Source organism: Helicobacter sp. NHP19-012 (assembly GCF_019703325.1).
In the GTDB taxonomy this organism is placed as follows: Bacteria; Campylobacterota; Campylobacteria; order Campylobacterales; family Helicobacteraceae; genus Helicobacter; species Helicobacter gastrofelis.
The window spans coordinates 1,427,333-1,481,927 of sequence record NZ_AP024819.1 but is presented as its reverse complement, the minus strand read 5'-3'; the positions used below and the strand labels follow the sequence as shown (position 1 = coordinate 1,481,927).

Below are 54,595 nucleotides of genomic sequence, written 5' to 3'. Positions count from 1 at the left end.
AACGCCGCCACCACGCCGTGGTATAAATACCCATTGCGATCAAAGACCACTTGCGTGATGCCTTTAGCTTGCAAGCTTTTGGCAAACTCTGTAGCGATTTTCTTGCTGTCTTCGATGTTCTTGCCAAAGCCTAGTTTCTTGCCATCCACATGGGCTAGGGTGTTGTGGTTGTTGTCGTCTATGGCTTGGGCGTAAAGGTGCTTGTTGGATTTAAAGACGCTCACACGGGGGCGTTGCTCTGTGCCAAACACCTTTGAACGCACCCGCATTTTGCGTTTAGCCCGTTGGGCTTTTTTCTTTTCTAACACATTTTTAGTCATGCTATCCCCTATTTCTTAGCGGTCTTACCGGCTTTGCGGATGATCACTTCGTCTTTGTATTTAATGCCCTTGCCTTTGTAAGGCTCAGGGGGGCGGAACGCCCGAATGTCGGCGGCGATCTGCCCGATTTGCTGTTTATTGCTCCCCTTGATGGTGATGGTGTTTTTATCCACCACCATATCCACGCCATCGGGGATGGGGTATTTCACTGGGTGGCTAAAGCCTAGGCTTAGCTCTAAAACCTTATGCCCTAGTGCGACTTTATAGCCCACGCCATTGACCTCGAGCACCTTGCTAAAGCCCTTGTCTAGCCCGGTTACGATGTTGCTTGCCAAAGCCCCATAAGTCCCCCAAAAGGCCTTGTCTTGGGCGTTTTCACCCACGGGCTCAAAGCGTAGAGTATTGCCCTCTAAAAGGATTTTCACCCGTCCGTGTGTTTCGAGCTCTTGGCTTATTTTTTGGTTTTTAAACACAAGTTTGGTGTGCTCCACGCTCACTTGCACCCCACTAGGGATATTGATGATTTTTTTACCAATTCTTGACATGCACTCTCCCTACCAAATGCTGCAAAGCACTTCACCGCCCACATTTTGTTTGTAGGCTTCTTCATTGGTGATGACCCCTTTGCTCGTGCTCACCACCACCACACCATAGCCATTTTTAAAGCGCTTCAACTCTTTAGACTGGCGATACACCCTACGGCCGGGCTTGCTTAGGCGTTTGATCTCATTGATGACCGCCTTGCCTTTTTCATCATACGCCAACTCCACAGAGATAAAAGGTTTGCCCTCTTTCTCCACCATGTGGAAATTGCTGATGAAGCCCCTTGCTTTAAAAATCTCTAGGATGGAGACCACGATTTTGGCGTAATAAAGCTCTGTAACCTCCAAACGCCGCATGCTCGCGTTGCGGATGCGTGTTAGAGAATCTGCCACAATGTCATTAACCATGTTATCCCCTTACCAACTAGCTTTTCTAAGGCCGGGGATCAAGCCCTCATTGCCCATTTTACGCAAACACACCCGGCACAAGCCAAAATCGCGATACACGGAGTGGGAACGCCCGCAGATGTTGCAACGGGTGTAGCCACGCACTTTAAATTTAGGTTTGCGGCGGGTTTTTGCAATGATTGATTTTTTAGCCATTAGCGTCCTTTCGCAAATGGCATTCCAAGTAATTCTAACAACTTAAATGCCTCCTTGTCGCTGTTTGTCGAAGTGATGATGGCGATGTTGAGCCCGTGGGTTACCATGATGTCGTCATAGACCACTTCGGGGAAAATGAGCTGTTCGTTTAGCCCAAAGCCGTAATTGCCCCGCCCATCAAAGCCGCTTTTAGACACGCCCCTAAAGTCCTTCACCCTAGGCAAAGCGATCACGATCAACTTTTCTAAGAAGTTATACATGACTTTGTTGCGTAAGGTAACCTTCACCCCCACCGCCATGCGTTCGCGGATTTTAAAGCCCGCCACGGACTTTTTCGCCATCGTGATGACCGCCTTTTGCCCGGCGATCAAAGAAAGGGTTTGGGCGATGTTTTGCATGATTTTCATGTCTTTGGCATAAGCCCCCGCCCCCACACTCAAAACGATTTTTTCGATTTTAGGGAGCAACATGGGGTTTTTAATGTTTAGCTCTTCGGCTAATTTACCCTTCACTTCTTTCTCATAGAAGCTTTTCAAGCCATACATACGCCTACTCCTCTTCTTTTTTCACATTCGAGATATGCATGGGCATTTCTTTAGAGAGATACCCGCCTTTGGGGTTGTCGTCCGTAGGCTTCATGCTTTTTTTCACAATTTTGCACCCCTCCACAACCACCATAGATTTTTTAGGATAAACCGCCAACACCTTGCCCACTTTGCCCTTGTCGTCCCCGGCAATGACCTTCACCAAGTCGCCTTTTTTAATCTGCATTAAAGCACCTCCGGAGCCAAAGAAATGATTTTCATGAAGTTTGCGTAACGCACTTCACGGCTCACGGGACCAAAAATGCGTGTGCCGATGGGATCTTTCTTGGCATCTAAGATCACCGCCGCATTGTCATCAAAGCGAATCAAAGAGCCATTGGGGCGTTGCACTTCTTTTTTGGTGCGGACAATCACGGCTTTCACCACCTGCCCTTTTTTCACCTTGCCATTGGGGATCGCTTTTTTCACAGAAGCCACGATCACATCGCCTACGCTGGCATAACGCCTATGGCTGCCCCCCAAGACTTTAATACACATGATCTCTTTGCCACCGCTGTTGTCTGCCACCACTAACCTAGTGAAACTTTGGATCATTTACACTCCCTTAATGACGATTTCTTTGAGTGCAAAGGTTTTGGTTTTAGACACCGGCCTACACTCAATCGCGCTCACGAAATCCCCGACTTCTGCCTTGTTTTGGCGATCGTCGATGGTGTATTTCTTAAAGCGTTTGACAATTTTATGGTATTTTTGATGCACGACTTTGCGTTCCACCAAAATCACCACACTGCATGCATCGATGCGGCGTACCACCTTGCCCTGTATGGTGCGTTTATGGGCTTGTTTCTGTTCCATCATTAAGCCTTAAGGGCGTTTAGAGCCGTAGAAATGCGGGCAATGTCTTTACGCACCGCACGGATTTCACTAGGCTTGCTCAGCTGCATGGTTTTCAACTTCACCCGCAATTCAAAAAGCTCCAACTTCTTGGATTTCAGCAACTCTTGTAGTTGCTTTGTATCCTTGTCTTTCAACTCAGTAAACTTCATTTTCACTCTCTCTAGTCACAATTTTGGTTTTGAAAGGCAACTTCCTTTGCGCCAAAGTCAAAGCCTCTCTGGCCAAGCCCTCTTCAATGCCTAGCATTTCATAGACAATGCGTCCGGGCTTAATATTCATCACCCATTTTTCTACAGAGCCCTTACCCTTACCCATCCTCGTTTCTAGGGGTTTAGCGGTGAGGGGTTTATCGGGGAAGACCCTGATCCACACCTTACCCGCCCTTTTAATGTGGCGGGTCATCGCCACCCTAGCGGCTTCAATTTGGCGTGAGTCGATCCGTCCATGCTCAATGGCTTTAATGCCGATGTCGCCAAAGGCAAGGCTCGCACCGCGGTAAGACTTACCCCGGTTGCGCCCTTTCATTTGTTTGCGGTATTTGGTCTTTTTAGGCATCAACATGGCTATTCTCTCCCTCTTCTAGTGCGCGCTCTAGGGGCGCGTTCTTCATTTTCTTCGCGTTTTTCGGCTTGGATACCCTTGTGTAAAACTTCGCCTTTAAAGATCCACACTTTCACGCCTATATTGCCATACACGGTAAAGGCTTCGGCAAAGCCGTAGTCAATTTTAGCCCTTAGAGTGTGTAAGGGGACGCGTCCCTCCATATACCACTCAGTGCGCGCGATCTCTGCCCCGGCTAAACGCCCAGACACCCTCACTTTAATCCCCCGTGCCCCAGATTTCATGGCGGTTTGCATGACTTTTTTCATGGCGCGTCTAAAGGCGACCCGTTTTTCTAATTGGGTGGCGACATTCTCGGCACAAAGCTGTGCGTCCGCTTGGGGGCGTTTAACTTCTTTGATATTGACCGCAATTTCTTTCTTAATCAAATTTTTCAAAGAAGTTTTGATTTTCTCAATATCCACGCCCTTTTTGCCAATGATGAGCCCAGGGCGCGCCGCCACCACAGTGATGCGTAATTTTTTCGCCGCCCTTTCGATCAAAATCTCGCTCACGCCAGCGTAGTAAAGCTCTTTTTTAAGGAATTTGCGGATGCGGTAGTCTTCTTCAATGTTTGCCACCGCCACATTGCTGCTAGGAAACCAGCGAGAAGTCCAGTTGCGGTTAATGCCTAATCTTAAACCAATAGGATTGACCTTTTGTCCCATTTAGTTTTGCCCTCCCTTGCCCACTTCAACTAGAATGTGTGCGGTGGGCTTTCTAATGGAAGTGGCACGCCCTCTAGCTCTTGGCATGTGTCTTCTTAACACGGGACCTGCATCCACACGGCAGCTTAAAACTTCCACTTCTTTGGAGTCATGCCCGCCATTATAAACCGCTGCGCTGATCACCCTTGAGAGCATGCGGGCGGCTTTGTTGGGGGTGAATTCTAAACGGGCGATCGCCACTTCGGCGTTCATGCCTTGCACTTGTCTAGCGAGCAGCCTTGCCTTGGTGGGGGATAGTCGGGTGTATCTAAGGGTTGCCCTACTCATTTGCTTTCCTTTGTGTGTTGTTGTGCCATGTTATTTACCTATCTTTTTTTGCACGGTGCCTTTATGCCCCTTAAAAGTCCTTGTGGGGGCAAATTCGCCCAGTTTATAGCCCACATGGTTTTCTGTGATATAAACAGGGATAAAGATACGCCCATTATGCACATTGTAGGTCAGCCCAATCATGTCGGGGAGAATGGTGCTTCTTCTTGACCATGTTTTAATGGGGCGATTGTCTTTTTTGGCTTTGTGTTTGAGAGTCTTGTCCATCAGGTGCTTATCCACAAAAGGACCTTTTTTAATTGACCTTCCCATTATTTGCCTTTCTTGCGTGAAATGATCAAGCGATCGCTTGCTTTTTTGCGTCTGGTTTTATAGCCTTTAGCTGGAGTGCCCCAAGGCGATACGGGGTGTCCGCTAGAGCCCGTTTTACCCTCACCACCGCCATGGGGGTGATCGACTGGGTTCATGGCAGAGCCCCTAGTTTGTGGCCTAATGCCTCTGTGGCGGTTGCGTCCGGCTTTACCGATGTTGGTGTTGATGAAGTCCTCATTGCCCACCACGCCAATGCTCGCCATGCACTCGCTCAAAATATAACGCATTTCGCCACTGGGCATGCGTAAGATGGTGTATTTATCCTCACGCCCCATGATTTGTGCGCTCATGCCTGCACTTCTGGCGAGTTGTCCGCCTGCCCCGGGGTGCATTTCAATGTTATGCACGATCGTACCGATGGGGATACTTCTAAGTTTCATGGCAAAGCCGGGCTTGATGTCTAGCCCGCCCTCAGCGGCGATCACAATGTCGCCCACTTTCAAGCCACTGGGTTGTAAAATGTAGCGTTTGTCGCCGTCTGGATAGACAATCAAGGCAATCCTTGAGTTGCGGTAAGGATCGTATTCGATCGCCGCCACCTTGCCCTCAATGCCGAATTTATTGCGTTTGAAGTCAATGATTCGATAAAGCTTTTCGCCCCTGCTTCTTTGTGGCGGCTGGTGATCCGCCCTTGGTTGTTGCGTCCGGCGTGGGCGGGGAGTTTGACTAAAAGTTTTTTCACGCTCGCTTTAGCGGTGATGTCGCTTGAGCTTAAGCCGCTCATGAAGCGGCGGCTGGGGGTGTAGGGTTTGTAGGTTTTAATCGCCATATTCTGTCCTTATGCGCTCAAAGCGGTGATGTTTGCGTCTTTGGGGACTTTGACATAGAACTTTTTATAGCCATTGCGTTGCCCCATTCTGCCCTTAAAGCGTTTCACCTTGCCCTCTTGCCTGAGTGAATTGATTTTTAAAGGCACGAAGCCAAAGTAATCTTTAAAGATCGCCTTGAGCTGGTTTTTGCTGACACCCATTGTGGTTTGCACCACAATCACCCCATTTTCTTGCATGGATAGGGATTTTTCGGTGTAAAGAATGGATTTGATGTCTGTGATGTCTGCCATTCTCATTCTCCTTCATGTGCTTTGATGAGCGCCTCAAAGGCGGCTTTTTCCACCACCACTGCCCCAAAGGCGGCGATCCAATAGGCATTCACTTCGCTCGTTTCAAGCAAGTAGCAATTTTTGAGATTCCTAAAGGCTAAATAATTGCCCTCATCTAATGCCCTTGTGATGAGTAGGACATCTCTAAAGCCTAGGTTTTTCACAAAGGCACTTGCGTCCTTAGTTTTCTTGCTGGGGATGTCGATTTGATCCACCACCACCAAGTTATGATTTAGGGCTTTTTGGGCTAGGGCGTATTCTAAAGCGAGTCTTTTTTGCTTTTTGTTGATCTTGAGATCGTAGTTGCGGTTGTTGGTCGCCCCGTGGCTCACACCCCCCCCCACAAACACGGGAGAAGTGATGCTGCCTGCCCTTGCGCGTCCGCCGCCTTTTTGATTCCAAGGTTTGCGTCCGCCCCCACTCACTTCGCCGCGGTTTTTGCTCTTGGCGGTGTTGGCACGGGCTAGGGCGCGGTAGTGTTTAATGTATAAATAAAGATTGTGCTCTTTAATGTCCTTGAAGCGCTCGGGCAAATCTAATTGCCCGACTTCTTGACACTGCTGGTCTAAGACTCTTGCTTTCATTACTTCCCTTTCTGGATGCTGATCCTGCCATACGCTCCGCTGTAGCCGGCCACAGAACCTTTCAGCACCAAAATTTTGCTCTCTTTGTTAAAAGACAGGACTTCGTTATGGCATGTAACCTTCTCATTGCCATAATGCCCTGCCATTTTCTTGCCTTTTTGCACGCGTCCGGGCCACTCTCTGTTACCAATAGAGCCTAGCCGGCGGTGAAAGCGGCTGCCATGTGCGGCTGGGCCCCCTTGAAAGTTCCAGCGTTTCATCGCGCCGCTAAAGCCACGCCCCTTAGTGTAAAAGGTGGCTTTAATACGGGCGGCGTTTTCTAAAGGCTCTAAACTCAAATCGCCCAAGTCTTGTGCCTGCCCTTGCAAAGTCGCAAAGTGGTTGAACTCTGCACTCAAGTTATACTTTTTTTGTTGCCCGGCAATGGCTTTGTTGTGGGTTTTATGTAGGGGGTAGGCGACTAGAAGTTGTCCGCCCTCTTTGACCTCACAGACCTTGCTATCTAGGATTTTCAGCAAGGTTACGGGCGTGCTGTTTGCACCCACAACACGGCTCATTCCAATTTTCTGCACTAGGTATTCCATTTACTCTCCAATAAAAATTGCGTTTGAAGCGTTACTTCGCCTCCATTGAAGTAACTTCTACATCCACTTCAGGGGCTAAATCTAATTTCATCAGGCTATCCACGGTTTCAGGGGTGGCGGCCATGATGTCGATCAAACGGCTATGTACCCGTATTTCAAACTGCTCTCTAGAGTCTTTGTTGATATGAGGGGAGCGCAGCACCGTGTAACGCCTGTTTCTTGTGGGTAGGGGGATGGGGCCCCTGATCTCTGAGCCAGAGCGTTTGACCGCTTCCACAATCGCCACCACCGAACGATCCAAAACCCTATGATCGTAGGCTTTGAGCTTGAGTCGTATTTTTTCCATTAAAATCCTTAGCAAATTTAAAAGCCTTGATTATAGGCTAAAAACGCCCACAAGTCAAGGCAAAAGCCCCCATTTAGCGTAACTTGCCCTTTTAATTTTATCCTTCTTATAAGGATAAATACACTAGAATTTTAAACATGCCCTATCCCATGCTAGAGAGCCTTTTAGAAAACCCCCTGCAAGCCAAAAATCTCAAACCTAGAGATATTTTAATCAAGCCCAACACCTTACTTTATGGGGGCGTGAAGGCAGGCAAGAGCTCTTTAGCCCTACTAAACGCCGCTAACTACAAACGCCCCATGTTTGTGGATTGCACGGATGAACGCTTAAACTTAGCCGAGCTTTTTAAAGCCTTGCCTTTATTTTGCCAAGATAAAAGCGTGGATTTACTCATTTTGAAGCACCCCACACCCCCATGCCCCCTTAAACACCCCCACAATTTTAATCCAAAGCACGCCCCAAACCCCCCAAAGGCTTTAAAACCCAAGCCATTTTGCCTTTAAGTTTTGCCGAGTTTGTGCGCTTTCACAAGAAAGAGCCAGAGACACTGCTAGCCCGTTTTTTAAAAGAAGGCAATTTGCCCGAACTGCTCTTTTGCCTCCCAAATGAAATCGCCCTTAAAAAACAAGCCCTTTACGCCCTAGCTTTTAAAGACAAAGCCCCCTATTTAAAGCCCTGCTGCCTTATCAAGCTAGAAGCCTAAGCACCCACCACCTTTACACCCAGCTTAAAAAGAGCCTAAAAATCTCCAAAGACCACCTTTATGCCTTCATCGCCTTTTTGCAAGCAAGCCACACCCTTTTAAGCCTAGCTAGCTTTAAGGCAACCCGCCCTAAACTCTACTTTTACGATTTTTCTCTGCCCTACGCCTTTAGCTACACCCACCCCCTGCCCCCCGTGTTTGAAAACATGCTTGCTTTAGAATTAATCCGCCACTTTGGCGTAACGCAAATTTCTTGCCACTACAACGCCTTTTTAGTAGCTGAAAAATACCTATGTATCCCCAGCCCCTTTCCAACCCCAGAGCAATTAGAGCACGCCCTGCCCTTGCTTTTAAAGGGCATGCCAAGCCCCCTTCATGTGTGGGTTATTACAATCAACACCACCTTAAAGGGGACTTGTGGCAAGCAGGCTTGGCAAGCTTGCCCCTTCACCCATTTTTGCCTACAAGTCTTGCCCGCCCTTTAGCTCTATCTCATGCATTTTAGGTTAAACTCGCCCTTTATGCAAAGGACTTAAAGCATGCGCCCTCGTTTTGCCACAAAGCAAATTTTTATCAGCTCCACCCCCATAGGGGGCAATGCCCCCATCAGCACGCAGAGCATGGCCTACAGCCAAACCTGCGACATACAAGCCACAAAGGCACAAATCGATCGCTTGAAGCTTGCGGGGGCTGACTTTGTGCGGGTGGCGGTGCGTCATAAAAAGGACGCAAACGCCCTAAAAGAGCTTAAAAAAGTCGCTAGCTTGCCCCTAATTGCCGACATACACTTCCACCACCATTTGGCTTTAATCGCCGCTGAAAGCGTGGATGCGATCCGCATCAATCCGGGCAATATCGGCGCAGTCGAAAACATTAGAGCGGTGGCTAAAGCGTGCAATGAGCGTAATTTACCTATTCGAATCGGGGTGAATGGGGGGAGTTTAGAAAAGCCCTTTGAGCTCAAATACGGGGCAACGCCAGAGGGCATGGTGCAATCTGCCCTTTATAACATTAAGCTTTTAGAAGATGTGGGCTTTAGCAATATCAAAGTCTCTTTAAAGGCGAGCGATGTGGAGCGGACAATCCAAGCTTACGAGAAGTTACGCCCCCTAACGCCTTATCCTTTTCACTTAGGCGTTACTGAAGCAGGCAGCTTGTTTCACTCCAGCATTAAAAGCGCGATGGCTTTAGGGCATTTGTTGAGAGAAGGGATCGGGGACACCATTAGGGTGTCGATCACAGGGGAGCTTGAAGAAGAGATTAAAGTCGCTAAGGCGATTTTGCGTTACAGCGGACGGCAAAAAGAGGGGATCACCTTTATTTCTTGCCCGACTTGCGGACGCATTGAGTCTAATTTAGTCGCTTTAATGGCACAGGTGGAGCAAAGATTGGCCCACATTAAAATCCCCTTAGATGTGAGCGTGATGGGCTGTGTGGTGAATGCTCTAGGCGAAGCCAAGCACGCCGACATTGCGATCGCCTTTGGCAAGAAAAGCGGCTTGATTATCAAAAAAGGGCAGGTGATCCACAAACTTCCCGAAGACCAGCTCCTAGAAACCTTTGTTAAAGAAGTGCAAGAATTAGCCACACAACACCAACACGAGGACAACCATGCAAAACTTTAAACGCTTTGTCGATGACTTCCAAAACTCCCCCGACTATAAAAAGCCCCTAGCCTTTGGGATCGCCAAAATCCAGCACGGGCAACACACAGGCAAGCCCTTATGCGCCACCTATCCCGTGCTAAATTGGGGCGAGGCATTGGGGGCGTATGCGGTGTTTAAAGAGGCGAGCAAGTCCGCCCCGCCTTTAAGCGAATCTGTAAGCGAAGCCGTTTATGGGGTGGATGTCGCCTTTATCCAAAAAGCCTTAGAGTTGTTTAAGCCCTTTTTAGCCGAGAGTTTGGGGGCACACAAGCACCCCAATATCCAAGTGCTCTTAGAATTGCAACGCGCCCAGTTATACAGCCAGAGCCCCAAACAAGAACAGCTTTACAATTACCATTTTGTGCTGCTTTATGAGGACAAGCCCTGCCAAAGCCTAGAGAGCGTCTATATGAAACTCTTAGCCCTATCTCTAGGCAAAGCCCCTTTAAGAAGTTTAAACTTAGAGGGCATTTTTGGGCTATTGCCTAATGTGGCTTGGAGTGGCAACATTGCTTACGAGTTGGAGTATTTACGCACGCAAGAGATCGCCCTAAAGGTGCATGGCAGCTACCCGTCCATTGACTTCATAGACAAATTCCCCCGCTATCTCATGCAAGTTTTACCCCAAGTGGATAATATCCGCCTGCTAGACAGCGCTAAGGCACGCTTTGGAGCATATCTTGGCAAGGGCGGTTACACCCAAATGCCCGGAGCCAGTTACATTAACTTTAACGCCGGCGTGGCAGGGGCGTGCATGAACGAGGGGCGGATCAGCTCTTCGGTGATGGTGGGCGAGGGCACGGACATAGGCGGCGGGGCAAGCGTTTTAGGTGTGCTGAGTGGAGGCAATAGTGAGCCCATTAGCATAGGCAAAAACTGCTTACTTGGGGCTAACTCAGTGCTTGGCATAAGCCTAGGCGATGGGTGTATTTTAGATGCCGGGATTGGGGTTTTAGCCGGGACAATCTTTGAAATCGCCCCCAAAGACTTAGAGAAATTGCAAGAGATGAACCCCGGCTTTAAGCCTAAAGAGAGCGGGCTTTACAAGGGGGCGGAGCTGTCGGGGCTAAATGGCTTGCACTTTAGGCAAAATAGCCAAAATGGCAAGATGTGTGCGCTGGCAAGCAAGCGGCACATACCGCTCAACACGAATTTACACCACTAGGGGGCGTTATGCGTGCTAAATTGTTTTTGGCATTTTTGGCATTTTTGGCATTTTTGGGCTTTTTAGTGGCGGCAGGGAACACCCCACAAGGTGCAACGACCCAAGGGGCGCAAAACATGCAAGGGACGCAAAATGCGCCCTCCCAAAACACCCCTTCCGCCCAAACACAACCCGCTCAGCCACCCACGCGCTTTGCCCCCACCACTCCCGGCACGCCACCCCCACGCACACAACCGCCCATCACAGACCGCTTAACCCCCCCCACTCTCGCCCAAGACGCTTTGAGTGCGGGCATAGCGGCGATCAAAGCGGCGGATTATAAAAGTGCGTTTCGGCTCTTTATCAAATCTTGCGATCAGGGCAACCCTGCCGGGTGCTTTGCGGTGGGCACGATGTATGCCAATGGCGTGGGGATACAGACAGACCCAGAAAAAGCGACTCGCTACTATGAGCTAGGCTGCAGTGGGGGGGATGCGAGTGCGTGCGCAGACTTAGCCCAAACCTACGACTACAAACAAAACCCCACCCCCGATGATAAAGAAAAAGCTGCGCAACTCTATGCCGTGGGTTGCTCGGGGGGCAGTGTCTTGGCGTGCAATAATTTGGCGTGGATGTATGCCAATGGCGTGGGCGTGCCTAAAAATTATTACAAAGCCCTAGACTATTACAAATACGCTTGCGAAAATGGGAGCGATTTGGGCTGTTATAATTTGGGCTTGATGAGCAATGTTAAAAATATCTATGGCATTGACAAGGCGAAACTGAGCGATGTGGATTTGAACTATCTAGCCTGCAATGCCGGCGACATTCAAGGCTGCGCCAATTTGGGTTGGATTTACACCAAGGGCACGGAGGGCGTGCCTAAGAATAACTTTTACGCCGCCAAATATTTCCAAAAGGCTTGTGAAGGGGGCAATCTCTCCAGCTGTAATAATTTAGGCGTGCTTTATCAAAAGGGCTTGGGCGTGCCCCAAAACGACCAAAGGGCGTTAGATTTGTTCTCCTATGTGTGTAACTATGGCTTACAATCGGGGTGCGACAATTACGGGATTTTTAAAGAAAAACTTTTGCGGACGAACCCCAATTATGGGCGTTTGTTCCTGCCCCTAGACCCTAGTTTGCGTTAAAGGCATTTTAAACCTAGTGGCTCTATAATGGGGGGTTTTTTAAACCAAACTCAAAGGATTTTCATGCAAGTTTTATTGTTAAAAGATGTGAAAAATTTAGGCAAGGCAGGCGCAGTTGTGAGCGTGAAGGATGGCTATGGCAATAACTTTTTGCTCGCCAAAGGTTTAGCTAAACTAGCGACTAACGATGTGATCCGCCAATTTAAAGCCACCGCTAAAAAACGCGCTGAACAAGAGGCACAAGATTTAGCCGACAAAGAAGCCCTAGCCAAAACTCTAGAGCAAATCACGCTTAAAATCACCAAAAAAGTCGGGGCTAATGGCGCGCTCTTTGGCTCAATCACCAAAGAGGAAGTCATCGATGCCCTGCAAGCCAGCCACCCCATTGAGCTAGACAAAAAGACCCTAGAGCTCAAAACCCCCATTAAAAGCACGGGGCTTTATGAAATTGAGGTGAAATTAGGGCACGGCGTGCATGGCGTGTTAAAAGTGGATGTGGTGGCTGAGTAGCGATGTTTCACGCCACCACCATTTTAGGCTATAAAACGCATTTTGAGGACAAGGATTACGCCATTATCGGCGGAGACGGGCAAGTGAGTTTCAATAATTGCGTCTTAAAGGGCAACGCCACGAAAATACGCACCCTGCACCACGGGCAAATCTTAAGCGGGTTTGCGGGCAGCACCGCCGATGCGTTTAGTTTGTTTGACATGTTTGAGCGGATTTTGGAGGGCAAAAAAGGGGATTTGTTTAAAAGTGTCGTAGATTTTAGCAAAGAGTGGCGTAAGGACAAGTTTTTACGCCGCTTGGAGGCGATGATGATTGTGCTAAACAAGCAATCTATTTTTATCTTAAGCGGCACGGGCGATGTGGTTGAGCCTGAAGATGGCAAGATCGCAGCGATTGGCAGTGGGGGCAACTATGCTTTAAGTGCCGCTAGGGCTTTAGATAAATTCGCCACCCTAGAGCCTAGAGCCTTAGTTGAAGAGTCGCTAAAAATTGCGGGCAATCTTTGCATTTACACGAACCAAAACATTAAAATCTTGGAGCTTTAATGCAAGACCCACAGAAGTTAAACTTAACCCCACAAGAGATTGTGGAGTATTTGGATGGCTACATTATCCAGCAGCAAGACGCTAAAAAGATGATCGCCATTGCTTTGCGTAACCGCTGGCGGCGGTTGCAACTGCCCAAAGAAATCCAAGAGGAGGTTACGCCTAAAAACATTTTGATGATCGGCTCTACGGGCGTGGGTAAAACCGAGATCGCGCGGCGTATGGCTAAGATGATGGGGTTGCCCTTTGTCAAAGTGGAGGCGAGCAAATACACCGAAGTGGGCTTTGTGGGGCGGGATGTGGAGTCGATGGTGCGCGACTTGGTCGCTGCAAGCGTGCATTTGGTCGAAACCGAAGAGAAGCAAAAGAACCAAAGCAAGATCGAGGATTTGGTGATCGAGCGCATCGCTAAAAAACTCTTGCCCCCCTTGCCTAGCAGCGTGAGCGACACCAAAAAAGAGGAGTACGCCCTAAACTTTGAAAAAACTAAAGAAAAGGTGCGGGGCACTGCCCTAGACAACCAAAAGATCGAAATTGAGCTAGACAAACGCAGCTTAGAGGGGGATTTTAATGTCCCCCCTGAGATCATTAAAGTACAAGAGAGCTTGACAAAGATTTTAAGCAAGGGCACAGAGAAAGTTACTAAAGAGATGACGATCAAAGAGGCTAAAGATGCCCTGCGCCACGATGTGTCCCAAGCCATTTTAGACATGGAGAAAGTGCAAAGAGAGGGGCTAGAGAGGGCAAGGCAGTGTGGGGTGATTTTCATTGATGAGATTGATAAAATCGCCGTGAGCAGCAAAGAGGGCGGGCGGCAAGACCCCAGCAAAGAGGGCGTGCAACGAGATTTGCTCCCCATTGTGGAGGGCAGCACGATACAGACGAAGTATGGGGCACTTAGCACCGATCATATTTTATTCATTGCCGCCGGGGCGTTTCATTTGAGTAAGCCTAGCGACTTGATCCCCGAGTTGCAAGGACGCTTCCCCCTAAGGGTGGAACTAGAGAGCTTGAGCGAGGAGATCATGCACGAGATTTTAACCCGGACAAAAAGCTCGATCATCAAGCAATACCAAGCCTTGTTGCAGGTGGAGGGTGTGGATTTGGTCTTTGAGCCAGAGGCGCTAAGGGAATTAGCCCGCCTTTCGTATTTAGCTAACCAAAAGACAGAGGACATTGGGGCACGCCGACTACACACGACTTTAGAAAAGGTGCTTGAGGACATTAGTTTTAACGCCACAAGCTACAGCGGGCAACAAGTCGTGGTGTCCAAAGAGCAAGTGAGCGACAAGCTTAAAGACCTTGTGGAGGATGTGGATTTAGCCCGCTTTATCCTATGACAAAGGCGGGATTTATTGCCTTAATCGGGCAACCAAACGCCGGCAAAAGCACTTTAATCAACGCCCTTTTGGGGGCGCGTTTAGCCCTCACTTCGCACAAGGCGAACGCCACGCGTAAAATCCTAAAAGCCATCATCCCTTACACTGATAAAACCGGTGCGGAGTGCCAAATGGTGTTTTTAGACACCCCCGGGCTATGCACCCAAGAGAAACTTTTAAATAGGGCAATGGTGGCGCAGAGCCATAGTGCCTTTGAGGCTTGCGATTTGGCGGTGTTTGTGGCGGGGATACACGACTCTTTAAAAGCCTATGAGGAGTTTTTAAAATGGAGGAGTGCAAGCAAGCCCCATTTATTAGCCCTAAACAAAATAGACACCGCCACAAACGCTCAAGTTTTAGCCAAGCTCAAAGACTACACGCCCTATAGCCAGCACTTTAAGGCGTTGATCCCCATCAGCGCACAAAAGGGGCGCAATTTAAACGCCCTACTAGATGAAGTGGTAAAACTTTTACCTAACGCCCCCTTTTACTACGACCCGGACATGCTCGGCGACATCCAAATGCGTGAGATTTACGCCGAGATCATTAGAGAGCAGATTTTTAAGTTCTTAAGCGATGAAATCCCCTATGAGAGTGCGGTTTTGGTAAAAGCCGTGCAAGAGCAAGAACATATCGAGAAAATCCAAGCCCAGATCATCGTGGCTAAAGAGAGCCAGCAAAAAATGGTGATCGGCAAGGGCGGGGCGGTGGTGAAAAAAATCGGGCAGGAGGCACGCCGTAACATCGAGGGCTTTATCCAAAAAAAAGTGTTTTTGCGCTTGGAGGTCGTGGTGCAGAAAAACTGGACTTCTATGCAGGATCAGCTCAAAAAAATGGGCTATGTGGTAGAATAGGGAACTCTTATTGTCATTTTCTATTTTAGGGGTTAGCATGTTTTTGCAAAAAGCGTTTTTGCGCTCTATTTTTGTGGCGGTGGCTTTAGCGGTGGGGGCGCAGGCGGACACTTTAATGGGCTTTGTCAAGGCTTACCACGAAAAGGGCATCGAGTCCATTGAAAAGCTTTTGCAATCCTATTTGAGCCAAAGGGCGTTTTGGGAGGATTTGCTAGAGACCAAGGACACCACCTATGGCTACTATGAAGATTTAAACTATTTGTTTTTGATCAACAAGGCCAACCCCAAATTAGAGCTCTACCAAATGGGTGGGGAGAAAATCACTAGGGTAGACGCCACAAAAGCCCTTGTGGGTTCTAAAATCGGGGTGAAGGTGAGCGAGGGGGATAAGGCGACCCCCATAGGGGTTTATCAAATCATCAAACAGATCGCCCCCCCCAGCACTTTTTATGGACCCCTAGCCCTTGTTACCAACTACCCCAACCCCCTAGATGTGGTTTTAAAACGCACCGGGCACGGCATTTGGATCCATGGCATGCCCTTAGATGGCAAACGGGACAACAACACCAAGGGTTGCATCGCCATCAACAACAACGCCCTCAAAACCTACGACAAGATCATTCAGGGCAAGAAGTCCATTTTGATCGTCTACGAAAACAACCTGCCCCAAGCGAGCAAGGCGGAGCTAGCCATACTTTTAAGTAGTCTTTATGCGTGGCGTTCAGCGTGGGCTAAGAGTAATTTAGTGTCCTATTTGGAGTTTTACGCCCCCGACTTTAGACATGTGAGTGGCATGGACATTAAAAAGTTTGAGAAATTCAAAACCAAAATCTTCGCCAAAAACGAGGGTAAAATCATCCGCATTTCGGGTGTGAATGTCACCCCTTACCCCACCAGCGGGGGAGATAAACTTTTCCGCATCGCCTTTAACCAAGACTACGAAGCCTATAAACACAAAAAGCCCACTTACAAATCACATGGGCTAAAAGAACTCTATGTGCGCTTGAAGGGGCAAAAAATGCAAATTGTGGTGGAAAAATAGCCCCTTGCTGGAATTTGTCTATGTCAAAGACCCCAAGCACCCACTAGTCGCCCCCCACGAGCACATCGTGGTGCAAGACACCCCAGCGCCAGCTGATTGCGTGGTGAGCAATGTGCCTTTGAAGGGAGCCAAGAGGGTCGCACCTGAAATTAATTTTCTCATTGAAAACAGCACCCAAAGCCCCCTAGAATTAGCCGCCAGCCTATCGCTACTCTACGAGGTGCATGGTCTACAATTTGACTTTGCCCCCACCTCCACCCAAGAAACCCCTTTAGAGGTATTTAGCTACAACTCCAATATTTGTCAATACCACCAACGACGGGTGGAGTGTTGTGGCAAATGCACGGAGGTTTGCCCCACGCTTGCCATCACCAAATTAGACCCTGAGATTGCTCAAGAAAAGGGAGTAGAGTGTGCGGACAACCGCCATTTAGAGATCAAACCCCAAGATTGCATCGATTGCGGCAAGTGCATCGCCGTGTGCCCGAGCGGAAGTTTACACTACAACGCCTTGAGCCTAGAGTGCATGCAAGCCATCGCCAAACTCTATCAAGGCTATATCCCTCTCATTTTAGACAAAAATATAGAATTGCCCACTACCCCGCTTAAAAAAGAGGTGTTGCCCTTAAGCCTGAACGCCAACATCTTAGAACAAACCTATTTGCTTACACTCTTGCAAGAGAGCGGGGCGCAAGTGGTACTCTACGCCAAAGAGCTAGGTGTGGGCACTCTTGAAAGCATCGCACTGCTCAATGGCATTTATGAAAAAATCTACCAACAACCGGCGATCTTGTGTGCCTTTAGCCCAGAGGAGCTTAAAGCTTGCCTAGAGCAGGCGCAGATTTTAGAGCACACCCATTTTAGCCCCCCCATAACCCCCACACACACCAAGCGCGATCTGTTCGCCAAACGCCTCGCGCACATGGTGGGTGAGGGGGATTTTGGGCAGGTGGGCTGTGGGGCGTTTATCCGCTATGGGCACATTAAAATTTTTGAGAGCTGCACGCTTTGTTTAGCGTGCGTAGGGGCGTGCAACACCAACGCCCTAAGCATCGATGGCAACAACTACCGCCTGCTTTTTAACCCGTCCTTATGCACCACTTGCGGGTATTGCGTGCCCACCTGCCCTGAGAAGTGCCTTGAGTTAGAAAGGGATGGCATTGCTTTAAATCCTAGCTACTTTACCCCTCAGCTGATGGCTGAAGACACTTTATTTTCTTGCCGCATGTGTGGTAAGGCGATGGGGACAAGTAAAAGCGTGTTGAAAATCGCTAAGTTTATGGAGCCGCGTTTTCAGGGCGATCAACGCCGCATCGCTAGCTTGTATGTGTGTGCCGATTGCAAGGTGAAGGTCATGCTTGAGGACATCGTGGACATTTCCGCCATTTTGCGCTAAGGTCGTTAATATTTACCACGCTTTTAGACGCGTTCATTGAGTCGAGCCACCTGTGGCGGGAGCGGGGTAGGGTGTTTAACACGATTGGACATTTGGTGCTAAACAAGCACGAGTTTATCAGTGGGTATAAGTTTAACTTGTGCTTTGAAAACTTTTTAGCTCTAGGCTACACCACTGAAAAAAAATATAGACACCTACTTCGTCCACACATTCCCCATTACGCCCTAGAGTGCCCTCAACTTTATCATAAACAAAATAATCTAGTTAATCCAATCTACAATCTAAAAGAAAGGTATTTGTCTACATGTGCTTTGGTAGAGAACGCCTTGCTATGGCTTTTAAAAACTCTTAAACAAAACTAAGTGGGTGTTTAAACACCTCCTCAACGACCTTAACTTTTGTTTATGGCTAATTCCTGCAACATAGCGTAGACAAAGTCTGCGCTGATCTGGGCGCTTTGGTGCAAGAATGCGTCAAAGTCCACAGGGGCTGCGCCATCGGCCGTGTCGCTCACACTCCTTAACACGCAAAAGGGGATGTTGAAGTCGCGGCACACAAAGCCCAAACTCGCCCCCTCCATTTCTACGGCACTCGCCCCGAAGTGTTGGGCAAAGGATTGTTTGCGTTTGGGGTCGCTCACAAATTGATCGCAAGTGGCAATGATCCCCTCTTTCAAAGAGAGATTTAATTTTTGCGCCACGCTTTTAGCTAGGGCGTTTAATTGTGGGTCGCTCTCCACAAACACGCTACTTTCAGGGATAAAGCCTAAGGGGTGGTTGAAGGGAGTTAGGTCAATGTCAGCTTGACAAAGTTTGGTTGCTAAAAGCAAGTCATTAATGGCTAGATTTGGAGCTAATCCGCCAGCAACACCGCTAAAGATAATGGCTTGCACGCGGTGGTGCAAAACCAGCGTGGTGGCAGTGGTGGCGGCATGCACCTTACCTATTTTGCTGTAGGCGAGCACGATGTTTAAATCTTGGAGTTTTAGACCGTAGTAGGTGTTGTTGCCTAGGGTTTCTTGCGTGTGTTGGGAGAATTTGGCTAAAATGGGGGCGATTTCTTCGGCCATTGCGCCCATCACCCCGATGGTTTGAAAAGTGGGCATGTTAGATCCTTTGTTTAAAATCCGTTTATTTTAGCATACTAAGCTGTCCTTCAGTTATCTTTAATTAAAATCTAGTTTTGTGCTTGTGGACAGGTGGGTGAGTTGGCTGAAACCACATCCCTGCTAAGGATGCGTAGCCGCAAGGTTACCGAGGGTTCGAATCCCTCCCTGTCCGCCACTTTTGATTTTTCCCATTTTAAATCCTCAAATGGTCGTCTGTGCTATTGTTATCTATTGTGGGAGTAGCGTGCTCACCTGGTTTGCAGTTCTCTGTCAAACCAACATGACCAAAATTCAACCGCCCAGTCCTGCGTTGATCTCAGTTAAAACAGATACACTAAGTTAACCCTTCTTAGGCTATAATGTCCGTATTTTTTAAAGGGGTTTTTATGCGCTTTTGGGTGTTTTTGATCGGGCTGTTTTGGGGGTGTAATAGTGTGTTTTCGCCTTTTAGCCTGAATTTAAGCTATCCTTTAAACCCATCTAAAATTAACCTCGCTCTAGACCCACTATTCTTAAACTCACCTAAGGTGGTCTTTAACGCCGAGTTCGTCCCCGAGTATGATCGCCACCAATTCACAAAAGCCCTACAAAGAGCCACAATTGGGTTGCTTAAACATCTAGGTTACCCCTTAAATCCGCAGGGTTACAATACCCATTTGCAAGCTAAAATCAGTCTAGCTTTTAAAAATACTCCAAAAGATTTAAAAGACATTGCCAAAATACTTAAAAGGGGGCACAACAACTCTTTAGACCCTGCGCAAGTGTTGCAAATGCTAGATGCTAGGAGTGAAATCAGTTTGCGCCTGTGTGCTGAAAACTCCACTAAGTGTTTAAGCCATATTAGCGTGCGGATTGAGCAGCCCATTTTACGCGCCAACCCACTAGATAGCGACCCTAATGAGCGCAGCGGACCTAATGCCAACTACAACCATGCCCTAAACTTAGCCTTAAACAAACTATTTACAAAAAGCATGCAAGCCTTGCAAAATGATTTAAGAGGGGGGCAAACCTTCATACTAAACCAATAGGAGTGCGCATGTTGTCTAAAGATGTGACCGAATACACCAAGATCAAGAGTGAGCTTTATGCCTATGTGTCCTATTTGTTGACCCAAAATATTAAGAACTATCTTAAAGAGCCGACCTTAACATACATACAACTAGCGATGGAGCGTATTAAGCAAGAAGTCCGCATTAAGGAGGATATTTTTATCCTAGATGTCAATGGCAACTTGATCGATGGAGAGGGTAATGTCAAGAGCTCTTTTGCCCAAAACTCTTTAGAGCGGGGGTATTTCTATGAGGCGGTGGCTGAACGGCGTTGTATCCTCACAAACCCCTACCCCACCCGTAGCAATCGGGGGCTAGTTGTAACAGCTGCCTACCCCATTTACAACGACAAGGACGAGTTGTTTTATGTGGTGTGTATGCACATCCCCTTAAGGGTCGCCGTGGCTTTAAGCTCCTCTTCTAAACATTACAGCGCCTTTGCTGAGGGTAGCGTGGTGATGTATTTTAGCATTTCCATCACTTTAGCCCTTGTGTCTTTGCTCTTATTCGTTAAGAGTCTATCGAGCCTTTACCACGCTTTAATACACTTTAGTAGCTTTGATGTGAAGGAAGTTTTCCACCCGATTGTTTTATTGACCTTAGCTTTAGCCACGGTCGATCTAGTCAAGGCGATTTTTGAAGAAGAAGTTTTAGGTAAAAATAGCGGGGATAGCCACCGCGCCATACACCGCACGATGATCCGCTTTTTAGGTTCGATCATCATCGCCCTAGCCATTGAAGCGTTGATGCTGGTCTTTAAATTTAGCATCAGCGCACCGAATAAGATCATCTATGCCGTGTATTTGGCAGCAGGGGTATCGGCACTTCTCATTGGCCTAGCCATTTATGTCAAATTCGCCTACGGGGCAGCTAACGAGTCTAATAGCAAAGATTAATTTTACCTTGTGGCGCACACCCTTTTAAAAGGAGTGTCCCCTACCCTAAAGTTTTTCGATTTATGGTACTTAACACCTAGACCTTGCACGCACAAGACAAACTCTAAGATTTTATACAGATACCTTAAGAGCATGGTTGCCGTGCTTGCTTTTATGCCTTTTCTTTACGTGCTCTTAGATTTTCTTTGTTTGTGAGCACAAACTCTTTAATCCCCGAGTGCTGCTTTTCATGCCCATTTCCCCCCACTTTCAGTATAGATTCCTCTCTTAAGCCCGCTAGCCGTATATAGCGCATGCAACGAAAACGCATCATCGGCGGCGATTTTATAATCTATTTATGGTCCCCAAAGCGGGTGTAAACTTTTCTACGCACAAAAAGGGTTGAGTGCGCCGAGACCCTGCCGTAAAACCCTTTCTTGCTAAAATATCCACCCACATAGTGGTACACAATTTTAGTCCACTTAACATATGCCAAATCAGCATAGACCATATCCGCCCATAGGTGCGTTTTAAACACCCCACACACTTGTGCCAGCACACTAGAATCAGCTAAATCATCGCTATTTGAGTATCCCCACAATCTCCCCATTTACTAAAAAAATGCTCTTATTCATTGCACCATAAAGTCCTTTGTCCTTAGAGTTAAAGACTTGCAAATGAGAGTGAGCTTTTAAAATCTCAAGCATGTTGTCCGTGCTACCCCCATCGAGGATCAAATGCTCCACGGGGAGGGCGTACTTTGCATGGCGACAGATCACACGCTCTTTTCATCGTCTTGCCCCCGTTTAGCACGGGAGTGATGAGAGAAATGCTAGAAATGCGTCTCACCTTTTAGCCCATCAAAGGGGTTATTTAGGGGGGTGTAGGGCTTGTGAGCTCGGGGTTTTGGCTGTGGAATGCTCTCTAGCACCCGAGCCACGCTTAACATCCGCACGCCATCGCACGCCCCCTTGAGCTCATCGGGGAAGGGAGGGAACTTCTCCATGCGCCCGATAAACACCTTAAAGACATGCTGATCTCTGGCAAACTCCAAAGCGGGCACAAAGTCGCTATCGCGACTAAAGAGCAAAATATGCCCATGCTGGTTAGTTTGGCAAAAATTATCCACCAAATGCGCCATGTCCAACCCTAAGAGCAAATCCACTTGCTTTTGGCGCACAAACATTTGCTTACGGGTACTTTCCATTTTTACCCGATCCACCTCTTCAATGCAGGGCACATACTCGAATAAAATCTTTGCCTTCCCCACCCGCACCTCTTTTGGCATGTCCGTCCAAAGGGTCAAATTGCGGTTAAACTCTTGCACATTGTTAGACCTTCTTATCTTGCCCTCGTAGTCTTTGGGGTAATCGCGCTTGTAGTCCTCAATCTGCGTCTTTAGCTCATCTCGTGCCCTAGCGGCTGCCTCCACAAAAGGCTCGGACACATAGATATACATGCGGTAAAGCACCTCATCGGGCTTGATAAAGACTTTAAAAAACGCCATGAGCTGGTGCATGTTGTTGTAGTTGAAATGGGGGGGCTTAAAATCAGGGCAAAACTTTTGCAAATACTCAAAATCCCCCCGTAAACATTCCCAATCCACGAACATAATCAATTTTGTTTGTTCTGTAAGAGGCATGGTTTCTCCTAAGATATTCAAAAATATAGACCTAAACTCTAAAACTCTACCCTTAATCATTTCATCAACATATCATTGTAACCTCCTAATCTAAGATTAGAGACCATTAAAATACGCCTCCACTTGCTTGAATCTTTAGCGGACAAGTCCCACGGCTGCCCCCTTTAAAAGCGTGGGGTAATGCTCTCCTAAACCCTCTAAAAGCCCCCTTAAAGCTCCCTCATCTTTAAAATCAAACACAAAACCATTAACTCCATTTTCTACAAACACTTATCCCCCACACGCATGGCTCACCAAAACCGGCAAACCACCGCTAAGACTTGCTCCACCGCCAAGCCCCAAGGCTTGGCAACGCTTGGCAAGATCAGCGTATCGTGGGTGCACAGCAGGGTAGCCATTTGGCTATTTGCCACCACTCCCAAAAAAGACACATTAAAACTTACCATGTCTTTGGGTTTAGCCTCTAATTCCCTCGTGCCTACAAGGCTTAAGCCCAAATGGGGCAACCCTTTAAAGATTCTAAACAAAAACTCTAAATTTTTCACCACCATTAGCCTAGCAATACAGATAAATTTTTAAGCGTAGGAGCGGGGTTTTCTTTTGAGGGGGGTGGATGATCCCCACCCCGTGCGTGGTTTTGATTACCCCCATAAAGTGTAAGGTCTCTAAAAGTTTGGCATGCCACACCTCACACACAAGGGCGGTTGGGATCCGTTTAAAAACAGCCCTTTTAAACCCACTTTGAGACTCTTTGTAATGTAGATGTCTTGGGTATCTCTAAATTCTCTTTATTTTTTTGCGCCAATCCCTTTGGTTATGCTCATTTCGCCCCCTTAACTCCTCTTTAACTCCTTGCTTTTGGCTTGTAACGCCTCAAGAGGAGCGGTACCATCCTACTTCAAGGCTAAGGGAGTGCCCCTTATGAGGAGTGCTGCTAGTGTTTATTCCACCTCAGCGTCTATCACATCCTCATCTTTTTTAGCCGCTTGGGGGTTTTGCTCTTTTTGCATCATCGCCTCTGTGAGCTTTTGCGAAGATTCGGCCAAGGCTTTCATTTTTGCCTCCACTTCTTCCTTGCTGGCGTTTTCGTTTTTCAGCGTACTTTCCAAATCGCTTAGGGCTTTTTGGATTTTTTCCACTTCGCCAGGCTCTAAGTTTGCCTTGTGCTCCTCAAGGTTTTTCTTGGTTTGGTGCGCTAGGCTTTCGGCTTGGTTTTTGGCTTCCACCACCGCTTTACGGCGAGCATCTTCTTCTTTGTGTAGTTCTGCGTCTTTGACCATTTTATCGATCTCGCTGTCGCTAAGGCCACTAGAACCGGTGATTTTGATCTCTTGGGATTTGCCGGTGTTTTTGTCTTTGGCGGACACGGTTAAAATCCCGTTTGCGTCAATGTCAAAGGTAACCTCAATTTGGGGCACGCCTCTAGGGGCTGGGGCAATGCCGGTTAAGTCAAACTTGCCTAGGGATTTGTTGTCCTTAGCAAATTCCCTTTCACCCTGCAAGACTAAGATGGACACGGCGGGTTGGTTGTCCTCAGCGGTGGAGAAGACTTGGGCTTTTTTAGCGGGGATGGTCGTGCCCTTTTCAATGACTTTTGTCATCACACCGCCCAAAGTTTCAATGCCTAGACTTAAAGGGATCACATCTAAGAGCAAGACATCTTTCACATCGCCCTTAAGCACACCGGCTTGGATACTCGCCCCCACAGCCACGACTTCATCGGGATTGACAGACTTATTCAAGTCTTTATTGATAAAGTTTTTCACCCTCTCTTGCACTTTGGGGATACGAGTCGATCCGCCCACCATCACCACTTCGGCAATGTCGCCCCGGCTAAGCCCCGCATCTTGAATCACACTGTCGATTTTCTTAATGGTGTCCTCGATCAGATCGTCGATCAAGCTTTCAAACTTCGCCCGGGTGAGCTTTTTCACCAAGTGTTTAGGCCCGCTGGCATCGGCGGTGATGAAGGGCAAATTGATCTCAGTTTCTTGAGCGGAGCTCAATTCCTTTTTGGCGTTTTCGCTCGCTTCTTTTAGGCGCTGCAAAGCCATGATGTCCTTTTTAATGTCAATGCCATTTTCCGCTTCAAATTCTTTAGCGATGAAGTCGATGATGCGGTTGTCAAAGTCATCGCCCCCTAAGAAGGCATCCCCGCCGGTGGCAAGCACTTCCACGACATTATCGCCCGTTTCAAGCACGGTAACATCGAAGGTCCCCCCGCCAAGGTCATAAACCATGATTTTTTCAGACTCTTTTTTGTCTAAGCCATAAGCTAGGGCTGCTGAAGTGGGCTCGTTGATGATTCTTAGGACATTTAGCCCGGCGATGGTGCCCGCCTCTTTAGTCGCCTTTCTTTGGCTGTCGTTGAAGTAAGCGGGCACGGTGATCACCGCCTCATTCACTGGTTCGCCTAAGTAACTTTCTGCATCCTCTTTGAGTTTCATGAGGATTTTAGCCGAGATTTCTTGGGGGGTGTAGATTTTGCCCGCAATTTCTACGGCACAAGCCCCATTGCGATCCACGATTTTATAAGGCAGGCGTTTTTTTGCCTCTTGGGCTTTGTCCTCATTGCTCATCAACCCCATAATTCTTTTGATAGAATAAATGGTTTTTTCGGGGTTAGTAACCGCTTGGCGTTTGGCGCTCTCGCCCACTAAAATTTCGCCCTTGTCGGTGAAAGCCACGATAGAAGGCGTGGTGTTTTTGCCCTCTTTATTCGCAATGATTTTTGCCTCATTGCCCTCATAAACCGCCATTGCGGAGTTGGTGGTGCCTAAGTCGATTCCGATCACTTTTGCCATTTTGTATCCTTTGTGTTGAGATTAATTAGTTTTTTGCAATGCTCACCATTGCGGGGCGTAACAAGCGTTCTTTATACTTGTAGCCCTTTTGAAAGACCTCTACGATCTGCCCCTCCTCTTGCCCCTCTGCTTGCACTTGCATGATTGCATTATGCAAGTTGGGGTCAAACTCCAGCCCACACTCTACGCATTCAATGCCATGCTTTGCGAGCACCTCGTGCATTTTTTGCAAGGTGAGCTCCAAGCCTTGAGCCACGCCCTCGCTGCCCTCTTGCTTAGCACTACTCAAGGCGGCGTGCAGGGTGTCGATCACGGGCAGTAAATCGTTGGCGATCTTTTCATAGGCGTATTCTAGTGCCATCGCCTTGTCTTTTTCTAGCCTTTTTTTGGCGTTTTCAAAGTCGGCGTGGGTGCGTAGGTATAAATCCTGTGCCTCTTTAAACTTCGCTTGGTAGTCGATTGGTGGCTCTTTCTGGGCTTGCGCTTCGCCTGCCTCGTTTGCCTCAGTTTCGCCCACCGCTTCTTGCTCTCTTAATTTTTCCACTTCTAATGCTGTGTCTGTCATTTTCTCCTCTTTCATAGTGATAACCCCCTAATCGCCCCATAAAAGCCCTCAAAATCCTGCTCTAGCCCTCCCACACAGAGCATACGGGTTTGCTCGCCCTTGAGCTTAATGGGGCAAAACACACCCAAAAACCCCAAGGGCAAGACCTTTTCAAAGTGTAGCCCCTGCTTTAGCCCCCTTAGCAAACTCCCCTCTAAGATTTGCCTAAAAAGCCCTTGCGCCCCCCTGCTTTGGGCGAGTTGCCCAAGCACACACAGCCCAAAGTAAAGTTTTTCTTGATAGAGTTGGTCGATCTTTTTGGCTAGGCTTGTGGCACACACGGATAAGGCAAGTTCTTGGATCGCCTTGCACTCTAGCCCGATCAAATCCTTAATAAAGCCCTCTAGTTTTTTGTTGTAAGCGAGCAGGGCGGGCGTGCTGTTGCCAAAGTCTAAAATCAAAAACTGCCCAGCGTGGTTATGCACCGCCTGCAAGGTCGCCTTTTGGTAACGCTCCACCATGCTAAAAATCCTATAGCTTTCGCTCGCCCTTTGTAATTTGTCTAAATCCACTTCTAGGGGGGTGCTTAGGGTGAGTTTAGAACGCCAATAGTCTTTTAGGGCTTGGGTCGTGGGGACACGCCCACTGCTGGAGTGGCTTTGGCAAATCGCCCCCTCGCTGGTGAGCCGTTTAAAGTAGTTGCGGATGGTCGCAGAGGAGATTTGCACGGCTTGGGCTTGCAAGGCTAAACGCAAGCTTTCAGAACCCACGGGCGCATGGTTGTAAAGATAGGTTTTGATAAAGGCATCTAAGAGCCACTCTTTTTTCACGCCCATGTATTTCCTTTCGCAAATTTTCAAGGAGTATAGCATAAATTTTGCAAAAATTAGCAATATTTTTACAATAATGCTAAAAAATCCCCCATTTTAGGGCATTTAAACGCCAAAGTTTATATAAGTTGTATCAACTTAACTAAGTCATTTTGTTAAAAATATTTGCTATGAGTGGCAAGTGTTAGAGCCTGTGGGTGGATTTTTGGGCGGTTTAGGGCGTGTTAAAAAAAGTGGGCTAAAATCTCGGCATTTCTCTAGCAAAGGGGGTTTTCTTGCGGTGGTTGTGGATCTTTTTAGCTTTGGATTTTTTACAAGCCGATGGGGGGGATAATTTTTTTAAAGCCATTGAGGCGCAACTGCAAAGCAACACGGCCAAGGGCATTTTAATGCTGATTTTTATCGGCATTGCCTTTTATGTGTGGCGTAATTTAGACCGCTGGCGGGATATTCTCTTTACAATCTTGGGCGTGGTGCTAGGAATCATGCTCTTTTTTAAGGCTCCGGCGCTGGCTTCGTGGTTTATGGGGTTGTTTTGATGGAGTGCCCTTTGTTGGTCGTGTCTGTAGCAAATTTACAAGCCATTTCTACAAAGGACAAATTTCTATGGCTCAATGCCAAGTCGTGGATTGTGTCGATCTTCGTGCCTTTTGTGCTGTGGCCGTGGCTGGGCACACTGTGGGCTTTGGCGTTGTATGGGGGGTTTTTAGCCCTTTTTAGCGTGTTGGAGTTCTTTGATGAGGACATTGCCGACATTTTAATCGCCCACTCTAGGCTCACGGGGGCGACAAGTTTTTACGCCTAAGGCTGGATTTGTTCTAAAATCCGATCCACAATTTGGCGTGCCCCATCGCTAGAAACTTTTTGGCGTAGGCTCTGGCTCACTTTGGCGATCTCTAGCCCCCCTTGCTTGGGGGTTTCTAGCCACTCAATGAAGTGAAAAAGGTGGTCGGGGTGTAGGTGGCTCTGTTCCACGATTTGGGCGAGCCCCTCGTTGGCGAACTCTAGGGCGTTGTAGTATTGGTGGTTTTTGGCGGCGAAGGGGTAGGGCACAAAGAGGGTAGGCAAGTTGTTGGCGCACAGCTCCCACACACTGCTCGCCCCCGCACGGCTCACGCAAATATCCGCTTGGCGCATTTTCTCCACAAGCTGCAAATCAAAGGCGAAGAGATCGACTTGCTCTAGAATCCCCAAACCTTGATACACGCTAGCGACCCGCTCGTAGTCTAGCTTGCCGCATTGGTGGATCACCTTTAAACCCCTTTTGAGGAGTTTTCTAGCGCATAAAATGGCAAATTCATTGATCGCCCTAGCCCCTTGCGATCCGCCTAAAAATAAAATGCTCTGCACCTGTGTGCGGATTCTGGCACTTTCAAAAAAGCTGTTTTGGATGGGGTATGGGGTGTAAATCCGCTTGGGGTTCTCCTCTGTGCCTTTAAAGCTGCTGAAAATGCACTTGGCATAGGGGGCGATGAGTTTGTTTAGTGCCCCTTGCACGGCGTTTTGCTCGTGGATATAAAGGGGGATTTTGGAGAGAATGCCCGCAAAAGAGCCCGGCCCCGCGCTAAAGCCCCCCACGCTGATCAAGGCTTTGATGTGGTGTTTTTTTAAAAGACCTCTAGCGGTTTGGGTGCAGCGCAGTTGCTTATACAAGGCGTGGATTTTTTTAAAAAACCCCTTGTTGACAACGCCCGTAGTGTTTAAAAAAAAGCATTGTTTGAAAAGAGGGCTGTTTTCAAACCAAGCTTTATCCTGCCCTGAAGTGCTGCCAATGTAAAGCAAGTCTAGCCCCCTATTTTGCAATTCTTGCGCCAAAGAGCGGACGATGCATAAATGCCCACCTGTGCCTCCCCCAGTGATCGCTAACATGGGCTTTTAAGAGCTTAGACGAGCGCTTTTAGCTTGCACGAAGGATTTTAGGGTATCTCTAAAGCCAAAGTCGGGGTAGTCCATGATCGAGAGAGCGATTTGGGCGGCGTAGCCATTATCGGGGTTGAAAACAAGGGGGGCGAGGAAGTTCACCATCGAGTCCTCTAGGTTTTTTTGCACCACGACCACGCAATACACTTCTACATGGGATTTAGCGTTGAGTTCTAAGAGCAACTCTATGTATTTGGGGATGCTAAAGCTGTATTCGCGTAGCTTATAGGGGTTGGCTAAAACCATGCTGATGGTCCCATCAACACTACTCACACGGCTAAAGAGATCATCAATTTTTGTTAATTCCACCTCCATGATTCTCTCAAACCCGAGAATGGGGGCTTTTAATGTGTAACGCATGGACTTCCTTTGGCAAAATATAATCCCAACCTAGCAAAACCTGTTCCACTAAAATGCATAGGTGTAGTTAAGATACACCGAAAAATCGCGGTGGATGGTTAGGGTTGCGCTGTCTTTATCGTGGTCAAAGTTCTTAGAGTAGCGAGCAAGGGGGGAATATAGAAAGGGCATCATGATCCCTAAGTCTAACCCCTGATGTTTAGAGAAATTTAAGTGCAAGCCAATATTTAAGGGTAATTGAAACTGCACGGGGTAAACTTTGCGCGTAAAACCTCCACCTAAACTCGCCGTAAGTTCCCCCTGAAACACCGAAGCCACCCCTGTTTGCCAAGTTTGCACGCTAAAGAGCAAGCCCACAAACCCCCCGAAGGTAAAATCCCGCCCTCTCCATTTTCTCTCTATAAAATTCAGCATGACATCCGCCCCCAAGCCATAGACAAATTGCGAAACCCACGCTCCCCCATTGCCCCCAAAATTAAAATAATAACGCAGTCCGATTTGCTTATTTTGCCCAAAGAAATGTTTAAATCCCAAGCGCACATTGCCCCCACCCATAGGGGCTATGCTATCTTGTAGCCTTCTTTGATCCTTGATCACAATAAAATCCATGTTTTGCGATACAAGTGCATTACTTCTTACTAGGCTAAATTGCGGACCAAAACTCAAATACCAACCCTTATTTTCAGCACATAAAGGCAAGAGTGTAAGCCCCCAAAGATAGACTAGACGCAACACTTGAAACCGCCGCATGGGCATTCCTCTAAACAAATGTCTTTAGTTTAGCCAAATCCCTTTGGATTTTGAAGCCTTTCTAAGCCACATGCTTTATTTTTTAGAATTAGTGTCTTATAACCACTTTTATTAAATGCGCACCTTAATGTCCACGGCATCCATATCCGCGGTGCTGCAGGAATTGGGGGCGATAATGGCATCCCCGTAATGAAATACTGCAAACTCTAATGAATTTCAGTGTGTGCATTAGAGAGAGTAAGAATATTTACAAGTCATGTCAAAGCTACACACCTATATCCACACAATAATCTAGCAATTACCTACTAAAAACTATCCAATCGTGTGTGGTTTAAGAAGTTAAATTTTCTAAAAAATGCAAAATAATCCCCAAACCCAAAGCATGTTTTAAAGCAAGTTAGGCAACACTAGCGCCCATTTAGTTTAGTTAACACAATCTTAACTTTGAGGAGGTTTTTATGCTACACAAAAAAAGCCACATTGAAAGGGATGAGGAAAAATTTGTCTTCAAGGCTGACAATTCGTCCACACCTATTTTTGGGAGTCTAGAAAGCGATGTCTTGTTGCCCCGTGACAAGATAGGGCAAAAAATGATGGATCCACGCATCGCCTATCAATTGGTGGCAGACGAAATGATGCACGATGGTAACCCCCGCTACAATCTTTGTACTTTCGTGCAAACCTACATGGAAGAGGAAGCCAGAAAGATCATGCTCGATTCTATGGCGACTAATGCCATCGATAAATCCGAATATCCGCAAACCACAGAGATAGAAAAGCGGTGCGTCAATATCATTGCCAATCTTTGGAACGCCGACCCTAAAGAGGATTACATGGGCACTTCCACCGTGGGTTCTTCAGAGGCTTGTATGCTAGGTGGTATGGCTATGAAGTTTCGCTGGCGCAAGCGTGCTCAAGAGCTAGGCATAGACACCGCAAAGAAAAAGCCTAATCTTATTGTGGGCTCGGGCTATCAAGTAGTGTGGAAAAAGTTTTGCGTTTATTGGGACATTGAATTGCGTGAGATCCCCATGACCGATCGAAACAACCTCACCTTGGATCCAAAAAAGGCCATCGAGCTTTGCGATGATTACACCATAGGCATTGTGCCCATCATGGGCATCACCTATACAGGGATGTTTGACGACATCGTTACTTTAGACAAACACCTTAGTGCCTACAACCAAAGCGCAAAAATTAGCGTGCCTATCCATGTCGATGCGGCTTCAGGTGGGCTTTATCTACCCTTTGTCAACCCTGATTTGGCTTGGGATTTTCGCTTAAAAAATGTCGTGTCTATTTCTACTTCAGGGCATAAATACGGTTTGATTTATCCGGGGATTGGTTGGGTGATATGGCGGGATAAAGAGTTCTTGCCTGAGGAATTGATCTTTAAAGTGGCGTATCTAGGGGATTTTGAACCGACTTTCCAAATCAATTTTTCCCGATCGGGTTCGCAAATCTGGGCACAATATTATTGCTTTGTGCGCTGGGGCTTTGAGGGGTATAAAGCCGTGCATGCAAAAACCCGTGATGTGGGGTTGTTTTTAGCAAAGGGCATTAAATCCTTGGGACTTTTTGACATGATCAATGAGGGGCAAAATATTCCCATTATTTGTTGGGCTATGAGTGCTAAAGCTAAAGAGGAAAAACAATGGGATCTTTACGATCTGGCTGATCATCTGCGCTTCAATGGTTGGCAAGTCCCTGCCTATACACTCCCTGCAAATTTGCAAGAGGTGTCGGTGATGCGTATTGTCGTTAGGGCGGATCAGAGCATGGAGCAAATGTCGCTCTTTTTAAAGGACATCAAACAAGCCATTAGAGAGTTAGATGCGGCGCGCATTGTACGCTCCAAGTGCCCAACACAAGAGGGTAAAGTTGTCCCAGTGGGTTACACACATTGAAAAATTTAATGGTTTGGTTTTACCCTTGGTTATGGGTAACAGGTGGGGATCTTGAACTCTCCCTAGGCTGTATTGAGTGCGTAAGACAATGTAGTGGCAAGCTGCATAATAGGGGGATTTGACTAGTGCAAGTACTCTTTTAAAATTAAATGGAGAATTAGCAGAAGAACTAGGCTCCGCAAGTAAAACTAGACTATGTAAGGCATAGCACTAAAAAGTCTAGAACAGATACGCATAACCCACATAAAATTGGCTTTGGCGGGTGATGGCAAGGGTTTGTTTGATGGTTTGCTGTGTTCCCGGGTTGGTGTTGCCGTAGTTGTACCAGTTGTGGGCACTGATGGAGTAGTAGGGCAATTTCCAGCCCAAGTTAAAGCGGTTGTGTTGCCCTAAGTAGAGCTGGTAGCCCACATTCACATAAAAGCCATTGCCGGCAGCAAAAAAGCGGGTTTTATCAATATGCCCCTTGCTAAGAGAATTACCACCTAAGGCACTTAAAGCCTCGTTGTTGAAATTGTCGCTCCACAGCATGGCATACTCCACGCCCCCGCCCACAAAAACCCCCATTTTAAAGAACATCATTTTAGGGTGTTTTTTTCGTAGCCAAATGTCAATGGGGATGTTTAAGAAAAAATCCACATTTAAGCCCAAAGTTACCATATGGGCGGGGCGTGTGAGTAAGACTTCTTGGGGCGTGGGCGTGGGACAGAGCCCTAGCGGATTTGTGGCGGTGAGAGCCGCACAAGGGGAGCTGTAACCTTGTGGGGTAGTGTAAGTTACTTGCCCGTTTTTGTTAGTAGTAGCAATGGGGATCACTTGCCCCGTGTTGGGGTCAATGGCTTTAATGTTGGCGGGGTTGTAATTTAATCCGCCCTTATTCTGCACTTTGTAGCGATGCCCTAAGTTGGCATTGGCGTATTCAATATCCCCATAGACACGCAAGCCACTAATGCCGAATTTATCAAAAAACAGTTCATCGCCCAAAGTGTAAGTAAAGGCAAAATTTGCGCTCTTATTACCACTAGGTTTATAAAACCCCTCAATTTCATTGTTTTTACAAAGGTTGTCGGGACAGGCATAGACGCTAGCATTATCAGGCAAAGTGCTGGGGTTATTCATACTCACTTGGTTGCTAAAGGTGCTTTTAAAGTTTTGTGCCATGCCAAAGCGCACGCCCGTAAAGACATGGTTTTTCACCGCCCCCAAAGGGTGCAAAACTAGCCCCGCTAAGAGTAATCGTTTTAACATCAAACGCTTTGGTGATTCAGGGTTACAATTTGGGGCAGGGGGTTTAGGGGCGTGGGGGAGCTAAAAAACTCTTCAATTTGCGCCCGCGCCTCTGTAGGTTCTTTCATGTTATTGACCGCCATTTTAAAGGTGCTGGCATTGGCATGCCCCTTGGCGTAGGCGTGTAGGTTTTTGCGAAACATCACAACCCCCCGATCCCCATAAAAGGCGACCATTTTGTCAAAATGCTCCAAAACCAAATCCTTTTTTAGCACGGCGGGCAAGTCCTCAGTGTCGTTTTTAATTTGCCAAAAAATCCACGGCTGGGTTAGGCTTGAACGCCCGATCATCACCCCATTTGCCCCCGTGTAGGCGAGCACCTCTTTTGCCTTTTTGGGGCTGTCGATCTCGCCATTGGCGATCAAGGGCTTGTTTAACACTTGGCGCATTAAACGCACGCTCTCGTAATCTATGCGCTCTTTTTTGTAGCGATCCGCTCTCGTCCTCGCGTGCACCACCACAAAATCCACGGGCGCATCGTTTAGGGCGTGGGCGATTTCAAGCGGGATTTTGCTCTCAAAACCTAGGCGCACTTTCACACTGCTATAAGGCTTGTGGCTCTTTTCTTTAATGAGGCGCAAGAGTTTCACCAAGTGGTTTAAATCCTTTAAAAGCCCGCTCCCATTGCCATGGTTTGCCACTTTAGGGGCAGGGCAACCGCAATTAAAGTCTATGATGTCAATGCCCTCAAGGGCGTTGATCTTCTCTACAGCCTGCTCCACCACTTCGCTTTTAGAGCCGGCGATTTGCACGCTAAAGGGCTGTTCCTCGGGCGATTTTTCTAGCATTCTGGCGGTTTTGTGATAGGCGTGCACCAAAGCGTGGCTGCTCACCATTTCGCTCACCGTTACATCCACACCAAAGCGTTTCACCACACTTCTAAAGGGTAAATCCGTATAACCGGCTAGGGGGGCTAAAAATAACAATCTCTCAAAATTCAATTTCACCATAAACCCTATTTTAACGCATGTTCTCTTAAGTTTTGCGCCCACGCTCTGGCAAATTTCGACAGAGCGGAGGGGGTGTTTTCTAGCCTCTGGTGTATCACTTCTTTTAAGCACGCTTGCAAGCACGCCCCAATCTCTGCCTTTTTCAACCCCACGCCCTTTAAACTGCGCCCATTGATCGCCAAAAAGCCAAGCGTATAAACCTCCCTTTGTGCCCCAATTTGCTTAAAATGTGTCCTCAACACCGCCCATTTAGACGGCTCATAGGCTTTAAGCCAACCTAGCCACGCCCGCACTTGGCTAAGGCTTAAAATCTGCATTTGTGTTTTGAGCCAAATTTTAGAGAGTGGGGGGCTTTGGTGGGTGCAAGGCAAAAGTCTTTCTATGTTTTTGATGAGCTTTTTAGGGGGCTTTAACTCTGCCAAACTCTTAAAGGGGGTCTCACAAGCAAAGAGCAGACCTAAAAAGCGAGTAGTTAAATTTGGGGGCATTTGGCTTAAGGGGCTTAAAAGCGTGGGGTTTAGGGGGGTGTTTAGCACGCCCTCTAGCACGCCTACATAAGTGGCACACACTGCTCCCGCCTGTGCGCCCATTAAAATTTTACACAGCTCGGCAAAAATGCGCTCTTTGCTAATGTATTTTAACAAGGGGGCGTGCTCTAGCACGGCTTGTGCGCTTTTGGGCTCTAGCTTAAAGCCCAACACGCTAGCAAAACGCAACGCCCGTAAAATCCGCAAAGCGTCTTCATTCACCCTATCAACCGCCACGCCCACGAACCTTAAACGCTTGGCTCTTAAATCCGCTAGCCCCCCATGCAAGTCTAGCAGCCCCTTTTGTGGGTGGCAAGCTAGGGCGTTGATGGTAAAATCCCGCCTTTTTAAGTCGGTTTCTAGTGTGGCGTTAAAATGTACTTTAGGGTGGCGATGATCCGTGTATCCGCTCTCCTCTCTATAAGTGGTGATTTCAAAAACTTGTTTGCCAAAGCGTGCACCCAGAGTGCCAAAGGCTAGGCCTAGGGGGATTGTGGGGATTTTATGCGCCTTTAAAAGGGGGGCTAGCTCTTGTGGTGTGGCGTTTGTGGCTAGATCGCAATCTTTGGGGGTGCGCCCTAAGAGATAATCACGCACACAGCCCCCCACCACCACCGCCTCAAATCCCCCCGCCTCTAGGATTTCTAAAAGGCGCAAAATGGGGGGGGGTAGGTTAAAATGGTAATTTGTGTCCCAAAGCACGCTAAGCCTTTTGCTATAATGGGCGGTATTTTAACAAAAAGAACGCCTATGTTAGAGAAAATCTACCATGCCTCCTGTGTCCTCTGCTTTAGCGGGGGGCAAGATAGCACCACTTTAGCCCTGTGGGCCAAAAAAGCTTTTAAACAAACCCATTTACTCGCCTTTAACTACGCCCAAAAGCACGCCATAGAGCTCAAGCAAGCCCAAAAAATTGCCAAATTGCTAGACTTGCCCTTAAAAATCCTGGATTTACACTTTTTACAAGAAATCACCCTCTCCGCTCTGTTTGCAAGCAATCCGCAAAGCTCCAACGCCCCCCACCCCAAAAACCCAAATCTGCCCGCCTCCTTTGTGCCCGACAGGAATGCCCTATTTTTCACCCTCGCCCACGCTTATGCTTTCAACTTAGGGGCGGATTTTGTGCTCGTGGGGGTGTCTCAAGAAGATTACAGCGGTTACTTTGACTGCCGTAAAGAGTTTATAGACAGCTTGCAAACTTCTTTAAACTTGGGGGCATTTGGCACGCCAGAGGGCATTAGCTTTTTAGCCCCCTTTATGGCGATGGGTAAAGCCCAAGAGTTTGCCCTAGCCCAAGATTTAGGCGGACTAGAGCTCATTTTAGAGCACACGCACACCTGCTATGAGGGGGTTAGGGGAGTGCGCCACGCCTATGGCTATGGCTGTGGGGCGTGCCCTTCTTGTAAATTGCGCCAAGACGCCTACAAAGAATTTTTAAGAGACTATAAATAAGATTGATAGATAAAGACTAAAGTTTTATGCTATAATGGGCTTTACTTTATTAATGGAGCGTTTATGAACAAGAGTTTATACAGCACTTTAGAAGTCGCCGAGGGGGCAAGTCAAGAGGAGATCAAAAAATCCTACCGCAGGCTCGCTAGAAAATACCACCCCGACCTCAACAAGGGTAAAGAGGCCGAAGAGAAGTTTAAAGAGATCAACGCCGCCTATGAAATCCTAAATGACCCGCAAAAACGGGCGCAATACGACCAATTCGGGGACAACTATGTTTGGCGGGCAGAACTTTAGCGACTTCGCCCGTTCGCAAGGACGGGGGCGAGTTTGGACGACATTTTAGCCTCTATCTTTGGGCGGGGGGCTTTAAGAGCGACTTCATGGGTGGGGGGCTTATTCCAACATGGGGGCATGGGTGGGTTTAATGGCTTTGGCTTTGCCCCTGATTTGGATTTATCCGTGGAAATCCAAATCACTTTGCAAGAAGCCGTTTTGGGGGGCAAAAGACGGGTGCAATTAAGCCATGATAGCTTTGAGATTAAAATCCCGGCCGGTGTGCGCGAGGGCGAGGTGCTAAGAGCCAAGGGGCGCGGGCGCAGGCAGGGGGGGATGGTGGGCGATGTGCTCTTAAAAGTGCGGGTGCTTGAAGATAATGTTTATACCCAAAAGGGCGATGACTTGTATAAAAGCTTTGATTTGCCCTTGAAAACTGCCCTCTTTGGCGGGCGGGTGCAGGTGGAGACGCTGTATAAAGAAGTCGCCTTAAAAATCCCGCCCAACACCAAGAACGCCCAGAAGTTCCGCCTAAAAGAACTGGGGGTGAAAAACCGCAAAACGGGGGGCGTGGGGGATTTATACCTCTTGGCAAATGTCATTTTGCCCCACACGGACACCCTCAGCGCGCCCTTCAAGCAAACTCTGCAAGAGCAGTTGCCTTAAGGAGGGTGCGATGGTGGATTACGATGCACCCCTTTATTTGATCAGCGTGGTGGCAAAAATCCTAGGCGTGCACCCGCAGACCCTGCGCCAATACGAAAAAGAAGGGCTGGTCGAGCCCAAGCGCACGGGGGGCAAGATGCGCCTCTATTCGCAAAGGGATTTAGATAAAATCAAAACCATTTTGCGCCTGACTAGGGATATGGGCGTGAATTTAGCGGGCGTGGATATTATCTTGCGCCTCAAAGAGAGGCTTGATGAGCTAGATCGCTTAAACGAGCAACTCCAAGCCCACATGCAACAAAACGCCCAAAACAAACCCGAAACCAAGCAAATCACCAAAACCTCGTACGAATTGATTTTATTTAAAAAGGCTTAGCAAACCTCAAGGGTTTGACACAATTAGCCCCTTAAACTTTTCGCCTAGACCTTCGGGGCTAATCAAGGCGTGGGCTTTCAAGGCCTCTTTTTGGTAAGTGGCATAGGGCACACTCTTAGCGAATAAGTTTAACAGCTCTACAAAGCCCATTTTTAAAAGTGTGGCGCATTGCGTGCCGTAAAATATGGAGCGCGCCCCTTGTGCTTGGAATAGACTTTCTAACAGCTTAAAATCTATGTCATAAGTGAGATCGCATTGCTGATATAACCCCTTTAAATCGCTTAAAATGTCCTCTAGCCCTAAAACTTGGTGCGCCTTGTAGCCCCGAAAGCTGATAGGTTCAAACCCATACTGCCCGTAATCAAGGCTTATAAAATACCACTTTGCCCCTTCTAAACTTTGGTATAAATGCGCTATAAACTCCCCCCAAGCAAAGGGCACACAGCCCCCAACAGGGTAAAAACCCTCAAGGCGTTTTAATTCGCTCTCCTCCAAATTGCGCCACACGGGTTTAAAATCCTTAACGCTTAAAATCTGCCCCTCCTGCACCAATTCACACGCAAAGCTGTCCCAAAGTTCATTGCAATATAAAAAGGCATTATTAAGCCCCCTTAAGCCTACTACGCTCTTTATGTGTTCTACTTGTATGCCCTCTTTGGCTAAACGCTCTTTTTGCAATGTGGCTAGTTCGCCCAGTGGCTCCACGCACACAAAACGCACGCTCCCAAACACCCCCACACTCAAATCCTTTAAAAAGCGCACTAAATCCGCCATTAAACGCCCCGAGCCCGCCCCAATTTCCACCACGCTTAAGGGCAACTCTAACTCCCCTTTTTCAAGCAGCTGCAAGAGATAAAACGCCAACGACCCGCCTAAAAAGCTGCTTGTGCTCACAGAAGTGTAAAAGTCCCCACTAGTGCCAATGAGGGCGTGGCGGTAGTAGCCCCCCTTGCCATAGAGCCACTCGTGCATAAAAGGGGCAAAGCTGTGAAAATCCACTAAAGCCCCCTAAGTTTGGCGATCTCATCTCTTAGTTTCGCCGCCGCCTCAAAGTCTAACACCCGTGCCCGCTCTTGCATTTGGGCGCGTAGCTTTTTAATCAACTGCTCTTTTTCTCTCTTGGGCATTTTGTCTGTGGATTTGGGCTTAGGAGGGGTGTAGTCTTTGAGCTCATCCTCTAGGGGGCGTTGAGTGCTTTTGGGGGTGATGTTGTGGGCTTTATTGAAAGCGATTTGGATCGCGCGCCTTTTATCCGTGGTCGCCATCGCCTCTTGCATGCTCGCCGTGATTTTATCGGCGTAAAAAATCACCCGCCCATTAATGTGTCGTGCGACCCTCCCCATTGTTTGGATTAAAGCGGTGGTGCTTCTTAAAAACCCCTCTTTGTCTGCGTCTAAAATGGCGACTAAGGACACTTCGGGCAAGTCTAGCCCCTCTCTAAGCAGGTTAATGCCGATCAAAATGTCAAACTCGCCTAAGCGGAATGAGCGGATTAAGTGGTTGCGCTCAATCGCATCGATGTCGCTGTGTAAGTATTGCACCTTTAAGCCCCCCTCTAAATAGTGCTTACACAGCTCTTCAGCCATTTTTTTCGTCAAAGTCGTTACCAGCACCCGCTCTTTGCGCGCCACGACTTCTTTAATCGTGCTGTATAAATCCTGCACTTGGTTTTGGGTGGGGCGGATCTCATACTCGGGGTCTAGTAGCCCTGTGGGACGCACGATTTGCTCGGCAATGTGCCCCCTTGAAAGCTCTAATTCTAGGGGGTTTGGGGTGGCGGAGACAAAGAGAAAATGGGGGGGCTTTTTGATAAACTCTTCATACTTTAGGGGGCGGTTGTCTAAGGCGGAGGGCAGCCTAAAGCCATAATCCACTAACACTTGCTTACGGCTGTGATCGCCCGCATACATGCCCTTAAATTGAGGCAAACTCACATGCGATTCGTCCACGATGACTAAAAAGGGGCGTTTTTTTTGGGCGAAGTAGTCTAGCAGGGTGTAGGGCGTGTCGCCCGCCTTTTTGTCGGTGAAATGCCGTGAGTAGTTTTCAATCCCCTTACAAATGCCCGTGGCCGCCATCATTTCTAAATCAAACTCTGTGCGGGTTTTAAGGCGTTCATACTCTAGGGGCTTGTTGTGCTCCTTAAAGAATTTAAGCCTGTCGGCTAACTCGGTCTCAATGCTATTTAGGGCACTCTTTAGGCGGCTTTGGCTCACAATGAAGGCATTGGCGGCATAAAGCACATAACTCTCTAGGGCTTTAAGGGGTTTATTCTCTAGTGCGTCAAAGCTATAAATGCGTTCGATCTCATCGCCAAAAAACTCCACACGGATAAAGTTGCTGTCATTGTAGGCAGGGAAAATATCCACACTCTCGCCCACCACTCTAAACCTGCCCCGCTCTAGGATTTCTTGTCGCTCATAGCCCATGTCTATGAGTTTTCTTAAAAACTCTGTGTAGGGCAAGCTTTGCCCCACTTCTAATTTTGTGAGCATGCTTAAATACTCCATAGGATCGCCAAAGCCATAGTTCGCCGACACGCTTGCCACGACAATGACATCGTCATAGCCTAGCAGCGAAGTGATGGCACTAAGCCGCAGCCGCTCCAAATCTTCGTTAATGGCACTATCTTTTTCAATGAATAAATCCCTTCTTGGGATATAGGACTCGGGCTGGTAGTAGTCAAAGTAAGAGATAAAATACTCCACATGGTTTTTAGGGAAAAAGCCCTTAAACTCGCTGTAAAGCTGGGCGCAAAGGGTTTTGTTGTGCGACATGACTAAAGTCGGCATTTGCAATTTAGCAATGAGTTGAGCCATGCTAAAGGTTTTGCCGCTACCTGTAACACCTAGCAAGGTTTGGTAAGCCGCCCCTTGCTTAACGCCTTGGACTAGCTGATTAACCGCTTTTTCTTGCTCTAAACTTGGTTTGTAGGGGGCTTGTAGGATAAAGTCCATTTTACTCGCTTTTGCTAAAATCAAGGCTCTATCATAGCTAAAAAAGAGAAGGATTTTTATGTTAAAGCATTACAGCGTGGCGGTGCTAAAACACAAGTTAAAGCCTTTAATTTATCAAAGCCAAAGCCCCTTACAAGTGGGCGACTTGGTGCAAGTCCCCTTAAATGGGCGCGCTTGCAGGGGCGTGGTGTTAAGCGAATGTGAGAAACCTAGCTTTGCGTGTAAAGAGGCAAGCCCCACTGACTTTTATCTTAATGTCCCCCAAATGCTGCTACTAGAGTTCATCGCCACTTATTACTGCTCCACACCCTCTTTAGCTGCCACGCTTTTTACCCCCTTTAGCAAAAGCCAAAAGCCACTAACCCCTCCCCAAGTAAGCCCCAATTTAAGCCCCCTAAGCCCAGCCCAAGAGCAAGCTCTAAATGCTCTAAAAACCTTAAAAAGTGCCCTGCTCTTTGGGGACACGGGCAGCGGCAAGACGCACATTTACAGCCATTTGATTTTAGAGAAGTTGCAAAATAACCAAAGCGTGGTGGTGCTCGTGCCTGAAATTGGGCTCACTTCACAAACCAAACGGCTGCTTTTAACGCTCTTTGGCGCACAAGTGGGGCTGTGGCATAGCAAGTTAAGCCCCCTAGAGAGAAAGCAAACCCTAGCACACATTGCTAGCGGACAAACTAAAATCATAGTCGGCACAAGAAGTGCCTTGTTTTTACCCATGCCCAATTTGGGGCTAGTGCTCGTGGATGAAGAGCACGATCAAGCTTATAAGGCTAGCCTTGCCCCTTATTACAACGCTAGAGATTGTGCCTTGTATTTAGCCAGCAAACTGCCCATTCAAGTCATTTTAGGCTCGGCAACCCCACATTTACGCTCGTATTATAGAGCCAAAGAAAACCACAGCCTTGTGCGGCTAAGGGGGCGTTACTTTGAAAACCCCCAAGAAATCATCTTTGAAGAAAGCAAAACCGCCCTCACTCCGCTTTTATTAAACCATTTAGCCCAAAGTTTGCAAGCACAACAACAAAGCATTATATTTTTGCCCACAAGAGCTTCGTTTAAAAAGCTCATTTGCCTTAGCTGTGGGGGGGGCGTGCGCTGCCCCTTTTGTAGTGTAAATATGAGTTTACACCTTAAGGACAAGTGCATGCGCTGCCACTACTGCCAGCATGAAGAGCAAATCCCCAAAATCTGCCCCACTTGTAAGCAAGACAGCCTAGCGGGCAAACGCATCGGCACACAGCAATTAAAAAGCGAGTTAGAGCAACTTTTACCCCGTGCTCGCATTGGACTGCTAGATAAGGACCACACCCACACGAACAAGCAAATACAGCGCATTTTAGACAACTTCAACACCCACCAAATAGATATTTTAATCGGCACGCAAATGCTCGCCAAAGGGCATGACTACCACAGGGTGAGCTTGGCGGTGGTTTTGGGCTTGGATGAGGTGTTAAACAATGGGAGTTACCGCAGTTATGAAGAGGGAGTCGCCTTAATGCACCAAATTGCCGGGCGCAGTGGGCGCAAAGAAAAGGGGCGGGTGTTGATCCAAAGCCTCAACGCCTCTTTTTTACAACGCTACACCGCAGATTTTGAAGACTTTTTAAAAGAAGAGTTGCAAATGCGCGCCCCTTGCTTTCCCCCGCTTAGGCGTTTGGCGCACATTGAGTTTAGGGCCAAGGAGCTAGCAAGCGCCACAGCGCACATGCAAGCGGGGCTAGACATTTTAAAACCGCTCTTAGAGCAAAACAAGGGCGTGGAGGTTTTGGGCGCAGGGCAGGCGCGCATTGCCAAAATTGCCGGGCAAGAGCGTTTGCAAATCCTCTTAAGTGCCACTTCCACCAAAGAGTTACACCTTGTGTTAAGCCATTTGCAAGAGCACGCCAAGGGGGTGTTTAAAATAGACATTGACCCGCAAGACATTTAAACTTTGCTATAATGGACATTTTAATTTTGTTTCAAGGATGCGCATGGGGGCTGAGATTTTAGACAAACTGCAAGAAAAAGTCGAAGAGTTGATTTTGCGCTTGACGCTTTTAGAAGACGAGAACAAGAGCCTACGGCTTGAGAACGCCACGCTCGCAACCCAAAATGAGGAACGCGACCGCCAAATTGCAAGTCTTTATGAAGAAATCGCCGCCAAAGACAAGCGCATACAAGACATTTACGAGATCATCACTAAAGATTCTTAAGAAAGATGAACTCTGTTGAGCTGGTTGAAGTGAGCATTGGGGGCAAACGCTATAAAATCACCCTAAACGAGCGTTTCAACGCCCAAACAAAGGCAGAGATCAAAGAGAGTTTCCACAATAAAGAGATCGCCCCCATCGACCTTTTTAAACTCCACTTAAGCAAAATCCAAGAAATCGCCGACTTAAACGCCAAACTTGGGCAACTCTTAAGTAAAATCCCCTAGTTACTTTAAATTCCCCATGTCCGTCACCTTGCCCCACATTAGGCGGTATTTGCGCTTCATAAACTCCACCTCCTCACGCACTCTATCTAACTCCTCTTGCAATAGGGCGATGGTCTTTTTGTCTTCATCATAGATTTCTTGCATGGAGATCAGGGCTTCTTTGAGTAGGGTGTTTTCGTTTTTGTAGGCGGCGATGGTTTCATCTTTTGCCCCCACGACCTTATCGTGCAAATTTAAAATGGTGTTGATGGTCTTTTCCACATAGATAGGGTCTGTTGGGGTGTTTTCTAGCAAAGTGGGATAGCCTGCCTTAGCCGCCACGAGGCTTTTACTACCCCCCCTTTTGGCTAAAATTTGTGCTGCGCTGTGTAGATCTACCCAAATTTTCTGGGCATCATGCTTGCTCTCAAGGCTCTTGTCTTGTATGAGTGCCAACACCCGCTCTTTAGGCAGTTTAGACACGGCGACAAATTCGTCTAACTCAATCCAAGTTTTCTCGGGTTGTTTGTCCATCTTCAACCTCCACGCAAAGTTTTCACCGCCTTTTGGAGTCTGTCTAAGAGATGGTCTATGTCTTCAAGGCTGTGGGTGTAGTGCAAACTCACGCGTAGCCACCCCGGAGCTTGTCCTTTGGCTTTAAGCGCATAAAAGCGGCTATCTTGCAAGCCTAGCAAATCGTGTCCGTAAGGTCCGGCACACGAGCAACCCGCCCGTGTTTCAATGCCATAGCTGTAGCTAAGAAGGGGGCTAAGTCGTAGCAAGAAACCCCACTTGCGTTAAACGCCACATTGCCCACCCTCTTGGCCTGCAAAGAGCCGTAAATGTTTAAAGCGGGGATGTCTTGCAAGCCTTGCATGAAGACTTTAGTGAGCATGCTCTCTCTACGGCTAATGTAACTTGTGCCTAGCTCGTTTCTTAATTGTAAGGCTAAAGCCGCCCTTAAAAGGGGGATGAGCGCATAAGTGCCCACTTCTTCGCGCAAGTGCGCATCTGTGATGTATTCGTGGGCGCTGCGGCTCACATAGGACACCACGCCCCCGCCACTAAAGCTGGGGGGTAAAGTGGTGTCGATGAGCGATTTTTTGAGTGCCAAAAGCCCACAGCTGCCCACCCCCCCTAAGAATTTATGCGCCGCCACAAAGCAAGCGTCCAAAGGCACGGAGGTTAAGTTATCGTGGGGGGCAAAAGCGGCCAAATCAAAGGCTAAAAGGGCGTTGTGTTTTTTGCAAAGTTTGGCAATCTCAACATAGGGCACAATGAGACCCGTTACATTAGAAGCCGCACCTACAGACACAATCAAGGGGCGATCTTTAGGGTGTGTTTCTAAGAGTTTAGCAAAGTCTTTAAGGCAAAATAGCCCCATCTCATCGAGCTTAACCCGCACCACTTCGCAAAGCCCCTCGCGCCAACTCACTTCATTAGAGTGGTGTTCATAGGGCCCCACGATGACTTTAGGCAAGTTTAGCCCTTGCAGCTCGCCTAGCCTTTGGCGGCTCTTGGGGGGCAAGTAGATGCCTAAAATCTCTTGCAGCCGTTTAATGGCGTAACTCGCCCCAAAGCCAGCACTCAGCACCAAAAAATCCTCATTTAGCCCCAAGAATTTACGGATATTATCCTTGCAATGCAAATAGACCAAATCCATTAAGTGGGCGTGCTTAGACACCCCAGAGTGGGCGTTGGCATAAAAGGGTAAGAGTTTAGCAACGCGCTTTTCTATGAGGGTTGAAGCTAGCCCTGATGCCGTCCAGTCAAAGTAGCGCACCCCACTTTTGAGCACCACGCTTTGGCGGATATGCTCTAGTTGCTCTTGTTTACTCACTTCAGGCAAAAGGGGGGCAAAAATGCCCTCTAAAAATTTATCTTGTTGTCTGTCTAAGAGAGTTTTGGCCATGCGAGTTTTGTGCCGCCTAGAATATGGAAGTGCAAATGGGGGACTTCTTGCCCCCCATCGCTGCCGACATTGGTGATGAGCCGATAGCCACTCTCCTTAATCCCTAGTTTCTCCACGACCTCTAAGATAAAGCCACCCATTTGCGCTAATAGCTCGGGGCTAGCGGCGTTAAAATCCTTCACGCAAGTTTTGGGGATCACCAGCACATGAACGGGGGCTTTGGGGTTGATGTCGTGGAAAGCTAAGAAGTGGGGGTTTTCTAGGACTTTTTGACAAGGAATTTCTCCTGCGATGATTTTTTCAAACACATTAGACACATGAAAACCTTTAGAATTTTTGTTTATTATAGCTGATTTTGCGCACATTCGTTGCGCTTTAAAACTCGTAGCTCAAATACGCCGTAACCGAGCGACCGGGGGCGGGCTGTCTGCCCGTGGGGCTAGTGCCAATGCCCCGAAAGTAGTATTTCATGTCAAAAATATTGTTCACTTGCAAACTACCTACAATCCTATGCCGTCCGCTTTTCCAAAAAACTTGGCTAATTTGGATGTTCCACACCCAATACCACGGCAGTAACCCCACGCTGTTACAGCCATAGCTCACGCCCCCCGTTTTAGCCCCACTTAAGGGAAAGCACGCCGTTTGGGAGCGGGCTTGATTGAGCATAGATGAAAAAGCACGGCTGTAAAAGTAGCTAGAAAGCCCTATCGTAGTGTATTTATAGGTGTAGGTCGCCCCTAAGATGAATTGGTGCGGGCTTACATAGGGCAGTTGCTTGCCCTTGATGTTAAAGGGGTGACTCACGATGCCCTCAAACCATTTGGTTTCATCTAGGGCGTTGTTGGTAACCACGGCATTAATATAAGTGTAAGCCACATGCAAATTTAGCCCCCTAATAGGGGAGTAGTAAAGCTCTAGCTCCACGCCTTGGCTTCTAGCATTCACGGGCCCCGGGCTATAGCCACCTGAGTAATAATTTTTGGCAAAGATTAAAAAGTAGTTGGCGTTGAAACTGAGTTTATCTTTATAGCTGTAGCGACCGCCAAATTCCATTTCGTCAAAAAGTTGGTTGTAATTGCTTGAATACAAGGCAATCATGCGATTTTGCGGGGGGATGAAGCTTCTGCGGTAGTTACCATAAAAGAGCAAGCCCTCTAGGGGCTTGTAGCCGATGTTTAGCGCCGGGCTCCACTCGCTTAGGTGGGTTTTTAGGGTTTGCAAGCGTGTGTAATCAGGCTTGATAGGGACTTTACGATCATAATTTAAAAAGGTGTAACGCAGGCCCGGGGTGAGCACAAACTTGCCCTTGAAAAACTCTAATTTGTCGCTCAAATAAAGGGCGGTGTAGTTGTTATCCATGTCTTGGCTAGATTTTAATAGCGGTGTGGCTTGGGGCATTTGGCACTTACCACTAATTAAAGTCTTGCAAGTGGATTGCATGGGCGCCATGACAATGTCGTTGGTCATGAAGCGCAAGCCGAAGTTTAGGTGTTGGGTTAGGTGCTTGGAGGCGATGTGTAGGTTTAAATTCGGCTCAAAGGCGTTTAAGAGAAAGTGGCGGGCGTGATTGACGATGAAAAAGCCGGGGTAGTTATCGTTGGTGTAAACCAGCCCCCTAGAGGGGTTGGTGTTGACATTAAGGTAGTTGGAGTCAAATTGGAAATCTCTACTCATGGCATGGCCATAGTAAGTGAGCGTGAAATCGCCACCGATTTTCGATTCGTCTCCAAAGAAGTTTTTATACACCACGCCCCAGCGATTTGCGTCTCCGCTCTTAGTGTTGTGGGGGCGGTTGTTTTGAAAGCGGTTAGAATCGTAGGCACTAGGGGCAAGAGAGCCGGGGTCGGTTAGGAAAAATTTATAGTATTGGTAATAGGCGGTGATTTTATTGCTCTCGTTGATTTGGTAAATCCCATCAAACATGTAATTTTGGATGGTCGTGGGGCTGTTGTAGCGAAAACCCTGCCCGGTGATGTAGTTTGCCTGTGCTTGCACGCCGACATACTTATTAAACATGCCCCCCGTTTTTAAATAGGTGTTGTATAAAAAGTTATTGCCAAGACTCTTATTTGCCGGACCGCTGCTAGAAGTGATGAACCCCCCATTGGAGCGTCCCCAAAAGGTGGTGCGCTCAGTGATTTGGTTGCTCCACTTGGCGGGGATGGGCTTTGTGATGATGTTAATCACCCCCCCAAAGGCATTAGGCCCATAGCGCACGCTCTCCCCCCCTTTGGTTACACTGATGCGATCCACGGATTGGAAAGTTACGGGGAAAATGGAAACTCCAATGAGCGCATAGGGGGCGACATAAATGGGGATGCCATTGACCAAAACTAACCCCGTGTTGCTGTGCCCCGGGCTACCCCCCCCAAAGCCACGAATAGAAAAACTAGGCATCGCGCCCGTGCCCGTGAAGTTGCGGATGTGCACCCCGGGGACATTCTGCAAGGCTTCTTCCACGCTTTGGTTTGCCTGCTGTGTGAGCTGTTTATGCGAGATCACCGTGCGGCTACCTAGATAGTTTTTTACCCCCGGGCTTTGCCAGCTTAAGGGGGCGTCCTCGTGGGGCAAAATTTGCGTGGTTTGGACTTTTTGGAGGCGCTTTGTAGGGATGGCGTGCAACACGAGGGCTGCACTGCATAAGAGGGCGGCTTTTCTCAAAATAACTCCAAAAATGGGACTCTTTCTATTCTAACACCCCCCGCCTTAAAACTTATACAGATACACCACATTAAACATTTGGGAGGTTTCAAAGCGCTTAGAGGCTAAAAGGGTCTTGTTGGTCGGCAAAATTTTAAAGCCCACTTCAATGCGGTGTTTGGAAAAGAGCGTTAAAGCCACGCCCGCTTGGATGATGACCCCAAAGGTTTTGATCTCTTGCTTGTTGCGCATTTGGAATTGGTCGTTGTCCATATAGATCACCGCCCCTCCGCCCACGCCTGCATAAAAGCCCAAGAAGTGCTGGTAAGAGGGGGTTAGGCTAAACTCAATGGGGAGTTCTAAGCCCGCTGAAACCACGCCGTAAAAGGAGTTGCTAGGGGGTTTGTTAAAATCCCAGTTAACCACAGAAGTGGCTAAATCCAAAGCCGCAAACACCCTAAGCCCGATGAAACTTGAAAAGTAGCTTTGATACCCCCCCTTAAAACTCAACACAATGGGGAAAGTCTGGCTCTTGCCCTGTTTGCTCTCTTTTTTAATATCGATCACGCCAAGACCCATGCCAAAAAATCCGCCGTCTTTGGCTCTGCGTTGCTTTTGCTTGTTCTGTAGGCGTTCATATAGCCGCGCTTCTTTTTGTAAAGATTTTAAAAATTTCTTGGAGTCTGTTTGTGCTTGCAAGGTGGGGGTTAACCAAACAACACCAAAGCACACCAAAGACCCCAAAAAACGCATACGAATTAATATTTACCTCGAATAGTGTATAATCCGCCTATCATAACATAAAATGGTGGTGAAAATGCACGGGTTTTTAGCGCATAGGAGGGAGGTTTGCTAAACCAAAGCACGGCTTATATCCAAGCCAGAACTTTAGTCTTGCAAGGAGATTGGGACTTTAAAACCTCAGCGCGTGCGCTCTCCCATTTGAAGAACATTTTAAAAGACACGCCCCCCATCGAGGCGATTGACTTTAAAGAAGTGGGGAGTTTAGACTTTGTCTTTTTGATGTTGCTTTACGACCTTTTGGGGCGGCGCAAACCTAGATTTTTAAACCCCAGTGCTTACAATGCTCGGGTGTTAGGAGTGGTGGAGGGTTGGGTTCGGGCAAACCCAAGCATTTTACGAGAGGAACATGTTTCACGGGTGTTTAAAAACCCCCTAGAGCGGTTGGGTCGGGGAGTGGCTTCTTTTTACAACACCTTGCTAAACACCTTCGATTTTTGTGGCATGGTGATTTATTTTGTAGGGTTAGCTTTTGTGCGCCCCAAGTCCATTTGCTGGACTCCGCTCACCTACCACATCCATGAGAGTGGGTTTAAGGTCTTGCCGGTGAGCATTTTAACGGTCTTTGTGGTGGGCTTTGCGATCGCACTGCAAGGGGCAACGCAATTGCAACAAATGGGTTTTCCCATGATGAGCATTGAGATGACGGCGAAATTAGCCCTTAGGGAAATGGGACCCTTTATTTTGGCGTTGGTGGTGGCGGGGCGCAGTGCTTCAAGTTTTACCGCCCAAATTGGGGTGATGAAGATCACCGAAGAGTTGGACGCAATGAAAACCATGGGGCTTAACCCCTTTGCCTTCTTGGTTTTGCCTAGAGTGCTTGCTTTGATGATTGCCATGCCCTTAATGGTTTTCTTAGCCGATGTCTTTGCCCTTTTGGGGGCGATGATTGCCATTAGGTATCAATTAGATGTGGGTTTTGCCCACTATGTCGCCCGCTTGCACGACAATGTCGGGCTTTCACATTTCTTTGTCGGGTTGGTGAAAGCCCCTTTTTGGGGCTTTGCGATCGCTTTAGTGGGCTGTATGCGAGGCTTTGAAGTGAAGGGCGATACCGAGTCTGTGGGCAAATTCACCACGATCAGCGTGGTGAATGCGCTCTTTTGGATCATTTTCTTAGATGCCGTTTTTTCAGTGATCTTTAGCAAGCTCAATGTCTAACCCTTTAATTTCAGTTGAAAATATCCACACCGCCTACGGGGATCGGGTGATCCATAGAGGGGTGAGCTTTAGCGTGGATAAGGGGGAGGTGATGGCGATTTTAGGGGGGAGTGGCAGCGGTAAAAGCACGCTTTTAAGGAGCATGATTTTACTCAACAAGCCCATTAAGGGCACAATTAAACTCTTTGGCACGGACATTTGGAAGCTGAAAGACAGGGAGCGCAATAAAATTTTTCAGCGCATCGGGGTATTGTTCCAATTTGGCGCGCTTTATAGCTCGCTCACGGTGTTAGAAAATGTGGGCGTGATGTTGGAGGAATACAGCCATTACCCCCAACATAATATCATCGAAATCGCTAAAATGTGGCTAGAGCGGGTGGGTTTAAACAAAAACACCTACTATCTTTACCCCTATGAGCTCAGTGGCGGGATGAAAAAGCGCGTGGGGCTGGCTCGGGCAATGGCGACCAACCCCGATATTTTATTTTTAGACGAACCCACTAGTGGGCTAGACCCCTATTCGGCAGATAAATTTGACGATTTGATCCGCTCGCTCAAAGAAACCTTACAGCTCACCGTGGTGATGATCACCCACGATTTAGACTCTGTAAAAAATATGGTGGATCGTTTCATCATGCTTAAAGACGGCTTGATCGACTTTGACGGCACACTCACAGATTTTATCGTGCGTGCCAGAACACGGCCCCTTGAAGAGGGCAATTTATTTAATTCTACAAGAGGAGAGAAGTTTTGGAAAGGCATGTGAATTACACACTCATCGGGGGGCTTTTTTTGGCTTGCATGGTGTGTATGGTGTTTTTCATTTTATGGCTAGGGCATGTCAATTTAGAGGACGAAAACTACCTAAGCTATGTGGTTTATACCGATAAGGATTTGGGCGGGATTGGGCCCAACACCCCCATAAACTACAAGGGCATACAAGTGGGATCGGTGCGGCAAGTGGGCTTTGATAAAGGACACTTGGGGGTGGTGAAGCTCACTTTACGCATTTTAGGGCGCGTGCCTGTGCGCAAAAACTCTTCTGTCAAAGTCGAATCGCAGGGCTTGGTGGGGATGAAATATTTAAGCTTGATCCAAAGCGACTCTAAAGAGTTTTATAGCAAAGAGGACCCTGAGCGGGTGCTAAACTACAAGCAAAGCTTTTTAGAGCAACTCACCAGCAGCGCAGGGCATATCTCTGATGAAGTGCTCTACATCATCCGCAGCATCGATAAAATTTTAAACCCCCAAAACATTGAAAACATCACTAAAACCATCGCCTCCATCCAAAAAGCCACACAAGGGCTAGACAACACCCGCCTAGCCCTAGACAACTTGCTTAAAAACGCTAGCAAGACTTTAGAAAAAGGCGACACCCTTGTGGCTAATGGGGATGTTTTAGCCAAACATGCCGACGAACTCATTAAAGACATTGATTTAAAGGTGCGCGGCAAGCAATACGACTTTAAAACCATGCTCTCGCCCTTACTCTTGCAAATGCAACTGAGTTTGCGCCATATCGATAACTTCGTGCAAAAAGGCTCTAACTTAATGGATAAATTTGATGCCAATCCCTATAAAACCATCTTTGGGGATCGCAAATGAGAGCAAAATTTGGACTTTTTACTCTCCCCTTGTTTTTTACAGGGTGCTTGAATTTAAATTTAAAGCAAGTCTTGCCTGCCATTAAGGACTATGATTTAAATGTGGGGGCTGTGGCGGCACAAACTTGTAAGGATGCCTTTAGTGTAGGTTTACTCGAAGTTTTGGGGGCGGATTTATACAATACAAAGTCCATTGTCAAACGCACCGCCACAGGCGAGATCACTCACATGAAGGGGTTAAAATTCGCTGATGTGCCCGCCAATATGTTTAAGCGCATGTTGCTCTTGCAAGCCCCTAAACATTGTGTGGCGATTTCTTTAGCTCCCTATGCCAACGCCCTAGCCACGCTCCAGATTAATATCCTAACCCTTGCGCTTTTAGACAACACAGCCGAAGTTGTGTTAGACTATACCCTAGTAAAGGGCGCAGAGAGCCAACATGGGCGCATTATCCAAAGGGAACAAGTCCAAGAACAAAGGCTATCCCAAATCCAAGGCTTGCAGCGTGTAAGTTTAAAAGCCATTGGTCAGCTGTTAGAGCGGATCAAGCCTTGAAAGGAGCAACATGGCAGAGTTTGAAGATGACAGCTCTGAAGAAGAGGCCTTAGAGGAAGAGCTAGACCAAGATTTAGACACACAATCTGAACTAGAGTACGGGGAATACCTAGCCATTGCTAACCAAGCCCTCAAAGGCAAAGATTATCCAAAAGCTCTAGAAAACTTTACCCGTGCAGCTGATTTAGGCAGCGTGCGGGCTCTAGTGGGGCTTGGCGTGATGTATGCAAGGGGCAAGGGGACAAAAGTTGATAACGATAAGGCTATGCACTATTTCCAGCGAGCCGCTGACTTGGATGACATGCAGGCGCTCGTGAATTTAGGAGTCATGTATGACTTGGGGCGTGGGACGAAAAAAGACTACCAAAAAGCTCTTCACAATTTCCAAAAGGCTGCAGCCTTGGGAGACATCTACGCGATCAACTACCTCGCTTTAATGTATCGCATGGGCAAGGGAGTGGGGGTGGATTATAAAAAGTCTATAGAATATTACGAAAGGGCAGCCAAACTAGGCAGCATTAAGGCCTTGGTGAGCTTGGGTGTCATGTATTACGAGGGGCAAAGCACGGAGGGCAAGGATCATGCTAAAGCTTTTGGTTATTTCAAAGAGGCGGCGAAGTTGGGCGATGCCAAAGCCTTTTACAATCTAGCCATCATGTGCGAGAGCGGGGAGGGGGTTACTAAAGACAGCATAAAATCTGCGGAGTTTTTTAAAGAGGCAGCAAAATTAGGCTTTGCCAAGGCAATTTACACTCTAGCGACCATGTATGAAAGTGGAGAGGGGATGGACAAGGACATAGAGGAGGCGATTAAACTCTACCAAGAGGCGGGCAACATGGGCGATTCCGATGCGCTTTGCAGTCTGGGCACTTTATACCGCACAGGTAAGGGCGTGGAGCAGGATAAATACAAGGCCCTAGCCTATTACCAACAAGCTGCCGACTTAGGCAACGCCAACGCCATGGAAAATGTCAATGCCATGCAAGATCAGATGGGTAAGCAAAAGGCGCAAACTTTCTACAATTTAGGGGTGGTCTATGCCAGTGGGCAAGGTATCCCAAAGGACGAAAAGAAAGCTTTAGAATACTTCGAAAAGGCCGCAGATTTAGGCTATGCTAAGGCATATTACAATCTGGGTGTGATTTACAGCAGGGGGCTTGGGGTAAAAAAAGATTACGGACGCGCTTTTGCATGCTTTCAAGAGGCGGCAAAGCAGGGTGAAGTGGAGGCTTACTACAGCCTAGGACTGATGTGTGAACACGCTAGGGGAGTAGAAAAAAACATTTTGCGAGCCATTAGGTATTACGAGCAAGCAGGGGCTTTAGGCAACGCCGCTGCAATGCACCACTTAGGCGTACTCTACCATGTGGGTAAGGTGATGGCTAAAGACTCTAAAAGGGCTTTTGAATGTTTTCAAGAGGCGGCCAGACTTGGCTCGGTGAAAGATTGCTACAATTTAGGCGTGATGTATAGCAAGGGAGAAGGGGTAGAAAAAGACATTGAGCAGGCTTTAAACTACCTTGAAAAGGCGGCAAGTTTGGGCAGCTCGGATGCGATGTATAACATGGGCGTGATTTATTACAAAGGCGAGGATGTGAAACAAGATTTAGACAGGGCGATCGAATGCTTTAAGCGAGCGCACAAAATGGGCAACGCCCGGGCACGCCAAATTTTAGCGTCCTTGTTCTCTAAGAATTAAAATACACCCTAAAGACATTGCAAAAGATGTGGGGATCATCGGTGGGCTGGCTCTCAATTTCTAGGCTAAAGCCATAGCGCACGCAAATTTGTTGCACTAGGTCTAGCCCGATCCCATAGCCCTTTTTATCATAATCCAAACGGCTGTAACGCTCAGTTAAAGCCTTGATTTTAGACTCTGGGATGGCTGCTCCGCCATTACTCACCTCTAGGCAATCCTTTAGAAGCACTTTAACAAAGCCCCCCGGGTGGTTGTATTTGAGGGCGTTCATTAAAAGATTGCTCACTAAAGTGGCGATGTCCTCTTCGCAGGCCTTAAAGGTCTTGGATTCAAGCTGGCTACTTAAGCTCACATGGTAAAAATGTGCCATCTGCTCTAAGGCGGTGATTTGCTGGGCTACCAAGCTTTTTAAGTCTAGCAAGCGGGGCTCTTCTTGGCGTAATTCCTGAAAGTAGAGATAGGCTAGGCGCTCGTAAAGGTGGGAGATGCGTTTAGCACTGGCTAAAATCCCTAAGATTTTGGGGTCGTTTGTTTGTTTATACAGAGCTTTAGCGGCGATGAGCAGGGCAGCGATGGGGGTGTTGAGCTCGTGGGCGATGTTTTGGCTAAAGGTGTTGATGCGGCTGCGTTCACTGGCTAGGGGCTGTAAAAACAAGTGGGCTAAAAAGAAAGAAAGCACCCCCACGCAGGCAAACACCCCTAAAAACACTAAGAATACGCGGCGGTAAAGGGCGGTGAATAAATGCGTGGGGTGTTCTTCCTCCAAGATCACCAAATCCACGCCCAAATGCCCAAAGGTCTTGTTATCCACTAAGTAAAAGGCGTTGTCTTGGTCTAAAAACACGGGAAAGGGCCCGTCCTTGCCAAAGAAAGCCAAACTTGTGGCGTCGCCAAAGTCGTGGTTGTAAAGCACATGTTTAGCCGCATCTAAAAGCACGAAGTGCACATGGCTGTATTTATGTGCTAGGGTCTTAAAGGGCTCGTCCAAGTGGTGCATGTGCGCTTGGATGATGTCTTGGGTGAGCTGGTTGCTTTGGCTTTGTAGGCGGGCCTCAGTGCTTTCTAAAAAAATGCTCTTGGCATTGTGGAGGAACAATAGGGCGATGAACACAATGAGCACAAAAGACGAGCCCAAATACAGCCCCACAAAACGGCGCAAGGACTGCTTTTCATAGGTGTTGAGTTTCATGGAATTTTTAAACAATAGCCTAACCCCTTAATGTTTTGTAGTTGTTCTTTACCTAAAAGCTTACGTAGGTTTTTAATGTGGCTGCGCAAAGTTGAGCTGTCCACGCCCTCATAATCCCAGACATTGGCGATGATTTGCTCGCTGGCCAAAACTTGGTTTTTGTGGCGGATAAAAAATTCGAGCAAACGTTTTTCTTTGGGGCTTAAGAAGTGAGGCTTGTCGGTGTGCAAGACCCCGTTTTCATAAAAGCACTCGGGGTTGATCTGTAGCTTGGGGGGAGTGAGCAAGCGCTCCATACGCAGGCGCAATTCTTCTAGTTCAAAGGGCTTTTTGAGGTAGTCGCTCGCCCCCACAGCAAAAGCCTTACGTAAAGCGTGGATGTCGCTACGCACACTGATAAATATCGTGGGGGTGCTGATGTTTAAATCCCGCAGGGTTTCTAACAGCCCAAAACTATCGCCCTCGGGCAGCTGGACATCTAAAAGCAAGAGATCAAAGCTCT

The 54,595-nt window shown here is 47.7% G+C and carries 67 protein-coding genes, 1 tRNA gene and 3 pseudogenes (2 of these 71 cut by a window edge); 30 read left to right on the top strand and 41 right to left on the bottom strand.

Annotated features, from left to right (window positions below):
- The 18 genes and pseudogenes from rplR to rpsJ form a co-directional block, all read right to left on the bottom strand.
- Positions 1-320 carry the 5' portion of a 50S ribosomal protein L18 gene (gene rplR / locus K6J74_RS07620; protein ID WP_221271851.1) on the bottom strand. 37 nt of this gene lie to the left of the window's left edge, so the window shows 320 of its 357 coding nt (coding positions 1-320); it begins with the start codon at positions 318-320; its stop codon lies beyond the left edge, outside the window.
- An 8-nt stretch (positions 321-328) separates the two neighbouring features.
- Positions 329-865 (bottom strand): 50S ribosomal protein L6, encoded by a 537-nt coding sequence (gene rplF / locus K6J74_RS07615; protein WP_221271850.1) that lies wholly within the window; start codon positions 863-865, stop codon positions 329-331.
- A 9-nt stretch (positions 866-874) separates the two neighbouring features.
- Positions 875-1,270: a 30S ribosomal protein S8 gene (rpsH, locus tag K6J74_RS07610; RefSeq protein ID WP_053827980.1), complete on the bottom strand. Its 396-nt coding sequence runs from the start codon at positions 1,268-1,270 to the stop codon at positions 875-877.
- Positions 1,271-1,279: 9 nt separating this feature from the next.
- Positions 1,280-1,465, bottom strand: coding sequence for a type Z 30S ribosomal protein S14 (locus K6J74_RS07605; RefSeq protein WP_015106540.1), 186 nt, complete (start codon positions 1,463-1,465; stop codon positions 1,280-1,282).
- Positions 1,465-2,010, bottom strand: coding sequence for a 50S ribosomal protein L5 (gene rplE, locus K6J74_RS07600; protein WP_221271849.1), 546 nt, complete (start codon positions 2,008-2,010; stop codon positions 1,465-1,467). Before rplE ends, K6J74_RS07605 begins: the two co-directional genes overlap by 1 nt.
- A gap of 4 nt (positions 2,011-2,014) precedes the next feature.
- Entirely contained in the window at positions 2,015-2,236 is a 222-nt protein-coding gene (gene rplX / locus K6J74_RS07595; RefSeq protein ID WP_053827983.1) for a 50S ribosomal protein L24, read from the bottom strand.
- Positions 2,236-2,604: a 50S ribosomal protein L14 gene (rplN, locus tag K6J74_RS07590; protein WP_015106543.1), complete on the bottom strand. Its 369-nt coding sequence runs from the start codon at positions 2,602-2,604 to the stop codon at positions 2,236-2,238. Before rplN ends, rplX begins: the two co-directional genes overlap by 1 nt.
- Complete coding sequence (rpsQ, locus tag K6J74_RS07585; RefSeq protein WP_053827984.1) at positions 2,605-2,865, bottom strand: 30S ribosomal protein S17; 261 nt, start codon at positions 2,863-2,865, stop codon at positions 2,605-2,607.
- A 2-nt stretch (positions 2,866-2,867) separates the two neighbouring features.
- Complete coding sequence (gene rpmC, locus K6J74_RS07580) at positions 2,868-3,056, bottom strand: 50S ribosomal protein L29 (RefSeq protein WP_053827985.1); 189 nt, start codon at positions 3,054-3,056, stop codon at positions 2,868-2,870.
- Positions 3,043-3,468 (bottom strand): 50S ribosomal protein L16, encoded by a 426-nt coding sequence (gene rplP, locus K6J74_RS07575; RefSeq protein WP_221271848.1) that lies wholly within the window; start codon positions 3,466-3,468, stop codon positions 3,043-3,045. Before rplP ends, rpmC begins: the two co-directional genes overlap by 14 nt.
- 2 nt (positions 3,469-3,470) lie before the next feature.
- Positions 3,471-4,175 carry a 30S ribosomal protein S3 gene (rpsC, locus tag K6J74_RS07570; RefSeq protein WP_053830719.1) on the bottom strand — a complete coding sequence of 235 codons (705 nt, stop codon included), beginning with the start codon at positions 4,173-4,175 and terminating at the stop codon, positions 3,471-3,473.
- A complete protein-coding gene (gene rplV / locus K6J74_RS07565; protein ID WP_053830718.1) occupies positions 4,176-4,502 on the bottom strand; it encodes a 50S ribosomal protein L22 in 327 nt (108 codons plus the stop codon).
- Between the two features lie 30 nt (positions 4,503-4,532).
- Entirely contained in the window at positions 4,533-4,814 is a 282-nt protein-coding gene (gene rpsS / locus K6J74_RS07560) for a 30S ribosomal protein S19 (protein WP_053827988.1), read from the bottom strand.
- Positions 4,814-5,643 (bottom strand): annotated as a pseudogene (gene rplB / locus K6J74_RS07555) (50S ribosomal protein L2). Before rplB ends, rpsS begins: the two are co-directional and overlap by 1 nt.
- 9 nt (positions 5,644-5,652) lie before the next feature.
- On the bottom strand, positions 5,653-5,934 hold the full coding sequence (locus K6J74_RS07550; protein ID WP_053829906.1) for a 50S ribosomal protein L23: 282 nt from the start codon (positions 5,932-5,934) through the stop codon (positions 5,653-5,655).
- A 2-nt stretch (positions 5,935-5,936) separates the two neighbouring features.
- Complete coding sequence (gene rplD, locus K6J74_RS07545; protein WP_221271845.1) at positions 5,937-6,557, bottom strand: 50S ribosomal protein L4; 621 nt, start codon at positions 6,555-6,557, stop codon at positions 5,937-5,939.
- Positions 6,557-7,141, bottom strand: a complete 585-nt coding sequence (rplC, locus tag K6J74_RS07540; protein ID WP_221271843.1) for a 50S ribosomal protein L3 — start codon at positions 7,139-7,141, stop codon at positions 6,557-6,559. Before rplC ends, rplD begins: the two co-directional genes overlap by 1 nt.
- A gap of 31 nt (positions 7,142-7,172) precedes the next feature.
- Positions 7,173-7,487 (bottom strand): 30S ribosomal protein S10, encoded by a 315-nt coding sequence (gene rpsJ, locus K6J74_RS07535; RefSeq protein WP_015106554.1) that lies wholly within the window; start codon positions 7,485-7,487, stop codon positions 7,173-7,175.
- A gap of 137 nt (positions 7,488-7,624) precedes the next feature.
- Here rpsJ and K6J74_RS07530 point away from each other — a divergent pair, with 137 nt between their 5' ends.
- The 13 genes from K6J74_RS07530 (at position 7,625) to K6J74_RS09045 (ending at position 18,216) form a co-directional block, all read left to right on the top strand.
- Positions 7,625-7,990 (top strand): hypothetical protein, encoded by a 366-nt coding sequence (locus K6J74_RS07530; RefSeq protein WP_221271840.1) that lies wholly within the window; start codon positions 7,625-7,627, stop codon positions 7,988-7,990.
- Positions 7,981-8,190 (top strand): hypothetical protein, encoded by a 210-nt coding sequence (locus K6J74_RS07525; protein ID WP_221271838.1) that lies wholly within the window; start codon positions 7,981-7,983, stop codon positions 8,188-8,190. The genes K6J74_RS07530 and K6J74_RS07525 overlap by 10 nt, the downstream gene beginning before the upstream one ends.
- 77 nt (positions 8,191-8,267) lie before the next feature.
- The gene (locus K6J74_RS07520) at positions 8,268-8,675 is read left to right on the top strand and encodes a hypothetical protein (protein WP_221271837.1); all 408 of its coding nucleotides are present in this window, start codon (positions 8,268-8,270) and stop codon (positions 8,673-8,675) included.
- A gap of 54 nt (positions 8,676-8,729) precedes the next feature.
- Positions 8,730-9,815: a flavodoxin-dependent (E)-4-hydroxy-3-methylbut-2-enyl-diphosphate synthase gene (gene ispG / locus K6J74_RS07515; protein ID WP_221271835.1), complete on the top strand. Its 1,086-nt coding sequence runs from the start codon at positions 8,730-8,732 to the stop codon at positions 9,813-9,815.
- Positions 9,802-11,001, top strand: coding sequence for a 2,3,4,5-tetrahydropyridine-2,6-carboxylate N-succinyltransferase (locus tag K6J74_RS07510; protein WP_221271833.1), 1,200 nt, complete (start codon positions 9,802-9,804; stop codon positions 10,999-11,001). Before ispG ends, K6J74_RS07510 begins: the two co-directional genes overlap by 14 nt.
- Before the next feature lie 116 nt (positions 11,002-11,117).
- Complete coding sequence (locus K6J74_RS07505; RefSeq protein ID WP_260321732.1) at positions 11,118-12,128, top strand: tetratricopeptide repeat protein; 1,011 nt, start codon at positions 11,118-11,120, stop codon at positions 12,126-12,128.
- A gap of 63 nt (positions 12,129-12,191) precedes the next feature.
- Entirely contained in the window at positions 12,192-12,638 is a 447-nt protein-coding gene (gene rplI / locus K6J74_RS07500; RefSeq protein ID WP_221271831.1) for a 50S ribosomal protein L9, read from the top strand.
- Positions 12,639-12,640: 2 nt separating this feature from the next.
- Positions 12,641-13,183, top strand: coding sequence for an ATP-dependent protease subunit HslV (hslV, locus tag K6J74_RS07495; protein ID WP_221271829.1), 543 nt, complete (start codon positions 12,641-12,643; stop codon positions 13,181-13,183).
- Entirely contained in the window at positions 13,183-14,523 is a 1,341-nt protein-coding gene (gene hslU, locus K6J74_RS07490) for an ATP-dependent protease ATPase subunit HslU (protein WP_221271827.1), read from the top strand. The genes hslV and hslU overlap by 1 nt, the downstream gene beginning before the upstream one ends.
- On the top strand, positions 14,520-15,416 hold the full coding sequence (gene era, locus K6J74_RS07485; RefSeq protein WP_221271825.1) for a GTPase Era: 897 nt from the start codon (positions 14,520-14,522) through the stop codon (positions 15,414-15,416). Before hslU ends, era begins: the two co-directional genes overlap by 4 nt.
- Positions 15,417-15,453: 37 nt before the next feature.
- Complete coding sequence (locus K6J74_RS07480) at positions 15,454-16,458, top strand: L,D-transpeptidase family protein (protein WP_221271823.1); 1,005 nt, start codon at positions 15,454-15,456, stop codon at positions 16,456-16,458.
- On the top strand, positions 16,442-17,854 hold the full coding sequence (locus K6J74_RS07475) for a 4Fe-4S dicluster domain-containing protein (protein WP_260321593.1): 1,413 nt from the start codon (positions 16,442-16,444) through the stop codon (positions 17,852-17,854). The genes K6J74_RS07480 and K6J74_RS07475 overlap by 17 nt, the downstream gene beginning before the upstream one ends.
- 71 nt (positions 17,855-17,925) lie before the next feature.
- Positions 17,926-18,216 carry a glycosyltransferase family 10 fucosyltransferase gene (locus K6J74_RS09045; protein WP_221271821.1) on the top strand — a complete coding sequence of 97 codons (291 nt, stop codon included), beginning with the start codon at positions 17,926-17,928 and terminating at the stop codon, positions 18,214-18,216.
- A gap of 29 nt (positions 18,217-18,245) precedes the next feature.
- Here the strand turns inward: K6J74_RS09045 and K6J74_RS07465 are convergent, their stop codons facing one another.
- Positions 18,246-18,959 (bottom strand): 5'-methylthioadenosine/adenosylhomocysteine nucleosidase, encoded by a 714-nt coding sequence (locus K6J74_RS07465; protein WP_221271819.1) that lies wholly within the window; start codon positions 18,957-18,959, stop codon positions 18,246-18,248.
- Positions 18,960-19,046: 87 nt separating this feature from the next.
- On the opposite strand from K6J74_RS07465, the gene K6J74_RS07460 reads away from it, so the two are divergent.
- From K6J74_RS07460 to K6J74_RS07450, 3 genes are all read left to right on the top strand, one after another.
- Positions 19,047-19,137, top strand: a tRNA-Ser gene (locus tag K6J74_RS07460).
- Positions 19,138-19,348: 211 nt separating this feature from the next.
- Entirely contained in the window at positions 19,349-19,990 is a 642-nt protein-coding gene (locus K6J74_RS07455) for a hypothetical protein (protein WP_221271818.1), read from the top strand.
- Positions 19,991-19,998: 8 nt separating this feature from the next.
- Positions 19,999-20,907 (top strand): PDC sensor domain-containing protein, encoded by a 909-nt coding sequence (locus tag K6J74_RS07450; protein ID WP_221271816.1) that lies wholly within the window; start codon positions 19,999-20,001, stop codon positions 20,905-20,907.
- A 560-nt stretch (positions 20,908-21,467) separates the two neighbouring features.
- Here K6J74_RS07450 and K6J74_RS08805 read toward each other — a convergent pair.
- From K6J74_RS08805 to K6J74_RS07420, 7 genes are all read right to left on the bottom strand, one after another.
- Positions 21,468-21,665, bottom strand: coding sequence for a glycosyltransferase (locus K6J74_RS08805; protein WP_260321592.1), 198 nt, complete (start codon positions 21,663-21,665; stop codon positions 21,468-21,470).
- A gap of 53 nt (positions 21,666-21,718) precedes the next feature.
- Positions 21,719-22,528 carry an NYN domain-containing protein gene (locus tag K6J74_RS07440; RefSeq protein ID WP_221271814.1) on the bottom strand — a complete coding sequence of 270 codons (810 nt, stop codon included), beginning with the start codon at positions 22,526-22,528 and terminating at the stop codon, positions 21,719-21,721.
- A gap of 135 nt (positions 22,529-22,663) precedes the next feature.
- Positions 22,664-22,798: a hypothetical protein gene (locus tag K6J74_RS08800; protein ID WP_260321591.1), complete on the bottom strand. Its 135-nt coding sequence runs from the start codon at positions 22,796-22,798 to the stop codon at positions 22,664-22,666.
- 20 nt (positions 22,799-22,818) lie between these two features.
- Complete coding sequence (locus tag K6J74_RS07435) at positions 22,819-23,076, bottom strand: hypothetical protein (RefSeq protein ID WP_221271813.1); 258 nt, start codon at positions 23,074-23,076, stop codon at positions 22,819-22,821.
- A gap of 393 nt (positions 23,077-23,469) precedes the next feature.
- Complete coding sequence (gene dnaK, locus K6J74_RS07430) at positions 23,470-25,332, bottom strand: molecular chaperone DnaK (protein ID WP_221271812.1); 1,863 nt, start codon at positions 25,330-25,332, stop codon at positions 23,470-23,472.
- Positions 25,333-25,357: 25 nt separating this feature from the next.
- Positions 25,358-25,912, bottom strand: a complete 555-nt coding sequence (grpE, locus tag K6J74_RS07425) for a nucleotide exchange factor GrpE (RefSeq protein WP_221271811.1) — start codon at positions 25,910-25,912, stop codon at positions 25,358-25,360.
- On the bottom strand, positions 25,909-26,712 hold the full coding sequence (locus K6J74_RS07420; RefSeq protein WP_221271809.1) for an HrcA family transcriptional regulator: 804 nt from the start codon (positions 26,710-26,712) through the stop codon (positions 25,909-25,911). Before K6J74_RS07420 ends, grpE begins: the two co-directional genes overlap by 4 nt.
- A 269-nt stretch (positions 26,713-26,981) precedes the next feature.
- On the opposite strand from K6J74_RS07420, the gene K6J74_RS07415 reads away from it, so the two are divergent.
- Together K6J74_RS07415 and K6J74_RS07410 are read left to right on the top strand one after the other, a co-directional pair.
- Positions 26,982-27,245, top strand: coding sequence for a TrbC/VirB2 family protein (locus K6J74_RS07415; protein WP_221271805.1), 264 nt, complete (start codon positions 26,982-26,984; stop codon positions 27,243-27,245).
- The gene (locus tag K6J74_RS07410; RefSeq protein WP_221272629.1) at positions 27,245-27,511 is read left to right on the top strand and encodes a competence protein ComB; all 267 of its coding nucleotides are present in this window, start codon (positions 27,245-27,247) and stop codon (positions 27,509-27,511) included. Before K6J74_RS07415 ends, K6J74_RS07410 begins: the two co-directional genes overlap by 1 nt.
- Here K6J74_RS07410 and murG read toward each other — a convergent pair.
- From murG to K6J74_RS07395, 3 genes are read right to left on the bottom strand one after another with little or no spacing between them, the layout of a single operon-like run.
- Positions 27,508-28,575 carry an undecaprenyldiphospho-muramoylpentapeptide beta-N-acetylglucosaminyltransferase gene (murG, locus tag K6J74_RS07405; protein ID WP_221271803.1) on the bottom strand — a complete coding sequence of 356 codons (1,068 nt, stop codon included), beginning with the start codon at positions 28,573-28,575 and terminating at the stop codon, positions 27,508-27,510. The two genes, K6J74_RS07410 and murG, sit on opposite strands and share 4 nt — an antisense overlap.
- Before the next feature lie 6 nt (positions 28,576-28,581).
- Positions 28,582-28,986 (bottom strand): flagellar assembly protein FliW, encoded by a 405-nt coding sequence (gene fliW, locus K6J74_RS07400; RefSeq protein ID WP_221271800.1) that lies wholly within the window; start codon positions 28,984-28,986, stop codon positions 28,582-28,584.
- A gap of 48 nt (positions 28,987-29,034) precedes the next feature.
- Positions 29,035-29,736, bottom strand: coding sequence for an outer membrane beta-barrel protein (locus K6J74_RS07395; RefSeq protein WP_221271797.1), 702 nt, complete (start codon positions 29,734-29,736; stop codon positions 29,035-29,037).
- 458 nt (positions 29,737-30,194) lie between these two features.
- Here K6J74_RS07395 and gad point away from each other — a divergent pair, with 458 nt between their 5' ends.
- On the top strand, positions 30,195-31,643 hold the full coding sequence (gad, locus tag K6J74_RS07390) for a glutamate decarboxylase (RefSeq protein WP_221271795.1): 1,449 nt from the start codon (positions 30,195-30,197) through the stop codon (positions 31,641-31,643).
- Between the two features lie 219 nt (positions 31,644-31,862).
- Here gad and K6J74_RS07385 read toward each other — a convergent pair whose 3' ends face one another.
- The 3 genes from K6J74_RS07385 to K6J74_RS07375 are packed head-to-tail and all read right to left on the bottom strand — an operon-like array spanning position 31,863 to position 35,109.
- The gene (locus tag K6J74_RS07385; RefSeq protein ID WP_221271794.1) at positions 31,863-32,891 is read right to left on the bottom strand and encodes an outer membrane beta-barrel protein; all 1,029 of its coding nucleotides are present in this window, start codon (positions 32,889-32,891) and stop codon (positions 31,863-31,865) included.
- The gene (locus K6J74_RS07380; protein ID WP_430886779.1) at positions 32,891-33,877 is read right to left on the bottom strand and encodes a tRNA dihydrouridine synthase; all 987 of its coding nucleotides are present in this window, start codon (positions 33,875-33,877) and stop codon (positions 32,891-32,893) included. Before K6J74_RS07380 ends, K6J74_RS07385 begins: the two co-directional genes overlap by 1 nt.
- Positions 33,878-33,885: 8 nt before the next feature.
- On the bottom strand, positions 33,886-35,109 hold the full coding sequence (locus K6J74_RS07375) for a CCA tRNA nucleotidyltransferase (RefSeq protein WP_221271789.1): 1,224 nt from the start codon (positions 35,107-35,109) through the stop codon (positions 33,886-33,888).
- A gap of 48 nt (positions 35,110-35,157) precedes the next feature.
- Between K6J74_RS07375 and queC the strand changes: the two genes are divergently transcribed.
- From queC to K6J74_RS07360, 3 genes and pseudogenes are all read left to right on the top strand, one after another.
- Complete coding sequence (queC, locus tag K6J74_RS07370) at positions 35,158-35,859, top strand: 7-cyano-7-deazaguanine synthase QueC (RefSeq protein WP_260321589.1); 702 nt, start codon at positions 35,158-35,160, stop codon at positions 35,857-35,859.
- Between the two features lie 63 nt (positions 35,860-35,922).
- A pseudogene (locus K6J74_RS07365) lies at positions 35,923-36,801 on the top strand (DnaJ C-terminal domain-containing protein).
- A gap of 10 nt (positions 36,802-36,811) precedes the next feature.
- Positions 36,812-37,177, top strand: a complete 366-nt coding sequence (locus K6J74_RS07360) for a heat shock protein transcriptional repressor HspR (protein ID WP_221271785.1) — start codon at positions 36,812-36,814, stop codon at positions 37,175-37,177.
- A 6-nt stretch (positions 37,178-37,183) separates the two neighbouring features.
- Here the strand turns inward: K6J74_RS07360 and K6J74_RS07355 are convergent, their stop codons facing one another.
- Together K6J74_RS07355 and uvrB are read right to left on the bottom strand one after the other, a co-directional pair.
- Positions 37,184-38,176 (bottom strand): SAM-dependent methyltransferase, encoded by a 993-nt coding sequence (locus tag K6J74_RS07355; RefSeq protein ID WP_260321588.1) that lies wholly within the window; start codon positions 38,174-38,176, stop codon positions 37,184-37,186.
- Positions 38,176-40,134 (bottom strand): excinuclease ABC subunit UvrB, encoded by a 1,959-nt coding sequence (gene uvrB, locus K6J74_RS07350; RefSeq protein ID WP_221272627.1) that lies wholly within the window; start codon positions 40,132-40,134, stop codon positions 38,176-38,178. Before uvrB ends, K6J74_RS07355 begins: the two co-directional genes overlap by 1 nt.
- 58 nt (positions 40,135-40,192) lie before the next feature.
- Here uvrB and priA point away from each other — a divergent pair, with 58 nt between their 5' ends.
- Genes priA through K6J74_RS07335 form a run of 3 tightly spaced genes read left to right on the top strand, consistent with a single transcriptional unit; the run spans position 40,193 to position 42,553 of the window.
- A complete protein-coding gene (gene priA, locus K6J74_RS07345; protein WP_221271783.1) occupies positions 40,193-42,064 on the top strand; it encodes a replication restart helicase PriA in 1,872 nt (623 codons plus the stop codon).
- A gap of 43 nt (positions 42,065-42,107) precedes the next feature.
- Positions 42,108-42,329, top strand: coding sequence for a DUF3450 domain-containing protein (locus K6J74_RS07340; RefSeq protein ID WP_221271781.1), 222 nt, complete (start codon positions 42,108-42,110; stop codon positions 42,327-42,329).
- 5 nt (positions 42,330-42,334) lie between these two features.
- Positions 42,335-42,553 (top strand): hypothetical protein, encoded by a 219-nt coding sequence (locus K6J74_RS07335; protein WP_221271780.1) that lies wholly within the window; start codon positions 42,335-42,337, stop codon positions 42,551-42,553.
- Here K6J74_RS07335 and K6J74_RS07330 read toward each other — a convergent pair whose 3' ends face one another.
- From K6J74_RS07330 to K6J74_RS07310, 5 genes and pseudogenes are all read right to left on the bottom strand, one after another.
- Positions 42,554-43,066, bottom strand: coding sequence for a DUF3972 domain-containing protein (locus tag K6J74_RS07330; RefSeq protein WP_221271778.1), 513 nt, complete (start codon positions 43,064-43,066; stop codon positions 42,554-42,556). It lies immediately after the preceding gene.
- Positions 43,067-43,068: 2 nt separating this feature from the next.
- Positions 43,069-44,444 (bottom strand): annotated as a pseudogene (locus K6J74_RS07325) (aminotransferase class V-fold PLP-dependent enzyme).
- Positions 44,426-44,761 (bottom strand): histidine triad nucleotide-binding protein, encoded by a 336-nt coding sequence (locus tag K6J74_RS07320; RefSeq protein WP_260321587.1) that lies wholly within the window; start codon positions 44,759-44,761, stop codon positions 44,426-44,428. Before K6J74_RS07320 ends, K6J74_RS07325 begins: the two are co-directional and overlap by 19 nt.
- Positions 44,762-44,819: 58 nt before the next feature.
- Positions 44,820-47,108 (bottom strand): TonB-dependent receptor family protein, encoded by a 2,289-nt coding sequence (locus tag K6J74_RS07315; protein WP_430886799.1) that lies wholly within the window; start codon positions 47,106-47,108, stop codon positions 44,820-44,822.
- Between the two features lie 42 nt (positions 47,109-47,150).
- Positions 47,151-47,816 carry an outer membrane protein gene (locus K6J74_RS07310; protein WP_260321586.1) on the bottom strand — a complete coding sequence of 222 codons (666 nt, stop codon included), beginning with the start codon at positions 47,814-47,816 and terminating at the stop codon, positions 47,151-47,153.
- 117 nt (positions 47,817-47,933) lie between these two features.
- Here K6J74_RS07310 and K6J74_RS07305 point away from each other — a divergent pair, with 117 nt between their 5' ends.
- From K6J74_RS07305 to K6J74_RS07285, 5 genes are read left to right on the top strand one after another with little or no spacing between them, the layout of a single operon-like run.
- Positions 47,934-49,046 (top strand): MlaE family lipid ABC transporter permease subunit, encoded by a 1,113-nt coding sequence (locus tag K6J74_RS07305; RefSeq protein ID WP_221271770.1) that lies wholly within the window; start codon positions 47,934-47,936, stop codon positions 49,044-49,046.
- Positions 49,039-49,812: an ABC transporter ATP-binding protein gene (locus K6J74_RS07300; RefSeq protein WP_221271769.1), complete on the top strand. Its 774-nt coding sequence runs from the start codon at positions 49,039-49,041 to the stop codon at positions 49,810-49,812. Before K6J74_RS07305 ends, K6J74_RS07300 begins: the two co-directional genes overlap by 8 nt.
- Entirely contained in the window at positions 49,797-50,651 is an 855-nt protein-coding gene (locus K6J74_RS07295; protein ID WP_221271767.1) for an MlaD family protein, read from the top strand. The genes K6J74_RS07300 and K6J74_RS07295 overlap by 16 nt, the downstream gene beginning before the upstream one ends.
- Positions 50,648-51,205: a hypothetical protein gene (locus K6J74_RS07290; RefSeq protein ID WP_221271765.1), complete on the top strand. Its 558-nt coding sequence runs from the start codon at positions 50,648-50,650 to the stop codon at positions 51,203-51,205. Before K6J74_RS07295 ends, K6J74_RS07290 begins: the two co-directional genes overlap by 4 nt.
- Before the next feature lie 10 nt (positions 51,206-51,215).
- A complete protein-coding gene (locus tag K6J74_RS07285; protein ID WP_221271764.1) occupies positions 51,216-52,904 on the top strand; it encodes an SEL1-like repeat protein in 1,689 nt (562 codons plus the stop codon).
- Here the strand turns inward: K6J74_RS07285 and K6J74_RS07280 are convergent.
- Both K6J74_RS07280 and crdR read right to left on the bottom strand, forming a co-directional pair.
- Complete coding sequence (locus tag K6J74_RS07280; RefSeq protein ID WP_221271763.1) at positions 52,894-54,108, bottom strand: sensor histidine kinase; 1,215 nt, start codon at positions 54,106-54,108, stop codon at positions 52,894-52,896. The two genes, K6J74_RS07285 and K6J74_RS07280, sit on opposite strands and share 11 nt — an antisense overlap.
- On the bottom strand, positions 54,090-54,595 hold the 3' portion of the coding sequence (gene crdR, locus K6J74_RS07275; protein WP_221271762.1) for a copper response regulator transcription factor CrdR. Its footprint extends 130 nt past the window's final position; 506 of the gene's 636 nt are visible here — the last part of the coding sequence; its start codon lies off the right edge, out of view; it ends in the stop codon at positions 54,090-54,092. Before crdR ends, K6J74_RS07280 begins: the two co-directional genes overlap by 19 nt.

Coding starts and splice junctions, on each gene's coding strand:
- rplF (WP_221271850.1), bottom strand. CDS start 865: ATGTCAAGAATTGGTAAAAAAATCATCAATATCCCTAGTGGGGTGCAA.
- rpsH (WP_053827980.1), bottom strand. CDS start 1,270: ATGGTTAATGACATTGTGGCAGATTCTCTAACACGCATCCGCAACGCG.
- K6J74_RS07605 (WP_015106540.1), bottom strand. CDS start 1,465: ATGGCTAAAAAATCAATCATTGCAAAAACCCGCCGCAAACCTAAATTT.
- rplE (WP_221271849.1), bottom strand. CDS start 2,010: ATGTATGGCTTGAAAAGCTTCTATGAGAAAGAAGTGAAGGGTAAATTA.
- rplX (WP_053827983.1), bottom strand. CDS start 2,236: ATGCAGATTAAAAAAGGCGACTTGGTGAAGGTCATTGCCGGGGACGAC.
- rplN (WP_015106543.1), bottom strand. CDS start 2,604: ATGATCCAAAGTTTCACTAGGTTAGTGGTGGCAGACAACAGCGGTGGC.
- rpsQ (WP_053827984.1), bottom strand. CDS start 2,865: ATGGAACAGAAACAAGCCCATAAACGCACCATACAGGGCAAGGTGGTA.
- rpmC (WP_053827985.1), bottom strand. CDS start 3,056: ATGAAGTTTACTGAGTTGAAAGACAAGGATACAAAGCAACTACAAGAG.
- rplP (WP_221271848.1), bottom strand. CDS start 3,468: ATGTTGATGCCTAAAAAGACCAAATACCGCAAACAAATGAAAGGGCGC.
- rpsC (WP_053830719.1), bottom strand. CDS start 4,175: ATGGGACAAAAGGTCAATCCTATTGGTTTAAGATTAGGCATTAACCGC.
- rplV (WP_053830718.1), bottom strand. CDS start 4,502: ATGAGTAGGGCAACCCTTAGATACACCCGACTATCCCCCACCAAGGCA.
- rpsS (WP_053827988.1), bottom strand. CDS start 4,814: ATGGGAAGGTCAATTAAAAAAGGTCCTTTTGTGGATAAGCACCTGATG.
- K6J74_RS07550 (WP_053829906.1), bottom strand. CDS start 5,934: ATGGCAGACATCACAGACATCAAATCCATTCTTTACACCGAAAAATCC.
- rplD (WP_221271845.1), bottom strand. CDS start 6,557: ATGAAAGCAAGAGTCTTAGACCAGCAGTGTCAAGAAGTCGGGCAATTA.
- rplC (WP_221271843.1), bottom strand. CDS start 7,141: ATGGAATACCTAGTGCAGAAAATTGGAATGAGCCGTGTTGTGGGTGCA.
- rpsJ (WP_015106554.1), bottom strand. CDS start 7,487: ATGGAAAAAATACGACTCAAGCTCAAAGCCTACGATCATAGGGTTTTG.
- K6J74_RS07530 (WP_221271840.1), top strand. CDS start 7,625: ATGCCCTATCCCATGCTAGAGAGCCTTTTAGAAAACCCCCTGCAAGCC.
- ispG (WP_221271835.1), top strand. CDS start 8,730: ATGCGCCCTCGTTTTGCCACAAAGCAAATTTTTATCAGCTCCACCCCC.
- K6J74_RS07510 (WP_221271833.1), top strand. CDS start 9,802: ATGCAAAACTTTAAACGCTTTGTCGATGACTTCCAAAACTCCCCCGAC.
- K6J74_RS07505 (WP_260321732.1), top strand. CDS start 11,118: ATGCAAGGGACGCAAAATGCGCCCTCCCAAAACACCCCTTCCGCCCAA.
- rplI (WP_221271831.1), top strand. CDS start 12,192: ATGCAAGTTTTATTGTTAAAAGATGTGAAAAATTTAGGCAAGGCAGGC.
- hslV (WP_221271829.1), top strand. CDS start 12,641: ATGTTTCACGCCACCACCATTTTAGGCTATAAAACGCATTTTGAGGAC.
- hslU (WP_221271827.1), top strand. CDS start 13,183: ATGCAAGACCCACAGAAGTTAAACTTAACCCCACAAGAGATTGTGGAG.
- era (WP_221271825.1), top strand. CDS start 14,520: ATGACAAAGGCGGGATTTATTGCCTTAATCGGGCAACCAAACGCCGGC.
- K6J74_RS07480 (WP_221271823.1), top strand. CDS start 15,454: ATGTTTTTGCAAAAAGCGTTTTTGCGCTCTATTTTTGTGGCGGTGGCT.
- K6J74_RS07465 (WP_221271819.1), bottom strand. CDS start 18,959: ATGCCCACTTTTCAAACCATCGGGGTGATGGGCGCAATGGCCGAAGAA.
- K6J74_RS07455 (WP_221271818.1), top strand. CDS start 19,349: ATGCGCTTTTGGGTGTTTTTGATCGGGCTGTTTTGGGGGTGTAATAGT.
- K6J74_RS07450 (WP_221271816.1), top strand. CDS start 19,999: ATGTTGTCTAAAGATGTGACCGAATACACCAAGATCAAGAGTGAGCTT.
- K6J74_RS07440 (WP_221271814.1), bottom strand. CDS start 22,528: ATGCCTCTTACAGAACAAACAAAATTGATTATGTTCGTGGATTGGGAA.
- dnaK (WP_221271812.1), bottom strand. CDS start 25,332: ATGGCAAAAGTGATCGGAATCGACTTAGGCACCACCAACTCCGCAATG.
- grpE (WP_221271811.1), bottom strand. CDS start 25,912: ATGAAAGAGGAGAAAATGACAGACACAGCATTAGAAGTGGAAAAATTA.
- K6J74_RS07420 (WP_221271809.1), bottom strand. CDS start 26,712: ATGGGCGTGAAAAAAGAGTGGCTCTTAGATGCCTTTATCAAAACCTAT.
- K6J74_RS07410 (WP_221272629.1), top strand. CDS start 27,245: ATGGAGTGCCCTTTGTTGGTCGTGTCTGTAGCAAATTTACAAGCCATT.
- murG (WP_221271803.1), bottom strand. CDS start 28,575: ATGTTAGCGATCACTGGGGGAGGCACAGGTGGGCATTTATGCATCGTC.
- fliW (WP_221271800.1), bottom strand. CDS start 28,986: ATGCGTTACACATTAAAAGCCCCCATTCTCGGGTTTGAGAGAATCATG.
- K6J74_RS07395 (WP_221271797.1), bottom strand. CDS start 29,736: ATGCGGCGGTTTCAAGTGTTGCGTCTAGTCTATCTTTGGGGGCTTACA.
- gad (WP_221271795.1), top strand. CDS start 30,195: ATGCTACACAAAAAAAGCCACATTGAAAGGGATGAGGAAAAATTTGTC.
- K6J74_RS07385 (WP_221271794.1), bottom strand. CDS start 32,891: ATGTTAAAACGATTACTCTTAGCGGGGCTAGTTTTGCACCCTTTGGGG.
- queC (WP_260321589.1), top strand. CDS start 35,158: ATGTTAGAGAAAATCTACCATGCCTCCTGTGTCCTCTGCTTTAGCGGG.
- K6J74_RS07360 (WP_221271785.1), top strand. CDS start 36,812: ATGGTGGATTACGATGCACCCCTTTATTTGATCAGCGTGGTGGCAAAA.
- uvrB (WP_221272627.1), bottom strand. CDS start 40,134: ATGGACTTTATCCTACAAGCCCCCTACAAACCAAGTTTAGAGCAAGAA.
- priA (WP_221271783.1), top strand. CDS start 40,193: ATGTTAAAGCATTACAGCGTGGCGGTGCTAAAACACAAGTTAAAGCCT.
- K6J74_RS07340 (WP_221271781.1), top strand. CDS start 42,108: ATGGGGGCTGAGATTTTAGACAAACTGCAAGAAAAAGTCGAAGAGTTG.
- K6J74_RS07335 (WP_221271780.1), top strand. CDS start 42,335: ATGAACTCTGTTGAGCTGGTTGAAGTGAGCATTGGGGGCAAACGCTAT.
- K6J74_RS07330 (WP_221271778.1), bottom strand. CDS start 43,066: ATGGACAAACAACCCGAGAAAACTTGGATTGAGTTAGACGAATTTGTC.
- K6J74_RS07300 (WP_221271769.1), top strand. CDS start 49,039: ATGTCTAACCCTTTAATTTCAGTTGAAAATATCCACACCGCCTACGGG.
- K6J74_RS07290 (WP_221271765.1), top strand. CDS start 50,648: ATGAGAGCAAAATTTGGACTTTTTACTCTCCCCTTGTTTTTTACAGGG.
- K6J74_RS07285 (WP_221271764.1), top strand. CDS start 51,216: ATGGCAGAGTTTGAAGATGACAGCTCTGAAGAAGAGGCCTTAGAGGAA.